We start from the raw sequence: 57,671 nt of genomic DNA on the forward strand, positions 1-57,671 counted from the left end.
CGACCGCCTCACCTTCAACCGCTTTGATCCGCAAACCACCGAAGAAAAGCAGACCCTGGCCGAGCGCTACGGGGTGCTCCAGCTTGGGTGGCCGGATCTCTCAGGCGGCAAGATCAAGGCGGGCTCCGGCATCATCGGCATGGTCATGCGATACGGAGACAAATCCGTCACCATCCCCATCCTTGAGGTGAACCGCATTCCCCTGTTCGGCACCCAGTACAAGCTCATGACCGATCAGGAGATGGAAGAGGCCGTGGGCGGGGCCGTGGAGTCCCTCATCGACATCAACGAAAAGGTGGGCTACCTCACAAGCAACGGCACGGCGCCGCGCTTCGATCGCAACCCCGCGAACCCCATGGCCCCCGGCACGAGCGCCCTGAACAACTTCAGCGCCACCCTCTCCCGCAATTACGCGGTGTCCGATGTGGACCTCAAGGCAAACGGTATTCCCGAGGACATCAACAGCCTCATTATCGCCGGGGCCAAGGAGACCTTCACCGACTACGACCTCTTCCGCATTGATCAGGCCCTCATGGCAGGCAAAAACGTGGCCGTGTTCGTGGACGCCTTCAAAGAGATGCAGAATCCCAACCCCCAAATGGCCTTCATGCAGCCCTCCACCTACACCCCGGTACGCACGGGCCTCGACAAGCTCCTGGCCCACTACGGGGTTCGCGTTCAAAGCGCCTACATCATGGACGAGAACTGCTACAAGCAAAACCTGCCCAGGCGCATGGGGGGCGGTCAGCAGAACGTCTACTTTGCCCCCATCATCGAAAACGACACCATCAACCACGACATCCCCTTCATGAACAACATCAAGGGGCTCGTCACCTTAAAGGCCGCACCGGTCATCGTGGACGAGAAGACCGTCACCGAACAGAACCTTTCGGCCGCCACCCTCTTTTCAACCTCCGAGCGGTCCTGGCTCAAGGAGAGGAACATCTCCCTGAACCCCATGTTCCTCAAGCCGCCCACAGACGCGGCCTCCTTTGCCAGCCGTCCCGTGGCCGCCATGGTGGAGGGCTCCTTTACCAGCTACTTCAAGGGAAAGCCCATCCCGGAAAAACCGGCCCCCGCCCCTCCCGAGGGAGAAGAGGCCAAACAGCCTGAAAACAAGGCTGCGGCCATCTCCCAGACCGGCGCCGTGGTCGAGCACGGCAAACCGGCCCGCCTCATCGTGGTGGGCTCCCTGGACATGCTCACCAACAGCCTCTTTGACGAGCAGGGAGAAAGCGCCAACGCCACCTTTGTCATGAACCTCATGGACGGGCTCAACGGCCGCGAGGGCATTGCCGTCATGCGAAGCAAAAAGCAGCGGTTCAACCCCATCGACAAGGTGCCGGACAGCGTCAAGACGCCAGTGAAGGCCTTCAACATCGTGGGCCTGCCCCTGCTCGTCGCTCTCTTCGGCATGGCGGTTTACGCCAAGCGCCAGTCCCGACGAAAAACCATCCGGGCCATGTTTCAATAACACCACCACCACAGGAGGACACCTGACGTGAAAAAAGAAACCATCATTCTCCTTGCCCTCATCGTGGCCCTGAGCGCCTACCTCTTCCTTCGGGACACCGACGGCACCAGCTATGAGCTGCCGGTTCTCGACACCGTGTCCGCAGGGGATGTGGACCGCATGGAGATTAAGACACAAGCAGAGACCCTGCTCTTTGAAAAAGAGGGAGATGAGTGGACCGTTGATTTGGAGGGGTTTCCCGCCAAACAGGAGCAGGTCACAAAACTTGTGGAGACCGCAGGAGAGATGACGCTGACAGCCATGGTCTCCGAGGCCGAGAGCTACAACCGCTACGACCTGGACCCGGCGACCGCAAAAAACGTCCGCCTCTACAAAGGAGAAACCATACTGCGGGACGTTAACGTGGGCAAAGCCGCCCCCTCCATGGGCCACACCTTTGTGACCATTGAAGGCGACAAAAAAGTCTACCACGCCAAGGGGAACTTCGCCTCCCAGTTCACCACGGATTCCAACCGGTTCATCGACAAGACGGTCTTTAACCTCGTTGCCTCCGAGGTGAACGCCCTTGCCGTCACCATGGGAGAGACCGACCTTGCCCTCACCAGGGCCACGGAGCCGGGCGAGGAAGGCTCGGCCCCCAAAACCATCTGGAAAGACCAAAACGGCAACACCCTGTCAGCCGAAAAAGTGGACAAACTCATCGCCTCCCTGTGCCGCCTTTCATGCGACACCTGGCTGATGGAAGAGAAAAAAGATGAGACCCCGACCCTTACCGTTGTCCTGACAACGGACCGCCCCTACACCCTTGAGCTGTTCGGAGACGCCCCCATGCACGGCACCGCCACCGACCAGAGACTCGGGTTTACCCTCACCGAGGCAAAAGGGGCTGACATCCTGGGCGCGGTACAGGCCCTTGAAGAGACACCCCAGGCCGAGCTGAGCCAGGCCGATAAGTAACCAATGAATGGGCAGGCCGCATTCCGGTCTGAAAAGCCATTGAACAGTTGCCCTTGATTTCCTACCGAAACCGTGATGTTATCGTCACATATCAATGGCGATTAAAAACAAACGGGTGCATGAGGTTCATCACCCCATGTACCCGTCTTTTTTCGTAACTATTCAGCTCAAAAAAAACAGCCTCCGGCGGCAAGGTGTGCCACCTTGAAAGCAGGTTGCGGATGTGTTTTGCCCCTCGTTCCTCGGGTCAAATCACATCCGCCTTTAAAGTAAACGTTCACTCAAAAAGATGTTTTTAAACCTGTTTGTTAAACTTTTTAAAAGTTTAGCCCCCGGCAGGGCCGCCGGAGGCATAAGCGGAATAGTTACCTTTTTTCCAACCGCACACACACGAGAGAGGCCCCACATGAGAGCACTCCTGTCCATGCCGCGACGTCTCGCCCTTGTCCTGGCGATCCTTGTATTCACCCCCGGCCTTGCCGCAGCAAACGAAGAGCAGCCGATGATGAAAATGCCCGTGGACGGTGCCTGCGAAGAGCCTTACATCCTCTTTGAAGGGGTCTGCGCCATCCCGGCGTTCATGCAGGGCCAGCCCGCCACCATCATGGAGCAGATCAAGGCCTTTAAACTGGCCCATGCCAATGAACCCGCAGAGCCCGAACCGGAGGCGGCCACCGAGTCTGTCAATGAAGACCCCTTGTGCGCCAGGTACAGAAAAATGATCGAAGAGCACTCGAAATCCAAGGTCGCGACATACAACCCTGAAACTGCCGAGATGGAAAAGGCCATGAGCCAGGCCGAGGGGACGTCCATTGAAGAGGCAAGGGAGTACCTGATCAACTTTTGCCAGGAGTGATGGAAAGACGGGTCAGGACGTTGGCAAAGGGGGCTCGGAGACCTTACAGGCATTCTGCGTGCGAGAAATGAGCCCCCATATCGTCCGGGTTTTCAGGAATGGACCGCGTTCCGTTCCAACGCCTCGCATATGATATCCAGAACGTGTGCTGCCGCATCGGGCCGTGCAATCTGTGCGGCTTTTTCCTTCATCTCACCTATTTTGTCAGGACGATCCATAAGCCGCTTGATTTTATGTTCCAAGGACGTCGCATCCAGCGCTTTGAGTGCTGCGCCGTGCTCAAGAAGGTAATCGGCATTTCGCTCTTCCTGGCCTGGAATCGGAGAGATGATGATCATGGGAAGCCCCATGGCCAGGCATTCGGCACTGGTCAAGCCTCCGGGTTTGGTCACGGCAATATCGCTCACGGCCATCACCCGCTCTATGGTGTTGGTAAATCCCATGGGGATCAGTCGTCCCCCATGGGATTCAGATAGCCGGGTTAGGGAGAGGAAAAGGTCTTCATTTTTACCTGCAAGGGCGATGACCTGGCACATGGGGTCCGTCTCTAACATGCGCTCGGTCAAGGTGAGCATATCCCCCAATCCCTCACCACCGGACATCATAAGAACGGTTGGTTTGTCAAGGTCCACACCCAGCTCAGCCGCCCAGGCCTCTGTATCATGGGCCATGGTAAACGACGGGACGATGGGAATACCCGTCATGTATATGTTCGACGGCTGAATACCAAACGCCTCAAGCTTCCACGACGCTTCCTCACAGGCCACGAAATAGCCGTCCATTCGGTTCTGGAACCAAAGCCCGTGAACATCGAAATCCGTCACTTGAATCCAGCACGGAACCTTCATCCGGCCTTTTCTGATTTTTCGTGAAATCAGTCCGGCGGGAAGAAAATGAGTGCAGAGGATCCCGTCGGGATTGATCCGCTCGATTTCATCCATCAATGCCCGGGCACTGAGCCGCTCAAAGGCAAGCCGTACATTTTTCATCTTTGAGTCGTCATTCTCGGCCCGATCGCTTTTGGAAAACATATATCCCCACAGGGAGGGGTGACGTTCGATGATTTTTAAATAGCTCTCCTTGTACGCCTTCCTGAATGCTCCCGACACATACTCCATGGCATCCAGATGAACGACCTCCAGCTCCGGGCAATGGAGCAAAGCGGTCTTACGAATCGCTTCAGCCGCACGAACATGGCCAGACCCGATGGAAACACTGATCACCAACAGTTTTCTTTTTTTACCCATGATTGTTTTAATACCTTCCCTTAGAAAATATGCCTTTCCGTCCAATCCAGAATACGACCGAATAGTTCGTCTCGATTCACCTCATTGAAATTCTCATGGTAATTCGCCTCGCATGTGGTGACATCGGCAAGTCCTGGCGGGACATCGGCCATGGCCTGTTGACTCACTGCCGGATCCGCCAGCCTGTCGTCTCCTGCAATCACGCAAAAAATGGGAACCCTCTCCCAGGTTTTCATGCGGGCCACCACCCACTGCTGGGTCTTCTCTGACTCCACGCCCAGGCTGGCTGAGACCTTTGTGCTCCTTAAGCCACGTTTCTCGTCGTCAACATGGCGCTTTGTGATCTTTTCATCGTGGGTCAGGTGATGCGTCAATGCAGGGGGCGTAACCGAAAACGTGGGATGCACCCAGGCAACCAGCCTGGAGGCATGGTACAACACCTTCGGCACGCCCACCTTGTTCTTCAGCCACGGAGACGAGAGGATATACCCCTTGATGTCCGCTTCTTTCCCCAGGGTCAACCCGTAATAGAGTGCGATAAGGGCCCCGTTTGAATGGGAGAGGATAAACACAGGCACACCGGGATGGCGCTCTTTCACCCAGCCGATGTAACCATGGATATCCCGCGCATAGGTATCGTACGAATCAATATGAAAAAAGTTTCTGCCCCCGGGATTGTGCTTCGGGTAGGTTCCGTGAAACCTCAGATCCGGGGCGTAGGTGGCAATCCCTTTTGTTTTGAAGTACTCAGCCGGTGTTACCCAGTCTCCGCCATGGGCCATACCGCCGTGGATCCCGATAAAAATCGCCGTCACCTCTGAGTCGGGAAGCCAAGCACGAGAGAGCAACGTTGTCACCTCATCTGCCTGAAAAAGCTCGCGCGTTGTTTCGCCGTAATTCACTGTGTCTCCTGATAGTGGTTTGCCTTAGAAAAAAACAGGCAGGTTGGCATCCGATCCTCATAAAGAGGAGGTATTCCCTTTGCACACCGGCGTCAAGGCCTTACTTAGAGCGGGTATTTGATAAGAATAATGATAAATGGCTTTCGCATTTCCAAAGTAACCGATCATTATCTCATGAAATGTCTGCACAAAACGCACCACACCGTGAATACCTTACGTTACCACCGCTGGGCAATCATATATACGAACTTACTGCCTTGACAAATTGCTGGCGCTGTAACTATAAAGTCCAATCAAGACAGCAATACTGAGTAATTCGAAACATCAAGCCATTACAACAAACAGGTGATTGCTACACAAAACGTGCAAACACCAAGCAATCCCCCCTCTCTGCCCCCCAACCGAGTAAAAATTGAGAAAGGCACTGCTTTTGTATCGTGGGCCAGAATCTTGGCCGTATATGCCCCCCCTTGATCCCCCCCCCAAACACGTCTTTGCATCAAGCTGAAGAGACAGGCTTTATTGATTGTGCCATGGCCTCAGCAGCATACCCCGGGTGTTTTCGCCCGTAAACCTTAGAAATACCAGAATCAAGGACAGGTCTGACACCATCAACCAAAGGAGAGTAAGTGTATGCGTCACGTAATTGTCGTATTTTTTGTGTGTTTGTTTATGGCTCAAAGCGCCTTTTCCATGGGTTCGCTCACCACGTGGCAGGACCGGTACGCCCAAAAAAACGCCGCGACATTAGAGGACGGGCTCTGCGGCTGGAACGTGCTATCCGAAGATTACCGGCAACCCCATGTGCTGGACGGACTCTCCCTTGAATGGGATTATTTCAGCATCCACGATAAAGACGGGAAATTTACCGGTGTCGTGGCCTATCTTGTGGCCGACCCGGAGGGCCACCTGGGTTATCCGGACTATGTCTTTGAGCCCAACCTCATGCCTTCAGGTGCAAACATGGCGTGCTTCGGCAAAGTGGGAAAAACCGGTGCCCGGTATGCCGATTATGTCAATTTCGGACTCGATTTCGAAGCGGGCACCTCGGAGCGATCATTTTTCGCGGAAAAACCGGGGGAAGAGATATTCGGGAAGATTGTTCCCATTCGGAAGGGAGACGGCAAGCCGGACAGGTTGATCCTTTCGGGCAAAACCGAGCACTTTGAGTGGGAACTTGAAGTCAGCCAGATCTGGGCAGGGGAAAAGGCGCCGGAGGGATTCTCCTATCCCGATTACCACGCGCTCAAGGGCAGGACCTGGGAAGTGGGAAATGACCTCCATTTAGGGCTTGAGCGAATGGAGCACTGGACCGTCAACATGAACTGGCCATCCACCAAAGTCGACGGCTGGATCAGGGACCTGACCACCGGCGAGCGCATGCAGATAGACGGACACGGCTACCGGGAAAACTCATTCGGCAGGTGGGCCTTTGCCCTGGGTGGCTGGGACTTCTTTTTCATGTCCGACCTGAAAAACAAGGTCCAGTTCGGCTTCCAGACCTATCACCACGGCACCGAGGACCTCGATTACCTGGATGTGGACTTTCTGGATACCGGAACGCCTAAAAGCGTTAGGTTCCGGGCAGACCTCGGGGAGCTGGGCTGGCACCACGCATCCTGGGCCTGGAGTCCGGAGGTGTTTCAATGCAGGCCCCTTGACTCCACGATTATCGGGATCAACGAGGAGTACACGGTAACGGCCTATGTGGACATTGGAGACAATTTTGCGAGCCTTCTCTCCAACGTCACCTGGGTAACAGGTGCCTACCAGATAACCACCATGTTCCCCATGTTTTCAGGGGCCGTCACCCGCACGGGGACAGGAGACGTCGTCGCCGAATTTTTCGGACGGGGAGGCGGTGAATTTTCCCTACTGAAAAGCCCGGTAGAAAAAAGTGATTCCTGGTGCAACCGGTGCATGAACACCTATAACCGGGACATCGGATACAAATAAAGGATATTTTGAGATAACGGGCAAGCCGGCATGGGCATCTGAGGCCGGCTTGCCTCAATCATCCCCACAAGACCTATAGTGCAACCCTGGTTGCTGTGCTCACCTGCCAGGGAAAAGCCGAAAGCCAGCTCACGACCTGAAGGAGAAAGGTGGCATCTACCCCGCCACCATCAGCCCGAGGCCGGAAAAAACGGACAGGATCACAAATAGAGGGATGACCATGGGAAGCGGTGAGTTCGTGCCCTTGCTGTTTTCCAGCAACATAAAAAGCAAAAGCCCGCTGAGGCAGACAAGGAGCCCGGCAACGGGAGGAGAACAGAACATCAGAACCACCCCCAAACCAAGCCCATACACGATGGCACATATCCCCATGAGAACCCCGGCACCTGCCAGGAGAAGATCTGACCTGCTTGACACAACAATGTAAAACGCACCGCAAAAAACGTAGATTGCTGACACCCCATAGGCACTCACCAGGAAAAACGAGGATACAGGGTTGGCCCCTGCAAAAAGCGTAACCCCGTCCAGCGGGTTCTCACCCCTTACCCACAGGGCTGTCCCCACTCCCAGCCCCACGGCACACACATACTCAAGAAGATTCTTCAGCATGGCCCTTTTGATGCCTGCGTATTTGTACATCCCGCCTTTGAACCTGTACGCGACCTCTGTCTTCAGAAAAATATATGCCCACGTCAAGCAATAGCTTGTCGCAGAAACCACAGCCACAGATTCCCGGCAGGCTGTGCCTGATTTCAGAGCCACGGCCTGCAGGACAAAGGCCCCAAACACGACAAAAAGAAGCCTCTTGCACCATGACGGGAACCAGTAGCCGACCCATCTGGCCAGGCACATGCCGTAAAGATAAAAGAGGACCCACGATAAACCAACGTGCATACCAAACAGAAGCAGTCCATAGCCGACAAGGTCATACGCCGTCATTGCCACCCCCTCGGTTTCCCATGGGTTGAAATAAGTAACACCAACACCTCGCCTCCAGCCACGCGTCCTGATCAAGCAAAAAACTGAGTTTGCCCGTTGAGATGCTTTCCGCTGGACGTATCACGCGTCCTGTGCCATAGGGAAAAACACGCTGCGGACTGTTTTCTTCAGGTGCCGGAAGGAGTATGACTGCTATACGCTTTGAGCCAACCCGTTCCAAACGGAATCAACGTCTCCCCTGGCCCTCGCCACATGAACGCTAACCCGGATATTTCATGAGAAAACGGCCAAAGCGAAGAAATAGACAATCATTATGGGGGGGGATCGCAAAAAACTAAGGCATTTCAAAACCGCGGCATATCATTCAAGATTTTCTGCTCAATTCTCTCACCCTTTGGGCGAGACCAGTGCGCCCGTCTTCTGCGTTATCAGAGCCCTTGTAAAACCACGACATCTGCAGCTCTGATACCTTGAATATGGGGGCACTCGACTCGTGAAATATCCGGGCTAAAACACGAAAGAAGTACGTCATGACCAAACGAGTATCCACGCTGCTGGCCGCCATCCTGCTGGCCATTTTTGTCATCGGGGGCAATCACCCATGTGCCGCCTCCAAGATGCGCCCCATTGTCATCCAGGGCGCCATGGATGTTGAAACACAGTTTATGATCGAGAAGCTCACCGATGTTGAGGAGATCACCATCGGCGGATGGCGGTTTTTCAAGGGAGCCCTCGAAGGCCGCCCCGTGGTCGTTGCCAAGACCGAGGTCGGCATGACCAACGCCGCGGCATCCACCGTCCTCGCCATTGAGCGATTCAACCCGTCTGCCATCATCAACCAGGGCACCTCCGGCGGCCACGCCCCTGAGTTGCACCGCTACGACATTGTCTTAGGAAAAACTGCCGTGAACTTCGGAAACTTCAGGACGGAACACGGGGACGCCGGAAAGGGCGTGAAGCCCGAAAAATGGCTCCCCATGACCCTTACCGTCAATGTGAAGGGAGAAGCAAAAGAGTTCACCGATTTCAAGGGGGATGCCCACCTGTTGGAGGTCGCCGAAAAAACCTCTGCAGCCTACAAACACGGCAAGGTCGTCACAGGCGTTATCGGCTCCGCCGACCAGTGGAACCGCGAGCTCGACCGCATCGCCTGGATCCATGCCACCTACAACACCTCCGCGGAAGAGATGGAAACCGCTTCCGCAGCCCAGGTTGCCGAAGCCTACGGCGTCCCCTTCCTTGGCATCCGAATCCTTTCCAACTCCGAACTCCACGACGAAGGGTTCGATCCCAAGGCCGGCATCTACTGCCAGGAGTTTGTGCTGAATGTGGTAAGACGGCTCAAGAACTAAAATACAATGCCCCGGCTGCCAGGCGGGGCATCTTGAGTATTTGTTACCAAAGTGCGTTATCTTATTTCCTCATTACGGGGCGACAAATACCCTGACACTAAGGACTCCAGTATAATTCAACCATTCTTTTAAATTTTATGACATTTACAGACCTGCCCCCCACCCTGAGTTCGGATCGGCATAGCCCGCAGAAAACTTTTTTGCGCACTTCAGCTAAAAAGGAAGATCTGAATCCTCATATATTGTATCTCGTAGTTTAATTTCCGAAATATTATTCTTCGCGCGCACAAAAACAGTATCTATAAACTTTGCTTCACTTGCAATAAAAAAGCCTTCAAACGTAACATCAGTGAAGTTTGTATTTTCCAATTTCGCATCGCAAATGTTAAAGTCAGCAATTGTACATCGAGAAAAATCTGTATTTTTCATATTCCCTGTACTGATCTCGACAAGCTTTAAATATGAGTCCGAAAAATCCGCGTTTTCTAAATTTGTGTGCATCATAGAAACAAAATCAAATTTACAATTTCTAAATTTTGCATCTAAAGCGTTAGCACCTCTGAAATTAGGTTCACTCCACAAACGCCCTAAAAAAACAGAATCAGAAAAATCCGTTCGTATTAATATACTGTTACCAAAATGAGACATTTCCATGATTTTACCATTAACGACCGAGTCCGAAAGATCTGACCTGATAAAATTAGTATCATTTATGATAACATTCAAAAATTCGCTACCTTGTATTCGGCATGACTGAACTTCAGACTTGTAAAAATGTCCTTCGTTAAATTTAGCTCCGGTCAAATTGGAAAATGATAAGGTTGAATTTTCAATCTTACATTCGTTAAAAACCGATCCGGAAAAATCAGAGTCTTTCATAGATGATCTTTTGAATAAAACATTATTCAATTTTGAATTGTAAAATTTCGTTTTTTCGACGTTCGACTTTTCAAAAACTGTCTTATCGAGAATTGCTCCAGATAAATTGGCACCAGTCAAATCACATTTGACAAAATGAGTGCGAGCAAGATTAGCCCCTGTCAGGTCAGCACGCTTTAATACAGCGCCTTTGATCTTCTTGCCGCTTAAATTTGAACCAGCGAAATTGAGCTCTTTTCCTTCATATACGTGGTTAAATTTTTCGACATTTCGATTGAGTTGGATTAATGCATCGTTATTCATTGTCGATTCCTGAATGCAAGATATGTTAACAATTATCGATAGAAACAAAAAAGTGATTATTAGCTTAGTATCCACAAATCCGTCTCCTTTTTTCCAGATCCGGTTTTCTTACAAACTTAATAACCAAATTTTTAAATGGATCTTTTCTGTTGCCAATTGAAGACTGACTATCATTATTTGTCCCGGTTCTTGTAAATTCTTTATACATCTTAATTTCACGATCCCATCGATCTGATTTCTGGCTGTCAAATCTATAGCTTACAAAAGCTAAATCTGCATCATCTTGTGCGGCCCCCATTAATTCATCGAAAAAATCCTTCATACTCATCTGGCGAATACGAACTCTGCTGTTTCTGATTATCTCCTCATCCACACGACTAGCCACTCCTAAATCACCTTTTGAAAAGATTGCATATGCCACCTGATCAGGAAATTTCATATAACCGTATTTCTTAAAAAAAGATCTACTGACAATCCTAATGGGTTCGCTTTTCTCCCATTTTTTATAATCACCCATACTTCGAATATGCTCCAGAACCATAAGCCCTGTAAAAACCTTCTGCTCATCACACATCACACCTGAACGAGGCTTTGTTGATGGTAAAGAAGAGAAAACCGATGCGATATTAACGTATTCATCTTTCTTATCTTCTGAGAATGTTAATAGATTACCGCCGGGCTTGTGGCGCCGGGGGTGTTTTCTCACCATTTTCTTAGCCGGCATCCTGCAATAAGGACAAGTGTCGCCTTCAACTTCATGGCGTGTCGTCAAATGGGATACATTTCCATCTTTATCAAGATTTCTGTATTCATAGAGTTTTCCATCCCGGTAGTCCCAACCGGTTCCGTATCGTGACTTGTTACCTGTGCAGCCGCAGATAAGGGGACCACCTGGGATGTACTTGGGAAGTGGACCGCAACTCGATGTGACCATGGCAATCTTTTGGTGTTTGGTTTTCAGGGTACCAAAATTATCACCGGAACCTATGACTTGAGCCTTTCCGTCGGCCACCTTCATGATGACGTTGCGATGGCTATGCCCCCCCACGACAATAGACAACCGTCCTGATTCCAAGTCATTCAAAACCCTTTCTCTCTCTCCGTCGAATGAGCCATATTGCAGCGGGTTATCTTTCCATGACAGATCGTAATCGATTTCGCCTATGGAAACATCATCCCGCGGACATATCGCTGTTGCATGCATAAAAAGCATCTTGATTGAAGGCGACGAGTCAATCCAGGAATTGTAGATGGCATAGTTTTTCTTTTTTTTTGAAAACACATGCTTCGCATGATGAAGACTACCGACGCCTTCGTATGTATTAAAGGTCAGTTTCGAAAAAAATTTTGATTTTACACTATGAGAAATGACTGAACTTTTTTCACCCCAGTCAACCATAAACATGCTTTGATCGCCGTATTGCACAACAAAATCCGCAAGGGGATTGATAAAAAACATGTACCACTCTACATACTTGAACTGTTCATCGAGATCTTTCCGAAAGGCCTTAAAATCATCATATCCAGGGCCATAACAAAGTGCAGACTCATACAACGTCAAATTTTGATCGAACACACCATTCCATGGCTGAATTGCGCCAGCCAAAGTTGTCGGCCAGGGAGCCATCCCATAGTTGACGTAGTCGTGATTGCCCAATATCGTAACGACGGGTTTTTCTTTTTTATCATAGAGATCAATCAGTCTGTCATAGAATGTAATCCAATTTCGATCGGTTCTGTAGTACTCATCTTCCGTCACATCGGATTCAAGCGCTTTCCAAACGTCAGAAATCGGAACATACTTTTTTTTGTGGGTTTGCTCAGTATGAATCCCGCGGTTATAATCCACAAGATCCCCGGTGAGGACCAATAGGTCCGCACCTTTGTCAAAAAGCTGGGTACAAACGTCTGTAAACACCTCATTAAAGTTGCATATCTTGTCTTTGATAGGGATATGAAACCGATTATCTTTGATTGTCCTCTCTTTGCCATTGTCTTTAGGTGCGCAATTGCATTGGACTTCGATGACGCTGGCTTCGGATTGTGCATAGACGTCCATCCTTGAGTCCATATGGATATCTGTCACGTGCCCTACATTTAGCCGCTTTTTGTCCGATATATAGACAGGATGATAGATATAGACCTTTACATTTTCGTCGGAAGTTTCTTTTATGTTCTCGGAATAATCCTTGAGCTGTCGGGAGTACTGATTCGAAAGAAGATCCTGAACAAGAGTATCGCTGCACCACCAAAGCGGCTTTCCCTTGCTACTCTCATAAGACTGCCTGTCAACCCACCGGAAATTATGCAGGCACCCTGATTTGAGATTTTCGTATTTTAAATTTACAGAGACTTTGTACAAGTATGGATAAAGGTTATATGTCTTCAAAACCTTATCAAATACATTGGTGTGGGCCAGCTTTAGTGTGAAAGCATCGTCACAATCCTTGTCACTACCAAAGACATCGGGCCCATTATCATATTTTCTGGATATCTTGATCAGACCCTCAATTGGCTCAGGAGGGTCTGATTTCAAGACAATTTTCTCATACAGATTCAATCGATTATAATATGCATTTGTTCTATCCTTATCCTTCCACGAGCAATACCTCAAATGAAACGCCACATCTGCTTCTGTGACAGCTCCCTGAACCCCACTTTCGTCCGAGAATGTCAACAGTAACATCTCAAGAATGACATCATCTTTTTTTTGCACAATGGCTGGGCAACCCAATGCAGGACTCAGTATGATTGCATCAAAATTCTTATAGTCACTTTCATGAATTTCATCTTCATTTAGTGTAACTTTTTTCTCAAGACTCATCTTACCCATGGTTGACCCCTCGCTTTTTAAGCGCCTCGCATTACATGTCTTCTTTCAAGTTCATATTCTGGTTTTTCACTGTGACGTTTACGCTTTTTTTGTTTGTAACATGAACAATCTGACCATTTGCCATGGTCTTCTTTATCTCTTTTTTACCATCCACCTCGACCTCCAGCTCCAACCCCTCCATGGGTTCCCCAAAGGGGTCGAGAAAACGCATTTCCACCTTCCCCTGTTCCGGAATCACCGGTGTCTCATCCATAATCTCCTGCACAAGGGGGGCCTGCATCAACGGGGCCGGAGGGGTGTTTTTGTTGTTGTGGATCATGGTGTCAAAGGCCCGGGCCACGCCGTTTCCTTCCACCTGGACATCGAATGAAGAGCTGGTGAACTCCGCCTGCTTCTGGATGGTGCCGGATGCCGTGCCCTTCTTGTCTCCGGCTTCGTCGCCGATGCTTTTTTTGAAATTTGACTTGGCGTGCCCCAGGGGATTGCCATCCGCTTTGACGGTTTGCGCCCCACCGTCAAGATCAGACGACATGGCTGTATTTACGTATGGAATGGGCACCACCACCGGACCGATCTGTGTGCGGCATATGTCCGGCGAAGCAACCGATGTGCCGCCGCTGCCCTTATGAACCACCGTCCGACCATTTGCACCTACCGTAACGCCCATCGTCAATCCCCCATGTTGAATGTCATGAAAAGAGCCCCCCTCTCACCGGAATCCGATGAAGAGAGGATCAGACACCGGCAATCGGTGTTGCCAAACCCGCCCCGGGCCATGGTGCGTGAAGCAAGGCACATGGAAACCAGGGCTGAAGCGGCTCCTGTGTCTCCGATATTCCGAGCGGGGCAGAGGATCTCTTTCTCCCCGGCCATCCGACTGAAAACCCGTGCATGCATCATGGACATTTCATCGAAACGGTACGGTTCTCCGTTCAGATCGGTCATGATCGCCCTGACATCCACGGCCCCGTCCTCATCCGGAGGCAACAGGGCGAAAACGTTATCGGACAGCCCGGAACCTGCGTGTCGTCCTTCAAGGCAATGGTCTGACTCAAACCCGACGCCAACACCCTCTAAAAGCCCCTGGATCTCCGCCTGTCGCTTCTCGGCCCGGGTAAGCCATTCCAAAAGTACGACCGCTGAGGCCTCTCCTGGGATCAATCCATCCGAATTGACCTCGGTCTTCAGCCGCTTCATCCGGTTCAACCTGGACAGATTGGCAAAACCAAGGAGAGAATCTGCTCCGGCCACAAGGGCCTGTTCACACTGGCCTGTCTCAATGATTTCTGCTGCACGCTCCAACGCCATCAGGCCCGCGGCGTTGCCAAATGGGAATAAAGTAACCTCTCCCACATAGGGAAAGCGTTCTTTGTTTCTCGCGAAAAAATCGTCCATGGTCTCGTCGGGGAACAGATCCCTCTCTTTTCCGGGAAGGGATAGGAACAAAGGAACAGCATCTGATTCGCAAAGCCCGGCGTTATCCGCGATATCTTCCAAGGCATCACCCAGCAGCCTGCAAATTCGGTCTTCGGTCTCGTCTACATCCCCATCAAAGACCGGGTGACCCGTCACCAGGCCGTCTTCCCAGTCGTCATAGCCTCCGGGTGACTCAGCATAAAAATTCTGAAGTTTTACAGGGCGCTTCAGGCCCGCACGGATAGACGCACAGGCGGTCTTCACGTCATGGCCCACCGAGGTGACCATGCCAAGGCCCGTAATGGCTATGGGGTTGGAGCTGCTATCCGTCATGGCTGACTGTCACCTGTCTCAACTCGTCAAGGCGATCCGGCTTTGGAAAAGCAGATCGCCATACAATGGAAAACCTGTTTGCATCCGGCTCGATCAAAAGGGTATCGAGCCGCACATCGGGTTTGTATGTCTGGTCACGGAGGATAAATGCCGATGTGAGATTGATACCCGGAAGGTTAAACTGAATTTTTTCGTGATCCGGATGAAGATTAACAAGGGTCACGGTCTCATCCCCGGCGATCCACTCTTCAAGTGCGAGATCGGAGGAACCCGTGTTGTAAAACCCGGGACCAAAGTCCTCAGGCAAAAGGGGCATGCGCCGCCGTTCCCATTCAGCGTCATAGGTTCCGCACCGGGACCCCCTGGGCTCCCAGTGGGGTGCAACAAACCCGTATCCTGCAGGGGACGGTTTGTCTTTCCACCCCTGTATGGAACGATTCGCCCACTCAAGGTTCGGCAACGGATGACCGTCCAATGTTTTCTTTGTCCTTGCCATTCTAAACCCCGTCCCAACAGGATTTTCCAGGCAATGGCCCTGTTTTTTTGTCTTCTTGTGCGACGTGTCTGCACCGCCAAAGGCCCTTTCATAGACAAGGGGCATTTTAAGGAAAGGCAAAGGGGAAGTTTTGGTGACGACTCCCAGCCGATAACGCCAGGCACGATCTCCGTACACGCGCACGCGCTTTTGATGCGGTCCAACCATCAAAGCGGTATCGAGCTTGCGGACCGCTTTTTTTCCAGGTGCATAGGCATGCCCGTTCAGCACAATATCCGTGCCTCTTTTTTCCGGGACAAGATCTGAGGCGTACCGAAGGCTGCTGAGCCCCGGTTTACCGTAATACTCATCGGCATAGCACAAGGGAAGCTGGTCGGGAGCATCCTGCACAAAGCCCTGTTCGTCATACAAAAAAGTCCCCTTGATGATGGCAACCGCCTGACGGGTTCCGTGCTGATCACGAAGGACAAAGGTTTCTGCAGTATAAGGCGTTTTGTTGTGTAAGAGATGCATGGAAAACAAGCCTTTTATGGTCAACGTCAGGTCTCAAAACGGAGTGTTCAACATTGCCTCCGGCGGCCCTGCCGGGGGCCAAGCTTTTGAAAAGCTTGACAAACAGGTTTTAAAATTTCCCAACACCTTTGAAGACAGTCCGGTTTAAGCCAAATAGTCAACGAGTTACGATAACGAATCTTAGCCCTTGAAGGCTTGTCGCATCCCTCGTACAAACCACCAGCATATGTTTCGGTCGAAGCCCGAGCCGAAAGGCCGTTGCAATGTGGCCCGATGAACCAGGGACACATTGCAACGGCAGTCAGCTTTCGAGGTGTTTTCGATAGTGTGGCTTCGCCACCCTCGCCGCCGGAGGCAGGCTTTTCCTTGCACTTTAACCATAGAAGGCAAGCTGAATCGTTACTCCTGAACCTTTAATTCAACTCAACACTGCCACCTTTGATCTTATTGGTACCCGAGGCCCTGGAAACAATCTCCCTGCCGCGAATCACAATGCGGCCCTCTTTTTTAATGGAAATGCTGCCCTCTCCGCATCTCAGCACCATCTCCTTGTCGGCTTCGACCACCGTACACCCATTGCAGGAGGGATCTTCCATGGAGGAGGGCCGGCTATCCGCCTCCCCATCCAGGCAGACAAGGGTTTCCAAGACGTTTTCAAGGACGCCGACCACGATTGGCTTGTCTGCCCTGCCACCGTCAAACACCAGAAGCACTTCTCGCCCCACGAAGGAGTCCGACAAAAGCTCCAAGCGACTGATCCCTGAAAGCAACCTCGCCGGATACGGCCCCTCCCCGTCATAGGTTACAAGAATCTCACCCGGGTTTTTCGAGGATTCAATCCGCCCCGTCCTGGGATGGAGCAGAGCAAGGGTCCCCTCGTCGGCTATGTTCTTGTTCTGCCCGGATGTCTTAGTCATGACAGTCCTCTTTATCGCGCATGGCATGGTTCCATGATGTTTCCCCCGGCATACCATTCACCCGGTTCGAACCTGTCGGTGACTGCCTGGTTCCACGCTTCGTATTTTTCCAGAGCATTCAACTGGGCTTCGACGGGCATCCGGAGATCAAAGGGGAAATCCACCCCATAACGAATGGCAAGCTCTTCATAGGCGGCCTCGCGAACCCTTGCCGGAACCGATTCCGCGCCAAGGTTTTCGATCAGGCATTCAGGGGAGAACAGCCTGCCGTTTCGATACCGTCTGGACGAATCAAACCGCTCCCCGTGTTCCTGCACCCAGGAATTCCACTCTGCGACCTGCCTGGACAGCCTCGTCACCGTCTCCCCCGGCTCTTTGCCGGGGGGCCAAAGAGCCTCTCCCCGGGCAAGTTTCTCTTTTTCATCGTCAAACAAAAGATCTTCATCGAGGGCCTCCGGGATAAAGACCGTTTCGTACAACGGGGCCCCTGTCACCAGATAAAGAGAAAGGGATGCCGCCTCGGCGTGGTCCTCATGCTCAAGGGCTCGGATCAGAAGTGGAATCGCTGTGACATCACCCAACAGGCCCATGGCAAAAAGAACATCGTAATCAACTGGCATTGTCTTCAGCAGGTCCAGGGCCTGCTTGTCCCCGCAAAGCCCACAGCACATGGGCACTCCAGACAGCATCGCTTCATCAACTTCCTGCCCGGAGCGAGCTCGGATAAGGGACACAGGAAATCGGTATGCCCCTTCCCCACCCTGTCCAAAGCAGTTCGCGTTCAAAAGATGCCGTGGGGGCTTAAGGGGCACAAACTCCCTGAGAATGGTTGCCTTGGTTTCCTCGTCAAGGCTTTCACGGCCCAGCAATCCCCAAAGTTCGCCAGCCCACCCCTGGCACCTGCGATAGCCCGCAAGGCGCGATGCCACCCGTGCTTGGGAAGCGTTAACGGGACTACTTTTCAACAGCAGCTTGAGACAATCCTCTTCGTCGCTTTTTCCAAGATCAACGCACAAAGCGTCGGAAATGGCTTGAAGACGGGCTGGGTCCGATTCGTCCACATCGTCGACCAGTTCACAGACATCTCCGTGAAGACCATGACGCACCAAAACCCTTGAAGCAGCGTAACATTCCCCTGCATCGCCTTGCCGGGCCTTCTCACGACATAATGCCAGGGCGCTCTCCCCTCCGATAACCAAAGCATCCAGATGCGCCTCCAAGCGCCGCTCAAACGCAACAACGCGTCTCCAGGCCCCCCACTGGCGAGACACAAGACGATGCCACTGCTCATAGAGCATGGACGACTCCTCGAGATGCTCCGTATAAAAGCTAAGGTTTAAATCCGTTGTCATGCCTTAGTTCCCGGTGATGTTCTGGCCTTTGGTCACCAGTTTTCCACTTGCATTGATCTTGATATCCCCGCCGCTGATCAATACGGTGCCGTCTTTTTTCATGGTGATACTCGAACTTCCGCAGACAAAGGTAATCTGGTCTTCCGTGGTCAACACGGTTTTTTTTCCCACCATCACGGAGAGATCCGCGCCGACACTCACACCGGTTTTGTCCCCCACATCAAGGGTCAATTTCTGTCCGATGGTTTCCGTCATATTCTTCCCGATGTCCGTAACGCCGTTGCTCCCGATACTCAGGGTCCTGTCTGCTCCAATGTTAACCGTTTCGTTTTCCCCCACGCTTTCCTGGCTGTTTTTCCCGACGGATACGGTTTTGTTCTCCACCGTACTCTCATCCAGGTTCTTGCCCACGGACACCGCCATGTTCTCCCCCACGGATTCTGTGTGGTTCTTGGCAACGCTGATGTCCTTGTTGTTGCCGATGGATTCCTGCTGATCGTTGCCCACGGTTTTGCGGCGGTCGTTGTCCACGGCAAGGGTTTCATCGTGGCCGATGTGCTGGCCTTTGTCGTTTTTGATCTCGATGTTCCAGTCTTTTTCGCCGTGGATGTAGATCTCTTCCTCGCCCTTTAAGTCCTCGAACCGAAGTTCGTTGAACCCGTCGCCGTTGGGGGTGGAGCGGGTCTTGATGGTGCTTTTGGTCTTCTCGGCAGGGAGGGGATACGGGGGCATGTTGGCCCCGTTGTAGACGGCACCGGTGACGATGGGGCGATCCGGGTCGCCGTCGATGAAGCTGACGATGACTTCCTGGCCGATGCGGGGGATGAACACCGCTCCCCAGCCCGGGCCGCTCAGGGACTGGGCCACACGCATCCAGCAGCTGCTCCGGGCGTCCCGGTTGCCCAGGCGATCCCAGTGGTACTGCACCTTGATGCGGCCGTAGGAGTCGGTGTAGATCTCCTTGCCTTCGGGGCCGGTGACCACGGCGGTCTGGACCCCGCTCACCGTGGGCTTGGGGATGGGCGCCGGTCGAAAGGGGACCTCTGAGGGGATGCAGGAAAAGGTATTGGCGTAGGTGTTGCCCTTGCCGTTGGGGGCCAGCTCCTGAAGGGACTGGGGCTGAGTGCCCCGATGGGTGATGCGGGTGAGAAGGTACTCCCGGTTGCTCTCATCGTAGGGGTAATGGGCCAGGGTAAAGAGATGGCCCACGGCAAAGCCTCTGCAAAGGCTCTTGCCCGAGTATTCGTTTTTGTTTAGCCGCGCCCTTTCAAGGCCCACGGAGGCCAGGCGGGTCCCGGTGGCTTCGTCGGTGAGAAGGCCGGGGTAATCGTAGAGTTCCAGATTCTCATAGCTCTCTGCCGGTTTCTCCGCAGACGGCCTGTAAGAAGGGGTCTTAAACGCATAATCCTTAAGCACGTGTTTTCCCGAGACCACGTTTTCGGCCACAAGAAACTCGTTGACGTACTCCATCTGGTCCACCAGCTGTCCCGGCGGGGTAAAGAGCACCTCGGCCTTTCCGGCGATGGGCTTGTGGCACGCCGGAGTGTCTCCGAACACCAGCACATGGTCGGCCTCGGTGAATTCGTAGTAAAAGAAAATCCCCTCCTCGGCCAGGAGCCTTGCCACAAAATCCCAGTTGGTCTCCCGGTACTGGACGCAGTACTCTCTGGGAGAATAGGTGCGGTGGGTCCTGAACTCAAAGGTATTGGCCTGCATGCCGCCTGTCTGGAGCACCTCGGCAACAATTTCAGGCACGGTTTTTTCCTGAAAAATCCGAACATCCGAGATAAGGGTCTGCTCCCAGGCCCGGGGAACAAGGGTTACCCCGTAGAGATAGAAGCGCCCCCTTTTCTCCAGCTCTTCAAAACGGCTGACCACCCCGTGGACATACCGCTCCTGCTTTCGACCGATGAGGGTAACAAGCCCCTCTTGCCCCGTAAAATCAGAGCTTAGCCGACGTTTTTCCGAGACCACCGTTGCCTGCACCGAGAAATGATCGGAAACGGCCTCAGCCGCAGAGAGCGTGTACACGTCCAGCTTCGTCCCATTGAGTGTGCAGTCGAACTGCCGCATGGTTTCGAATATCTCTACCGGTGAGATCATCGTTTTCCTCCCGTGCATGGTGAATGCCTCCGGCGGTCCTGCCGGGGGCCAAACTTTTGAAAAGTTAGACAAACAGGTCTTGAGCAACATTCACGAAAATCTTCGCGGAAGCTCTTCCCCTGAGGAACGAAGGGGGAGGGCTTTCGCAACCTGGGGTCCAGGGGATTTATTCCCTGGCCGCCGGAGGCACGCTTTTTGAGCCCACTTTAACCATAGAAGGCACGCTTTTTAACCGACATTGAAGGCGCCCTCTGCATCAGTCTCCAGGGTCATTTCAGAGGGCAGTTCGCCTTCGCTCATGCGCTGCAGGAGTTCCCGGGAAATCAGGGGCAGCACCGTGCCGTTCATGATGTGGTCGATATTGCGGGCACCGGTCTCCACCTCCACGCACCGGGCCGCGACCTGGTCGATGACAGATGGCGCCACGGTCAGGGCGATGTCGTGGGTCTCCCTCAGGCGGTCCGCGACCTTGTTGAGCTTGATGCCCACCACCTCCTGCATCACATCCGCGGGCAGGGGCAAGAACGGGACGATGCTCATGCGGGCCAGAAGGGCCGGTTTGAAATGCTGGCTCAGGGTCGGCCGAATGGCGGCAATCAGCTCCTCGGTTTCAGGAAGATCCCCGGACTCTGCGGCGCCGGAGATGAGTTCCGAAGCCAGGTTGCTTGTCAGGAAAATCACGGTGTTGCTGAAGTTGATGAGGCGCCCCTCGCCGTCGGAGAGAGCCCCTTTGTCAAAGACCTGGTAGAAGAGGTTCATCACCTCGTCATTGGCTTTTTCCGCTTCGTCTAAAAGCACCACGGAATAGGGTCTCTGGCGGACAGCTTCGGTGAGAATTCCCCCCTCTCCGTAGCCCACGTAGCCCGGAGGCGAGCCGATGAGACGGCTCACCGTGTGTTTTTCCTGGAACTCGCTCATGTTGACGGAGATGGTGGAGCGCTCGCCCCCAAACAGCAGGTCGGCCACGGCCAGGCCCGTCTCGGTTTTGCCCACGCCGCTGGGCCCGGTGAGGAGAAACACGCCCAGGGGCTGCTCCGGGTCTCCCAGACCGGCCTTGGAGGCCTTGATTACCCGGGAGATGGCCTTGATGGCCTCATCCTGGCCCTTGATGCGGGCCTTTAAATCCTCTTCCATGTGGATGATGGTCCTGGCCTCGTCGTGCATCACCTTGCCTGCGGGGATACCGGTCCAGTCCGAGACGACCTCGGAGACGATGCCGGGGTCCACCTCGGTGCGCACCAGGGGATCGGTGCCCTGGATGGCGGCAAGCTCCGATGCCTTCGTGTCCAGGAGAGCCTGCAGTTCCTCCACGGACAGGGCGACCTCGGGCTCATCGCCTGCGGTTTCTCCCTGGGCTGGGTCGACGGGTAAAGGCGAGGCGTCCATGGCTGCATCGGTCTGGTCTGTGACTGTCCCTTCCGGCTCAGCCCCTTCTGTCTCAAACTCTTCCGTTTCAAGTACCGGTGTTCCCTGGGCCACTTGCGCATCCGGGGCCGTTACCCTCTCCCAGTATTGCGTCCTCAGATCGATGAGTTCTGCGGCCAGGGCCTGCTCCATGGCCCAGCGGGCCGTCACCTCGGTGAGCCGGGTCTCCAGGGCTTCGATCTCTACCTCCACGGCCGCAAGCCGTTCGGTATCCGGGTCAGACCCGTAGACTCCGTCCCGACCCAGGGCCTCTTTTTCGCGCTGCGCGGCCTGAAGCGTTCGTTCGATATCCTCCACGGCCCCCGGCTTTGCCGTGAGCAGCACCTTGACCCGGGCTGCGCTTGTGTCGAGGAGATCAATGGCCTTGTCCGGAAGATAGCGTCCCGAAATGTATCGGGCGGAGAGTTCGGCCGCGGCCTTGACCGCATCGTCCCGGATCACCACCCCGTGGTTCTTTTCATAGTTGGCCTTGAGGCCCCTTAAGATCAGGGTGGCGGTTTCCTCCGACGGCTCATCCAGGTACACCAACTGAAACCGCCGGGCCAGGGCCGCGTCTTTTTCAAAGTATTTCTTGTACTCGGACCAGGTGGTGGCGGCCACGGTCCGCAGCTCCCCCCTTGCCAGAGCGGGCTTCAACAGGTTGGCGGCATCGCTTCCCCCGGCTGAGCCCCCGGCCCCGATCATGGTGTGGGCCTCGTCGATGAAGAGGATGATGGGGGTTTCAGAAGCCTTGACCTCCTCGATCACCTGCTTGAGGCGGTTTTCAAACTCCCCTTTGACACCGGCCCCGGCCTGGAGGAGCCCCATGTCCAGCCCCATGAGGGTGACGTTTTTCAGAAAATCAGGCACATCCCCTTCCACGATGCGCAGGGCCAGCCCTTCGACAATGGCGGTCTTGCCCACGCCGGCCTCACCCACCACGATGGGGTTGTTTTTCCGCCTTCGGGCAAAGATGTCCACCACCTGGCGAATCTCCACATCGCGGCCGAACACCGGATCAATCTTTCCGGCCCGGGCCTTGGCGGTAAAATCCTCGCAGTACTTGGACAGAGCACCGCCCTTGGGGGTGTCAACGGCATCGGAAGGCGTGCCTTTCCCACCCTCTACCGAGCCTTTGGTCAATGAGGCAAACTCCTTGGCAAGCTCTTCACGGTTGATCCCGAGGAGCAGGTCCCCGATCTCCACGGTGGAAAACTGCGTGGGCCGATTCAAAAAAGCGAGCAGGAGCACCCCCGAGCGAATCCGGGACTCGCCCATCTCCACTGAACCGATGAGCTGGGCCTCCTGAAACCAGTCCATCAACCGGGGAGAAAACACCGGTTTGGCTCCGTTTCCCGTGGAAAATTCCTCCAAGGTTTGGTCCAAATTCCTTCGCAATTCCTCGACCCCTACCCCGCTTTGCGTCAGAATCCGGGAAATATCGGACAAAGGCTCGTCCAGGAGCTGCCACAAAAGGTGCTCCACAGTCACCTCGTAATGGGTTCGGGACACACACACGCCCGCAGCAGCCTCAAGGGCCTTCCTGCAGCATGGGTTCAGCCGGTTCAGCAAGGACTTCATGTCAACGGTGATCATTATCTATTCCCATGGTTGCCATTGAATCGTTACGGGTAAAACCGGGTGAGAAGCTCCCCGGCACTCTCCCCTGAAAACAGCCAGGTATCCAGGCCCAGGCTGGCCCACCGCGTATGCCCGGGGCGGGTGGTCTCTTTTTTCGCGTCGTCTTTCATCACCACATCCAGGACAAAGGTCACCGGGGAGGAGAGGTAGAACCGGGTGAGGCCCACCACCAACCGGTAGCCGTCCGTTCCAGGGAGAAACCCTCGGTATGCCTCTTCCGAAATGGGCCCGATACGAATGAGGATGGCGCCCGTGCCGTCGTCAAACTCCGTTCCCAGGTAGCTCGTCTCCCCCAGGACATTGCCGGACTGCCCAAGTACGCATTGCTGGTCCGCGCCGATGGGCACCTTCTGTTTCAGGGCCTGGACCACCTTCACCGGAAGCCCGCCCAGGGCATCGGTGAGGAGGGTCTTCAATCCCGAAGCCGACCTGTTCTTCTGGGAAAGGAGCCCGCTGTAGCGCACCAGGCCCCAGGGTGTATCCAACCCGGCCCTCAGGGCTTTGCGTCCCAGGCCGGAGAGACTGAAAAACCTGTCTGCGTAAGGGACATCGTCCTCTTCCATCACCTTCATCATGGCCTGGGACCTGGCCCACCCGTCGTAGAGCAGCTCGTAGAGGCGCTGGTTGATGATGTCCAGAAAATCCCGCGCCGCGTCGTGGTCCCACTCCCGTCCCTCAAGGAGGTCTTCGGTGTAAAAAACCGGCAGGGGCGATCCGGTGCCGTAAAGCCCTAAAATATTGGCCGTCAGGAGCCACTGACCTGCGGAGGTCTCTTCAATGCGCTCGATCCCCGGCCCGGCAAATGAGAGGGAGAGACTGGGCCTGACCCGAAAGACATCCACGGGCCTTGACCCGTTGATTCGGTCCCCTCCCTCTTCGGCGGTGAGGTTTTTTAAGTGTCGCACGGCCTGAAAAAATGAGAACGAACGCCCCCGGGAGAGGAGCGCCGCCCTTATCCCAGGGCCTCCTCCCCCATTCGTTCCTGCCATGTAAAGACCTCCCCGGTCCCGACTTCGGTGACCACGAGCTGTGTGAATGTATTCAAGGCCGCAGAGAGCCCCAGAAACCGGTCCAGGACCGTAGAAAACAGGTACAGGTCCCCCATGCCGGCAAAATGATCCCTTCGCATGGCCACCCGAAACACGACCCCGCTGACCATCACTCCCCGAAACAGGCGACGGGTGTTCTCGGTCTCCAGCCCCACGATGCCCTCGATGCGCTTTTCGCTTGCCGCAAACACCCGCCTTCCGCCGTGGCCGTCCAGCAAAAACAGGCCCAGCATGGCTTTGAAGTTCTCAAGGCGGCTCAGGCAGAACTGGTTAAGGTTCATCATGGAGATAAGCGGCCACAGAGCGTTGGTCCCCAGGGGAGGCAACACCGCCGAGGTGGGCTTTCGAAGGTTGCGGAACGCAACCCCTTCGGGTGACCTGGTGGTTGCCACACTGATGTCCCCTGCCAGGAGTTGCTCCGGCAGAAAACCGTTGGTGCAGAGCACGTCAAAGGAGAGGGACTTGAACTCCGGCATCTCCCTGCCCCCGGGGGTGGCGATGGAGATGCTCACGTCCATGGCCTGCCTCACCGGAGAGGTGGTGAGAATTTCGCTGTAGACCACGTCCGTCTCGTCGATGGCCAGGCTGTGAAAGGGCTTCATGGGACGCACCTCGCCACTGCCCGCCATGTACGCGGACACCCCCACAAGGGAGTACACCTGATAGTGGGAAAGATCCGGGGCTGTGGGCCTTACGCGGTATTCATTTTTTTCAGCCCTGAGCAGCACCGGATCTGCATCGTGGGAGAACACATTGACCGCCGGGGCCACCGAGAGCATAAACCGGGAGGCGTCCACCCGCAGGGGAACCTCCGGTGCCGCTTCCAGCTCGAACCAGATATCCACCTCTCCGTCGTCCTTGGGCGCCCTCCAATCCGAGAGCCCCGTCAACTCAACAAAAAGAAATTTTTCAGGAAGCACAAAGAACTCTTGAAGAAGGCGGTACCCGTCAAAGGAGGTGGACGGCCAGGGAATCAGGGACTCCTCCTCGGAAAATCCCTTTGGCCTCAAGCTCTCGGGCCCAAGGACAACACCATCAGGCAGGGAGCCGTCACCCACCACCACCCGACGCAAACCGGTGAGCAGCAGGCAGTAAAGGTCCGATGCCTCGGCGTACCCTCCGCCGATATAAAACCGCAGGCTGTCGGCTTTCCAATCATCGCGACCCGTGGCGGAAAGGGTCACCCGGATACCTGCCGTGCCGTCCGCCGTCTCCTCATACCCCGCCCGAACCACGCTCACCGGAGGCAACACCACATCGGTGCAGGTACGAAAACGGCAGGCGGTGCCGTCCACGGCCACGGAGTCCACTTCCGCACCGGAGGGAACCGAGGCCACCGCATCCGTCCCTTCCCCGGGTGAAAAAACCATCATGGTGGTGGCCGGAATGGGTCGAAGGTAATGGGGCCATACCTGACGGATGACATTGTGGATAATCTCCGGGAACTCATCGTCGATCTTCTGCCGAATGGACCCGGTGAGAAAGGCGACCCCCTCCAGGAGGCGATCCACATCCGGGTCCGCCGACGGCTCGCCCAGCATGGGGGCAATGGCCGGGTTTTCCCGGGCAAAGGCCGTCCCGATCTCCTTCAGGTGACTCAGCTCATTTTGAAAATAGTAATTAAACAAAAAAATTCCTCATCTCATGAAAATAACCTAAGGCACATCCTCACCATTCACGTGTCTCAATATCCCTTGAATACGCTTTTCACCGATGCCGCCATAATACCCGGCGAAGCAAGATAAAACGGCTTATACGCGGCATGTTACCTGTCTCCCCGTCTGCCCCGGCTTTCAAATGTACCCGGAAAGGCAGGTCGTCAAACGTTCACTCGTTGCGTAAACCATCTATCAACGTAAGCAAGTGATGGTTCACCCTTGATTTCCTCCCCTGTTTCAGGGTAATTATTCTTGGTGGAGAGCCTGCCACCGACATCGGCGGCAGGCTCGGTTCAGTCTGTCCCCGGGACTGTGTTCGCCGCTTCGTTCGGATGCGCCGCCTGGAGCCGGGTGATTGCGGTCACCCCGCCCCTTGGCGCACCCGCGGCGTCGACAGGCCCGGGAGGCAGACCTCACGTCCGAACGGTCATCTTTCCGTAGGTATCCACCGAACTTTCCAGGATAATATCCTGATCCCCTTCTCCCATATTCAACCGAGCGTCGATCCGAAAAAAAAGGCGCAGTGTCCGGTCATCCTGGAACACAAAATTGACGTCCACCTGGGAAAGCCGTGGTTCATAGGTTTCGATGGTTCGTGAGATGGTCTTTTCCATGTCCTGAACGGAGTCGGGATAGGTGACCTTCAAATCCGACAGGTCGGGCAAACCGAACTGGCCGTCCATGAGCGTCGTGCCAACCCTTGAGTTAAGCAAAAGCTGGAGATGCTTCACCACGGATTTTACCCGTGTTCCGACATGGTCCCTCGCACGCTCTCCGGGAGCGTCCTGCCATTGCCGAAGGCGTTCAAGAAGTCTCAAATCACTCACATCGCCACCTCACGTTAGACCGGAATCTTCCATGAATCTTCGGACTCGATCCCGTCCACTTCCCAGGTCCACTTGATCTTGGAGTAGGTGAACTTGAGTTCTTCCATGTGACGGAAGGGCTCGTTCTCCGCAAGGAAGGCCATGGGCATGTAGGGCTTCATCTCCACGATGATGGCGTCTTCCAGGACGATGGAGAAGTAATGCTCCTCGGCCCCGGTGGGATCGATGCGAAACTTCTTGAGGATAACGTTGGACAACTGCTCTCCGGTGCAAAGGGCCTGATACAGCTTGGGAGAGGACTTGTCGATCTCCTTGACCACGGTCAGGGGACCATGGATACGTTTGCCGCTCGGGAGCCCGGACTGGGGATCCCTTGGAATATGCACTTTGTGATCAAAGGCATAGACCAGCATCGTGTTCTCGCGACCTTCCATATCGCAAGAGCCGTCAATCTTCCCTTGCGTATTTCCGGTCACTTCCATGTGCGATGTCATTGGCATAAGCATTTCCTCCGTTGTTTAAGGATTATTCTTTGTCCAGTTTGCCAACCAGGGACAAAGTAAATGATGCGCCCATGTACTTGAAATGCGGGCACACCTTCAAACCGACCTTGTACCATCCGGGCTCACCCGGAACGTCATCGACGGTGATCTCGGCCTTGCGCAAGGGGCGCCTGCTTCGAACGCCGGGAAGGGGGTTGTCCATGTCCACCACGTACTGCCGGATCCAGTCGTTGAGTTCACGCTGCAGATCCACACGCTCCTTCCAGACCCCGATGTTCTCCCGCTGGATCACCTTCAGGTAGTGGGCCAGCCTGTTTATCACCAGCATGTAGGGCAGCTGGGTCCCCAGCCGGAAATTGGTCTCGGAGGCTTTGCCTTCGGCGGTGTTGGGAAATTTCTTGGCCTTCTGGATGGAGTTTGCGGAGAAAAACGCGGCGTTGTCGCTGCCTTTTCTCATGGAGAGGCCGATGAAGCCCTCTTCGGCCAGCTCGAACTCCCGTCGCTCCGAGAGCAGTACTTCGGTGGGAATCTTGTTCTGAATGGCCCCCATGTCTTCGAAGTAGTGAAGGGGAAGATCCTCCACGGCGCCGCCCCCTTTGGGGCCGATGATGTTGGTGCACCAGCGGTACCGGGCAAAGCTTTCGGAAAACTTGGTGGCAAAGGCAAAGGCGACGTTCCCCCAGAGATAACTCTCGTTATCCAGGGAAACATCCTCTTCGTAATCAAAAGATTTTACCGGCTCGGTGTCCTTGCCGTAGGGAAGCCTCAAAAGGAACCGGGGCATCACCAGCCCGATGTAACGGGCGTCCTCGGACTCCCGAAGGGACTTCCACCGTGCGTACTGAGGGCCTTCGAACAGAGACCGGAGATCCTTGATCTGGGAGAGGCCGGCAAAGGAATCCAAACCGAACATGGAGGGCGCCACAGCCCCGATAAAGGGAGCATGGGCCATGGCGGCCACGCTGCCGAGGTAGCCCAGAAGCTTGATGTCCCGGGCCGAGGACCCGAACTCGTAGTTGCCGATCATGGTGGCGTAAGGCTCGCCACCGAACTGCCCGTACTCTTCGGTGTAGACCCTTTTGTAGAGCCCGGACTTGATCACCTCCGGCGAGTCCTCGAAGTCGTCGAGGAGCTCTTCTTTGGTCACGTTGAGGATCTCAAGCTTGTTGTTCTCCCGGAAGTCCGTCCGGTCCACGAGAAACTTCAGGGACCGCCAGAGGGACTCCACCTTCTGGAACGCCTCGTGATGAATGATCTCATCGAGTTGGAGGCTGATCTGGCGGTCCAGCTCCGCGATCATGTCGTCCACCACCGATTTGGTCACCTTCTCGATGCCTGCGTCGGGGGAAGCAATTTTCGCGATAAGCGCATGGAGCCCCTGCATGGTCAGGGCGTAGGCATCGTCCTCGGGCTTGATATGGGTGGACTCGATGATATCGTCCAGAAGGGACGCTCCCTCCAGGGTGGCCTCCGCCTCAGGGGTTTCTACAGATTCCCGTACCTCACTCATGATGATCCTCCTTTAAACATGCGTGCAAAACTTACTCTTCATTGAGTCCGAGTTCTTTCAGGAGCTTCTCGCGCTGGGTCTCATCGCTGATGAGTTCCTGGATGGTGTTGCGAAATTCCGGAATGTTGCTCAAGGGCCCTTTAAGGGCCTGGAGGGCTTCCCGCAGCTTCATGAGCTTCTGAAGCTCCGGCACCTTCTGGGCCACGGCTTCCGGGCCGAAGTCCTTCATGTTCTTGAAATCAAGGCTGACGCTCATCTCCGCGTCCGGGTCTTCTGAGAGCTTGTTGGGAACGCTCAGGTCCACCGACACGTTCTGGGCACCCAGCACCTCGTTGAAATTATCCTTGTCGATGGCGATGGAATCCCGGTCTTCGATGCGTTTTTCCCGGCCCGATTCGGAAAAATGCCCCAGCACCAGCTGCTTCATGGGCAGCTCCACCGCTTCTTCTGCGTCGCCCACCGAGGTCTTGTACACGATGTTCACGCGCTCTTTGGGTGCAACGGATGCGTCTTTTGCCATGTCCTACCCCCATTTCCTGTTTAATTAAGGTATTGTTTTGAAGTTATTTTCGCTTGCCCTGCAGGTTCATCGCGTCCACCGTGCTGATCTCCGCGATCATGGACAGGATCTCAGCGGCCCGCGCCGCGTGTTCTTTTCCGGGAAGTTTTTTCATAACGGTGTAGATCACCTTCAGCCCGGCCAGGGCGTGTAACGGGTCCCACTGCATCAGCCCGGAGCCCGTGATGTCCGCACAGGCCCGCTCCAGGTGTGCCACGGCCATCTTTTCCTGACGATGCTCTGCCAGAAGGCGAATCAGTCCCAGGCGAAACGCCAGGGCGTCCCTGCCCGAACCACACGACCGAAGATGCCTGTCCAGGCCCTCCACAGCCTCCTGGAGCTTGCCCTCCTCCCTCGCCAGGACCCGGGCGCGCTGAATCTCATCCGCCACCGTATCCCCGCCGTCGGCGCCCCCTTTCCGGCTTTCATCGTCGCCCTCCGCCTGCCCGTCCAGAAAGCCCTGGAGCCCGGCCATCCAGGCCAGGGCCTCGTCCGAGGCAAAGGGCGTGCCGTCGGAAAACCGGAGCCCCTCGATGCCGTCCAGGCGCCGGAGCAGCAGCAGGGTCTCGCGACACACCATGTCGTGGGCCCGCTCATACCGCTTTCCAAGGTGCGACAGGGCGTCGGCGGAAAAGTAGTTCAACGTCAGCAAAAAGGTGTGCTGGGGGTTGTAAAGCTGGCTCTCCGACCTGGAAACCAGCTCCTCCCAAGCCTCCTCATCCTTGAGCTTTTCCAGGTGCTCCGTCACCTGGCGCTTGGGGGGCGGAATCCTCGTAACGCCCCCGTCGGAAGGGGGCAAATCCTTGATGGGCTCCCAGAGGGCAAACCGCAACCAGCGATAGGACTGCGGGCTCTGCATCTCCCCTTCACGAACCATTTTGGAGGCCTGCTTGACCGTCTTGAACAGGGGGGCCATGCTCCGCAGGAGGTTTCCCGCGTCCAGGGTCACCTCTTCGGTGGTAAGTGACGATTCAACCACGGGTTTGGTTGCTTCGGGAGGCGCCGCCTCGGTCTCTGCGGGGGCTTCCTGGGCCGGAGCCACGCGCTCAACGGTTGCCGCCAGGGGACCGAAGGTCAGATCAAAGTCCGTGTGGTCGTCCAAAAGTCGATCGATCCTGTCCAGGTTCCCCCGGACCCGCCCCACGGCTTCAGCGTCCGCAGTCCCCTTCATGGGACCGGCAAGGGCCTCGTCGGTCTTTTCCATCCACCACTGAACAGCCGAAAGCCTGCCGCCCATACGCCGCATCGGGGGATACATGGACTCCCAGAAGGTCTCCAAAAGGTCCGCGTACACCCCTGTTGCGACCCCAAGGCCCGGCCACCCCTCAAGGTGGACAAGGGCCGCGCACAAATAACTTGCCACCAGAAGATCCTTGGAGTCCTCGGCAAGGATCCCGGTGGCCAGCTTTGACACGGTCTCCCAGGAGAAGCTGTCCCGGGAGGTGGGAGAGCTGAGCTTGTCGATCTCTTCCTGAAGCGCTTCGAACCGCTCCTCATACCGAACGTCTTCACCGGCGGGGGCAGCCTCGCTGATGGGCTCTTTGCCGAGCAGGGCAATCTCTTCCATCACGACGGCTCCTTAGAAGAACCCCACAGGGTATGAAAATCTTCCAGCATCAGGGGGCGCTTCAGGCACATCAGGTAACGATCCGCCTCCGTTCCCCCGATAAAGACCATGGCCGGCTCCAGGGGCGAGCGTTTTTTAAGAAGCCGAAGCAGTTTGGCGGCAGGTGCCAGTGCCTCTTTCATCTCACAAACATCCAGAGGCACGAGAAAATGGTCCTTTCGCGCAAGCCCCTCGATGTTGTTCATCTTGTCCATGAATCCCGACGTTCTCTGATGTCCCTCATGCAATATCAACGTATCCTTTTCCGTTTCCCGCTTCCGGTGAAGCTTGTCCCAACGCGGCTCGGGAAACCTGATCCCCGCCACCCTGCGTTTGAGCTCGTGAATGCGGGTGATGGTCCGTCCCCCCAGGGCCTCCAGGGCTTCCCACGTCTCCCGACAGGCATAGGGTAAAAGGTCCCAATGGCGGTTCCTCTCGGCCACGGCCCCGGCCCCCACAATCATCAGAGGATAGCGCCGCCCGTGGTTGTCCCGGCTCTCTTTGATCATGCCGCAGACAAGCTCTCCATTGGGGCCCAAGGCCCAGAACCGCCATGCCACGGCAAGGCCCGGGGCGACCTTGGGGGCCACCCCCTCGTAGCCCGTCTCCATCCATCCGGAGAACCCTTTGAGCAGGGGCGTCGCCTTGCCCAGGCACAGGTAGTCGCCGGCGCTGGGATGTTTGCCGGCGAGATACCAGTTCCATTTCTGTCTCCAGATCAGTCCAACCACGCGACAATCACCTCCGGGGGCTTTCCCGCCACATTGTTCATCATCCGGAGGATGGGCTTGGTTCCGGTCATCTTGTACTTGACCCGGATATAGCGGACGCCTTTTCGTTTCAGGGATGCGCGCTCTTCGGGAAAATCCCGGATTCGAAACTCGTGGCGACCGTTGGAAAAATCCTTGATGAACTTTGCAAAGGCCCAGCCGCCCGTGTATTTTTTCTCAAGGACCAGGTCGCCGACCCCGATGGTGAGGGTCACGGCTCCGCCCTCTTTGGGCGACCAGTTGAACACCTCCTGGGCCCTGTAATTCCGGTTGGTCAGCACCTGGGTCTTGTCCACGCTCTCCAGTTCCAGGGTGGTGATGTGGGGCTGGATGGTGGCCTCGGGGTTGATGTCCGTGGGAAGCCCTTCGATGGTGACTTTGAAAACGGCCTTCTCGGACTTCACCGAGTAGCTGCCGCGGGTCACATAGGTAAACAGGGAGTCGGTAAAGGGTATGCTCCGCCCCGCAACCTCTTTGGCGTAGTACCCTTTTTTGCTCTTTTTCCCGATGAACGGCTTGGCGGGCCCTGCGACAAAGCGCTTGACGGCCCCGCCTTTTCCGAAAAGCAATCCGCTGATGCTCTTCTTGTTGTAGACCCCCTGGATCTCCGAGAGCACCGTCTCATCCCACACGTCCTGAAGGTATCGGCCGGCTGTATTGCAGGTGTCGGCCCAGAGGTAATCGAAGGGCTTGCGAAGAAGGGTACGGAACAGGGCCCGGGGTGTTCGGTGGGTCTCCATGACAATTTTCAGGGACTCTTCTCCATGGATGGCCGTGCGCACGGCCGAGCCACCGGAGACCGGGTCTTCGGTAAAGGCGGTCCCTGCCAGGGCAAAGGCACCGGCCGGGGACAGGGCTGCCGTGGACATGCCGGAGAGCCCCTCGGCATAGCGATTGAAAGCGTCGGCCCCGGCGGCTATGGCCTCGGGTACCTGGTCCTCCTTGCCCACCGGACCGGCGACCTTCTTGATCCGGTAGAGGAACCTCGCCCCCTTGCCGGGGACCCTCACATTGGGCGCCCCCTTTTTTTTCTGCGTGGATAACAAAGCATGCTGCCGAATGGCCTCGAACTCAAAGATCGGCTCCATCCACAAGGGGGACTCCTCAACCTCGGACTGAAAAAAGGAAAGCTCCAGGGCCATCTCGCTTAACAGCGAAAAGTAGGGGTTGTCCTGGGTGCCCATCCTCACCAGGGTGGAGATGCTCTCCTCCTTTCCTGTCACGGTCTCCTGCCCCTTGGGAAAATAGGTGGCAAAACGGTGCCACGCCTGGGCATAGGCCTCGTGATACCACGCCAGGAAAGTCGACTTTTTCTGGGCGATCTCCAGAGGACTCTCCAGAGCCTGCTCCAACTCCGCGATCATCCCGAACACCTGCTCCCGCCCCTTGAGGGTAAAGGCAGGCCCCACAAAGGGCTCATCGGAAAGGCGATGGCTTCCCTCCCAGAACTCGGCCAGGGTCAGGGAAGGAATCCCCCCCAAGCCGTTGCACCAGGTCACGACCCACGAAAGGGAGAGGTCCTCGTTTTTCATGCCGTAGGAGAGCCAGGAAGCCAGCATGGCCTTTTCCCCGGCCAGCATTTTCGGACTTGCCCAGGTGAGGTAGTCCAGATATTGGGCCGACACCGCCTCCAGGACAGACGGGTTGTCCCAGCGCCCCTCGGGAATCAGAAGGCTCCTGAAATCAGGCTGGGGCAAAGCGCTCAACGATTCCGGGGCCGCCCCACGGCTCCTTGCGGCAATGAGGTTGATGCGGCGGATATAGTGGGGAAACACGCCTGCCAGCTCTTCCTCGGAGGTGTCCAAGGAGAAATTCACCACGGCATCGCCCATCTTGGTGTCGTAAAACGCCAGGAAAACCCCCTGGAACCGATCGCAGAACCGAGCCTTGAGGTCCCGCTCCAGGGCGGTGCAATGATCCAGCCCGAAATCGGGGAGCAGACGGCTCTCGTTTTTCTCTTCCACGCTGCGAATAAGCAGCCGGAGCCGCTCCAGGGTGTCGACATCCTCAGCCAGCTCACCCCGCAGAGAGGGCACCATGGCGTACTCTCGCTGCACCTCTCTGACCATGGAAAGGTTCAGGGAGAACGAGTAACTCAAAAGCACGCCCAAGGTCAGGCTGGCCAGTGCCAGACAGGAGAAGGCCATGACCTTGAGGCGCCTTTTGCCTTCAAGGAGGCGCCGTGTGGGTACATGGATGTTCCGATCCGTCGGAAGGATTTTGGAGAAGAGGTCGTGGAGGAAATAGCTGGTGTCCGTTGCATCCTGTTCCCCGTCGGAAGCCCTCCCCTCAAGCATGCGAGCCGCCTCGGGGAACTTGGAAAAAGGACGGCCGGACTGCCGGGCACTGGAGAAAAAGAGACCCCGCAAAAACGGAGCTTCCTGATAGACGTTGCCGCTGAAGGCGGCGTCCGCAAAGGTCTTGAGTCGGCTTTCGATGCCCTGGAACTCCTCAGGGAAAAAAAGGACCCGGGCCTGGGCACTCTCCGCCCCCAGCGAACGCGCCACCTGCAGACGGTAGTTTCGAAGTTTTTTCGTCACCTGGGCAAAGGACGAAGAGAGGTAAAACGCAGCATCGCACTGCATGTCGCCGTTGATGGACCCGAAAACCTGCTCATACACGGCGTCGGGAAGCTGCTCGCAAAACTCCGTCATGCCCTGGATCAGATCGCATTTGGTCACCAGCAGATAGATGGGGAACCGCGCCCCGATCATCTTCATCAGCTCATTGATGCGATCCCGGATCTTGCGCCCTTCTTCCTCGATCTCATCCCGGGTTCCCGTCAACAGTGTTTTGGCCGAGACCGTAACCACAAGCCCGTTCAGGGGCTCTTTCTTCCGATACCTGGCCAGTTGCTTGAGAAAAGAGTGCCACTCCCGCTTGTCCTGGGACTCGTCCTGATGGGTGGCATAGCGCCCCGCCGTATCCAGGACGATGGCCTCGTTGAAAAACCACCATTCGCAGTTGCGCGTCCCGGAAACCCCTGAAACGCGGGGAGGCTGCGCGAGGTTGGTCACAAGGCCCGAGTTTTCGATGGCCGTGGACTTGCCCGTGCCCGACTCCCCCATGACCATGTACCAGGGCAGGACATACAAGGGGTCCCCCTTCACACGGAGGTGGGATTTCTTGAGTTCGGCAACGGACATCTTCCACTGCTTGCGCTGCTCGCTTGCGATGGCCTTGTCTTCGGCGGATGCACCCTTGGCCACCAGCCCGTTGACGAATTTACGCTCCCGGTAACGGCTCCAGAGAAACCGCATCAGAAAAAAAAGCAGGAGCAGTCCCAGGGCCCCCGCAGACACAGCCGCCCCCGCCCATACGGAATACCCAAGCAATATGGCCACCACCGGTGGCACCAGGATAAGTGTCATCAACAGGCAGAGAATCAGAACCGCTTTCAGAAATGTTCGCATTTATCGCACCAGTCCTGTCAGAACTTCGCTGTTTAAAATAAACCCATAGACCACGAACAATATGCCGCACAGCACCGCAGGGGACAGCACAAGCAGAAAGCTCAGCATCGACGAACCGCTTTTGACCCGGGGCTCCATCCCCACGGGCATCTCCCCCTTGTACGGCGCCGGAAACCATTTTTCCCGACCGTCGGAGGTCAACCGCTCGTCATCGTTCACCAGCCGCCTGCAAAGCCCTGCCTTCAGGTCCTCCAGGGTCTGCTCGTCCTCTTCCATGCCGTATCGCCCGCGAAACCCCGCCATGAGGCAGAGATAGAACACCTCAAACACCTCCCGCCGGGAAGGGTCCGTCTCCTTGAGCCGGGTAAAGAACTCGGCACCGCCCTGGGCGGTTTTAAAATGAATCCGCTGCAGGGACTCCTTCTGCCACTGGGCCTTCCCGCTCCAGCCCGACTGCATGACACGGTCATCCACCCAGCAGAACACGGCGAACCGGGCCCCCTCAAAATCCTCTTCGGAAAATTCGCTGCGTGCCGGATGGCGCCCACACGCATCCACATGCACCATGATGGATGCGCGAAGCTCTTCGTAGGGCGTCTGGTTACGCTCTGCCTCGGGCAGGGCATAGGCCACACAGGCCATCAACGGGATAAAACAGTCGCTCAGATGCATGCTATTTCCTCCTGACAATCATGATCTCCACCTTCATATCCGAAGCAAGCCCTTCCCAGTAAAGGGAGATGTGCTTTTCACGTTCCACGCGATGCCAGCGATCGTCCTGGCTGTCGATGCGAAAGTAGGACGAATTGCCGCGCCGCGGGAGTTCCTGTGGGGGAGACGCGAGATGCTCCAGGCCGATGCCCGGCAGGGACCGCTCCACAAACGCAGGCACCGAGGCCTTGGACCCCAGCTTGACCCCGATCTTGACCGCTTCGAGGATATGGTCCTGCTCCTCGGGCCCCGTCACCACGAGGTAGTACTGGCTGTTGGCCTCCAGATGGGGAGGCAGCAGCACGGCATTGAGATAAGGATCTTCCCGCTGGAACTCGATAATGTATTCGGGACCGGAGGTGATCTCATCCAGCAGGGCGGAAAGGATCATCCCGGCCTGGGAATAGCAGTGCCACAGGTTGTCGTGGTCGTAAGCCGGAAGCCCCGCCCCCCCCTCTTCACTTTGGCCCAGGACATTGATGCGCTCAGAAAAAGAGGAGAGCTCTCCGATGGCCTGTCTCAACACCACGTACAGGTCCCACGGGTGGGCCTCTTTGTGTTCGATGAGGTGTGCAATTTTGGGGATATAGCGATTGAGGGTTCTCAGGGCCAGGAGGAACACCATGTCCCGGGAGCCGAACTCCGCGTTGTGGACGCCCCGTTTTTTCTTGTAGCTCTCCAGCTCGTGCCCTTTGTAAGACAGCTGGTCGTAGACATCCTGGACCAGGCCCCAGAGCACCCTGGACCCGCTCAAGGCGTAAACAGGGGGAATAAATCGGGTGGACAGCACGATGTCGTCGCCGTTTCTCTCCAGCATGGCGATGGGAATCAACTCGTAGCCCCCCAGCTGGTCCAGCTCGGAGTGGAAAAAAACCTTGAGCAGCAGGGTCAGGGTTTTCAGCTGGGCAGGGGGGCCGTCCTGGTGCAGGTCCCTCACATTTTCGGGTTCCTCCCGGGCCAGGTATCGGGTGGTGACCTCCGCGGGAAGCACGCCGGGTCCCAGGGTGGTGACGTTGCCCTGGTACCGGTTCATCTTGCGAACGCCGACATACACCGTCAGGGGCTTGCCGCCGTCCACCCAGGACTCCTGGAACCGCCTCGGCTCCATGAGGGCGTTTTCCCCGATGACGGCGTAGGTGCCGTCCCGGAACCAGAATGCTCCGGCGTCGATGTGGATGGACGAGCCGGACACGGCGGAGCTCCGGATGGAGACGTTGCCCACCCCTGTGAGGTGGGGTTGGATATGCCGGTTGTAGGGCGTCAACGCGGATTCGTGATAGCTGTGATTCAATTGCAGGTGCTGCGGCTGGAGAAAAAGCCCCTGGTGCCAGAAAAGTGGTTTTTCCATGCCTATTCTTCCTCTGCCTCTGCGCCGACGTCGACAATCTGATCGGGGCCCAGCACGAAATCCGCCTGCAACTTCCCGGGAACCAGTTTCTTGTTAAAGCTGAGCGCACTCTCCCGTTCGATAAACACGGGGATCTCAAGCAACCGAACCATGCGCTCCTGGGTCAACATGCCGTATCCCGCCACAATCCCCAGGTATCGCGTTCCTTCCGCGCGCTCCATCCGATGGGTCACGTCACTCCCCGGGTAGATATAGATGCTCTTTACGGAGGTCACGCTCTCGTCGTACACCTTGCACTCCAACAACTTGGCGAGCCCGTCTTCATCCTGGCAGAGCTGGTTGAAGGAGTTGGGGTCGTTGAGCTGGTAGAGGACAACGTACAGGGTGTAGGCTTTCCCATGCCGTTGGTTGAGCTGGTTGTCTGCTTCGAAGTGAAGGACGATGCCTTCTTGTTCAAGTTTCCACTCCGGTGGTGATACGGGAGAAAATCCGCACCCGCATACGGACCAGGCCAAAAGGGACAGCACGACAAAAAAAGTCTTTTTCACTTCCTAACTCCTTAACCAGATAGGGTTCACACATCAAAAAAAGGCAGGGATATCCCAGGGTATCGCAACTCGGCCTGTCGCGGTTCATCGCAGGTTCGTCTCTCGTGTGGCGAGGCTGCCGGGGACACCACGGAGACCAAGCCCGGGAACCGGTCGGGTCGGCCGAAACAATCGATTGTCTGTTTATCTTTTCAGGCCAGGCCCCTTAATAAAGACCGGGGTAATTCGCTGCGTGGCCTTGAAGTGCATGACTGGAGGGTACGAATGGTCATGGGTCGTCCGGTGGCACCATGGTTGCCCGTCGGAGCCCATCACCGTGGGCTCCGCTTGTCAGCCGGAAGTGCATCACCGGAAGTGTGAAGGAAGAAAGCGGCATCAAAGGCATCAGTCAGCTCAAGGGCAATGGGGAGGCGTCCTCGGTGCTCCCTTTGCCGGACCGCACAAAACAAGCGCCAAGCTTTTGAGATCTTACGAACGGTGCCGACCGCCGCCTCTTTGGTGATGGCGACACTCATCTGTCGCCAATAGTGGGTGCTTCTGCCCCATCATGTCGGTGCATGTCTATTTCAATCATGCCCAGCCGTTACTTCAGTTATATTTTTAAGTAAAAACTGTTTTAATTTTACTATATTTTAAAATCATATCGCACAGAGATTAACTCTTCATCGTGTGTGAATAATTTTCATATGACACTTTACATCATTATTCAACAAATAATTACTCTCAAAGTAGAATAAAATAAAACCCAATCATACATCACGTCGTTCACAGCCTCAAAATCAGACACATCAACCATCGACATTCCAGTGTATTACATACAAACGCAGTCAATCACAGAAGGATCGCAAACGCCCACACACCCGTCAAACAGCAGCCGCATGGAAAGTATTTGGCATATTACCACTGCAACTCGACCCATAGACAAAAAACACTCAAAACGCAGGACACATCGTCTTTATTAATGGCTCATGCGAAAAAAACTCTAGAACATAGATCGTAACGATCGAAAGCCGTTCGATAATATCAAATCCATATCGCCATAAACGAAAACAGGCCATGATCTCACCAGATCATGGCCTGTTCGTAAAATACCTGTTGTTTCGTAACCAAAAACCTTATGAAGGCGACCGTCAGCTCGCCACGATCTTCAGGAAGGCCGACAGACTGTCCGCCTCAAGCCTTCCCGCTTTCCACTCTTCAAGGGCCAGGGCAAGCTGATCCGGGCACGAGGTGGCCTTTTTCCCGCAGGTAATCCCCTTCAGACGGGCAATCACCTCATCCACGGACATGCCTTCCACAAGGCGCCCGATCCCCAGGAGATTTCCAGGGCACCCTCCGGTAAACACGAGATTTTCAATGGCGTTGTTCTTGATATCAAAATCTATTTTTTTGGCGCAGACGCCCGAGGGCACGTACGTGTACATGATACATCCATCTCCGAATTTTTTTCCGGAACGCAGATCAAGCCCATGGGGTTCGGCGTTCCTTATAAAGACACAAACAATAAAAACGAAAATGACCATACACCGCGCCACGTCCCATGAAAAGCCCGTTACGCACGGGCAGGCGTTTTTTTGCATCACAGCACACGTCACCGACGCAGACCCCGTCAGTCCAGAGCGTGGTATCGGTCTGCCCAGGGAAAAGCCCGCTCAAGCTGCCCGGCCAGCTTGAACAAGGTCACCTCATCGCACATCCGCCCGGTAAAGAGCATGCCCAGGGGCAGCCCTCCCTCGGTCCAATGCAGGGGAACGGAAACGCTGGGAAGACCGGAGATATTTCCAAGAACCGTAAAAGCCATACGACTCAACGTGGGTCCGGCAAAGTGCTTCACAAGCCCCAGCTTCATGAGCAGGCGTCCCGTTTTGACGGGACTGCCCATTTTCAACAGAAGGTCCTCAAATTTTGTGGGCGGCAGCACCCCGAGGGGATCGGGAGGGCCGATGAGGGTGGGAGAGAGAAACAGATCGTGCCGGGTGAGGAACCGCCCCATGGCAAGTTGCACCTCATGCCATCCTTTTTTTGCCATCACCAGATCGCAGGCGGAAAAAGACCGGCCGATCATGGCCATGTTGAGGGTGGAAGGCTCCAGGGCGGCGACAGCCTTTTTTCCGTACTCTTTTCCGGTAAAGGCCACCTCCGCTGCCACGTGTGCACAGACCACCATAAAAAAGTCATGCCACAACGCGTCGGTGTTGATGGGGGGATCGGCCTCTTCCACCCGGTGGCCGAGGCCTTCCAGATGCTTGACGGTGGCTTCCAGACCCCGCAGCGCCTCCGGGTGCAGGGTGGCGTCGGTCAGGGGGCGGCTGGAAAAGGCAATGGTCAGCGGCCCCGGATCGACCTGGCAGGCGTCAAGGTAGGTTCCATGCCCACGGGCAACCCGGTAGGGGGCTCCCACCTCCGGTCCGGCCGTGGCATCAAGCATGGCAGCACTGTCCCGAACGCTCCGGGTGATGACATGCCCTACCACGGCACCGTCCCAGGCCTCGCCCGATTCCGGCCCCAGGGGATTCAGGCCCCGGGAGGGTTTCAGGCCGAAGACACCGCAACAGGCAGAGGGAAACCGGATGGACCCACCGCCGTCGTTGGCCGACGCCATGGGCACAATCCCTGCGGCCACCGCAGCCGCCGACCCGCCGGACGACCCCCCGGTACTGATGCCCCGTTTCCATGGATTGTGGGCAGGCCCCGAGGACTTGGGCTCCGTGGTGATGGTGAGACCGAACTCCGGGGTGTTGGTCTTTCCGAAGGGCACCACCCCGGCGCCCATGAACCGGTTGACCAGCTCACTGTTCTCCCCGGGGACGGCACGGATTCCCCGGCTTCCCTTGCACAGGGGCTCTCCTTCATAATTGTCCATGAGATCCTTGAAAAGAAAAGGCACGCCCGTAAAAGGGCCGTCGGGCAGGGGCCCAGCGGCCTGGGCCCTGGCCCGCTCACAAAAGGTGTGAACGATGGCGTTCAGCTCCGGGTTTATCCGCTCCGCCCTTGAAATGGCACTTTCCAGAAGTTCGCGTGGGTGGACGTCACCTTTCCGTACAAGCTCCGCAAGGCCCAGGCCATCGTATCGGGTGTATTCGTTCAACATGGGGCAACTCCAGTCTCGGGGTTATGATGGTCTTGCGCCCGAACCAACAGGAAAAAACGGTTCTGCTGTCGGAAATCGGACCGTGGTGGCCGAATTGTAAGTCAAGCCATCGAATAAACTTGATTTACTACATAAACTATGATCTTATCAAGTAATACTCGTCCATAGGATGGGTACCGGCCATATTCAGTTCGATACATCAGCGTTCCTCCGAGCCTCGACAACATGCTGATTGTATGAAACAAACAGATCACCATCAGACATACCCCAACCGTATCCCCGTTTTTTTCACCCGGGGACAAAACAGATGAGACCCCCCCCATGACATCACGACTCAATCTACCCGGACTCGCATGCTTCCTCCTGGCGGCTTTGGTGTTCTTGCCCTCCTCGTCCATGGCATCGGACGAGGCCACCATGAAAATGCCGGTGGAAGGCACCTGTGACGCCGCCTATGTTCTCCTTGAAGGTGTGTGCGTCTCCCAAAGCGCCCTGCAGACCGACCCCGTCACCCTGCTGGAGAAGATCAACGCCTTCAAGAAAAACGCCGACGACCCTAACGCCTCAGTACCGATTTCGGCCACAACCGACGACAACCCCACATGCGCGCGTTACAAAAAAATGATCGATGATTACCTGAAGCAGGGCGTCATGACCTACAACCCGGAGACGGGAAAGATGGAAAGCATGAGGGGAGAGGCCGCAGAAGAGGCCATACGCGAGGCCCGAGAGTATGTAGATACCTTCTGCAATGATTGACGATGATGAGGTGCAAAAAATGATTCCAGTCCTTACAACCCCTGGTCAACCATCGGAGGCAGCCATGTTTGAAAACCGCAGCGGCGACACACCGATTTTTTCATGTTACCGATCAGGCGCCATTGTGCTGTTGCAACTGAAGAACGACCTGGTCAACACCATCAGCGAGATTGACATCAAAGAGCTGATGTTCGACTACTTCAAACGCTTTACATCCGACGCATCGGTCAAAGTGATTATCCTCATGGGCGCAAAGGGGAAAAAAGGAAGAGATGAGTACATCGATTTCTACCGGAAGGTGGCCTGCGGCAGCATGAGTTACGACAAGCTGGAGCGCCTCTACTGCGCCCTGAATCAATTTATCCTCAAGCTTGCCACCGTCAACAAATACGTCATCCACGCCGATCGCGGCCAGATCGACACCATCTTTCTCAGCATGGCCCTGGCATGCGACTACCGCATCCTCGCCACGGGAAGCGTCTACCAGAACCCCTACCACAACATCGGACTGGTCCCCAAAGGGGGCCTCGCCTATTTCCTCCCCCGCATGATCGGCTCCGCCGCAGCCTCAAAGTTTCTCTTGAGAAAAGACGACATCACCGCCAAGGAGGCCCTGGGCATCAAAATCGTGGATCGCATTGTTCCCCCCGATCGCCTGGAACAGGAAACGGTGAACATGGCACGATCCATTGCCGAGGTCCCGGCCGAAACTCTCTTTGGTGTGAAAAAGCTCCTGAACCTCTCCTTAGAGGACCTGCACAGGGTCCTTGAGGTGGAGAGCATCGAGCTGCGCCGCATTGTCCGCTCCGACGCCTTCAAGCAAGAACTTTCCGGGGCGTTGGACCGGTTTGGGTTGAGGTATTGAAGGGGCTAAAGGCTAAAGGCTAAAGGCTAAAGGCTAAAGGCTAAAGGCTAAAGGCTAAAGGCTAAAGGCTAAAGGCTAAAGGCTAAAGGCTAAAGAAGCGTACCCTTACAGGCACGATATGCACAGTGTTTTCAGGGCTCGAACAAAAAAATACCGCTGGGCTTTAACACAAGGGTTAAGGCCCGGCGGTAACCAACATTCGAGGTCTTTTCCATAGCGTGACGTTGCCCCCAGCTGGCCGCCAGAGGCATGCTTTGGACGGCTCCCCCTTATGTCTTCGTCACCGTGGGAAAAAGATCGGGGTCAGTGTGGGGGATGAACTTGGCCCCGCTGAAGCGGATCATGAAATCCTGATCGACGTTGAGTTCCACGTAGGTGATCCGGTCCCTTATGGCATCGGCCTCGTCCATGTAGCGATCCCCGTAGAGCATCAGGGTCGCCCCCTCCAGGGAGCTGTTCCCGATCTTTTCATACCGGTTGCGGTCAAGGTCCGGGATCATGCCGATGGAGATGGCAGATTCGGGATCGATGTAAGCCCCGAAGGTACCCGCCACATAAATTTTTTCCAGATCTCCGAACCCCACCCCCACCTTCATCACAATGGTCTCCAGGATGGTGTACATGGCCGCCTTGGAGCGGATCAGGCTGTCCAGGCTGGCCTGGGAAACGGTAATGGCGCTGCCGGTTCCCGACATATCCTCCGCCACAACAATGAGGGCGGGCAGGCCGTGTTCCATGGTGTACCGATCCTTGCAGGCGGACTCCACGAGCTTTCCCTTGGCATCGATCATGCCCGTTAAAAAAAGGACGGCCGCCAGATCGATAAACCCCGACCCGCACACCCCCAACGGCGGCAGGTCGCCGATGGTGCCCACGGTAAAATCGTCGCCCTTCCTGCGCACCCGATCGATGACCCCGTCCCCGGCGGTCATGCCCATGGACGAAACGCCCCCCTCCAGGGCGGGGCCAGCGGCCCCGGCACACCCCACCAGCCAGTCCCGGTTGCCCAGAACCACTTCGGCGTTGGTCCCCACATCCACAAGGAGCGAGGTCTCCTTTTGCCGGTGAATACCGGAAAAAAGGATCCCGGAGATCAAATCGCCCCCAAAATAGCTGCCGATGTTGGGGAAGAAAAAGACGCGCCCCTCCGGGTTGGTGTGTTTCAGGAACAGGGATGCCCTGTGGGTCCCCGGGGTGTTGGTCACCGGAATGTAGGGCTCACGGATGATATGCTCTGCAGGGAGCCCCATGAACAGATGGGTCATGGCGGTGTTCCCCGAAACCGCCACGATGTAAACCTCCTGCACCGAGACCCCGGCCTGGAGGCAGAGGGTCTCCAAACCGTCGTCCACGCCCCTGCATACCAGGGTTTTCAACTCTTCGGCCCCTTCGTCCGTGGCCGCATGGTGAATCCGGGTCAGGATATCGCTGCCCAGGCTGACCTGGGGATTATCCATCACCGTTTCGGAAAGCGTTTCCCGGCTCTCCAGATCCACAAGGCGCATGACGATGCGGGTGGTTCCCAGGTCCACGGCCACACCCAGGGCCCGGGTCTCTCCCCGGGGGTCGAGAATGTCCAGGAGCTCAAGCTGCCCGCCCCCCTGAAACAGAACGCACCTCGCGGAAAAGTCCCATTTCCTCAACAGGCGACTCACCCGTTGAAAAAGAGAAAAGTCCACCGCCGGGCGATTGCCCGTGACGGAGAGCGCTCGAAGCAACCGGTCCATATCCGCGCTGTTATCTGAAAGGGAAGGCATGGAAAGTCGAACCGGCCTCACCCACCCCAACCCATGGTCGTGTCGTGTCATCTGGTCAACCCCGGTTAAATGGTTTTCGTCCCCATGGGACGTCTCTCATCGGTGTGGTGAATCAACGTCGTCATAAAGCAAAAAGACTTATCCCGACGCCCAAAAGGAGACGTCCCCCGCCTCCCGGCACAGGAGGAGATCCGCCCCCAGCAAAGGCGCCGGATCGTGGAAACACACCGCCCCTTCTGCTCCCATGGTGGCCCAGCGCAGGGCCTTACGGGAAAGCCCGTCCGAAAAAGTCATCAGTGAAAAATGGAGATGGCAGGCAATACGAAGATGCCGCCGTAAAGGATCTGCCAGCGCGGCGAGGGGCTCTCCCCGCCCAAGCATATCGCCCCGGGCCAGGCCCTTTCTCGGGGTCACATGGGCATAAGCGGTAAAAAAAGGGCCTTTGGGCCCCTCGTGGCGTACAAAAAGGGAGGTCCCGATAAAATCGTCGTCGGAGACCTCCCAGACTTCTCCGTCAAAGGCTACCGGGACACAAGCCCCCGGGCCCAGGGTCCGTGGCTCTCCGCCTTCGGAATAGTAACGGCACAGATCCACCCCTTCATGGGGAAAGGGCCTTGCTTTACCGCTGCCCCACCAGCTCTTCCGCGTCCCGAAGAGCATCGCCTCATGGGCAGCAAACCGAACCTGCCCCAGGCCGTTGGCTCCGGCAAGGCCCTTGAGATAACGGCACGGGGGCATGCACGCAACCGGCTCAGGAAGCATGCGTAAAGACGATGCGATGGGCCATGAGATTGATGTCCGCAAGGACCCCTTTGACCTCCTTGACCTCACCCAGGAGGCCGCGGAGCACGTACACCCCGTTGTCGGCCGGCGTGATGGCGGCCACGTTCTCCATGACCAGCTCTTCCTGATCACCGTGCTTCAGGTACACATTGGATTCGCACATGGTATTGCTCCTTTCAGGTATGTTCAATGGGCAGGGCCGAAAAGACGGGCCGAAACGCAATGAAGGCCGTTTTTAAAGCCTCCGGGATTTACCGCGCAACGCTCCCCGACCCTCCGTAACGCTCCAGCTCCCAGATGATGCACTGGGTCCGGAACTTGCAATAAAGCTTCGGGTCCGCACAGGTAGCACACTCATCGCAAAGATAGCGACCGTACTTGCTGCAGTAATAGCGCCCTTCCCGCTCAGGGTGGCGGGCACACCGTCTCTCGTCGTGATCTGCGGTTGCACTCATGACGTCACTCTACCCCAAGGACTGTGTGATTTCAAGAAAATGAGCCCGAAATCCCAAGTTGTCGATGCCCCCATCCACACCGGACGAAAGCATCGAACCGGAATGAACTCATCAATATAGTTTTACCTTTCAAGGAATAATCATTCAAAAAATATTTGACTTCCTCATGTTATTACATTACTGTTTGTAGCAAAGAACATGATTCACAATCTTCCAATGCATCTCACCTCGAACACCTCCTGAGCAGAGTTTGACGCACCTCTTCTTCAAACGGCCGCTCGACGCCCCGGGTAATGCAACACACCCACACCATACCAACGCACACGGCCCATGACCCAGGTGGTTCTTTCGCCTGATTTCAGGAATACCAACCCACGCTGGCCGCCCATCCAAGGAGGCATTCATGGATGAATGGACCTACGACCCGGAAAAGGCACGGCAATTCGCCGTTGAGGTGATGGAACGCTCCAACCAGAATATTTTTGCCTGTTATCAGTGCCGACGCTGCGCATCCGGGTGCACTGTGGGTGAAGAGATCGGCTTCACCCCGGACCGACTTATCCGCATGGTGATCACGGGCAATCGCAAAGCCGCCCTTGAAAATGCCCTGGTCTGGCAATGCGTCTCCTGCTACACCTGCGGCACCCGCTGCCCCAACGACATCCAGGGCGGACGGGTCACCGAAACCCTCAAGAAAATGAGCCGCGAAGACAACCTGGTCCCCATGAGCCCCACCATCGCCTACTTCCACGACTCCTTCGTCACCGGATGCACCCGGTGGGGGCGGGTCAATGAAGTCCAGTTCATGGGATCCTACGAAATGAAACACATGGCCAAGAACCTCGTCAGCTTCAAGTTCGGTGCCGTGTGGAAAGAGATTCGCCAGCAGACCCTCCTCATGGGCGCCATGCTGAAGCAGCGCCGTCTCCACCTCAAGCTCCAGACGGCAAAAGGCCGCAACGAAGTCCGTTCCTTTTATAAACAAGCCATGGAAAAGAAAAAAAAGAGCAGAAACACCCCGCAGCCCCGGTAATGGCAGAAGCCATTTCGGGCGGCCCGGGATACCCACCCGGCACGGATATCCTACAACCTTCAACCGGAGGACCCCATGGAGCTGGCTTACTACCCCGGATGTTCCCTGCACCAGTCGTCGCAGTTCTACGACCACCAGACGCGCCTTGTCTTCTCCACCCTGGGCATCGAGCTCACCGAGATCTCCGACTGGAGCTGCTGCGGGGCAACCTCCGCCGGCAAGTTCGATGATTTCCTCGCCGTGGCCCTTCCCGCCCGAAACCTGGGCATTGCCGAGGCCTCCGGCTTCGATGAGATGGTGGTCCCCTGCTCGGGCTGTTACTCCAGCCTGCTCATGAGCCAGGTCCGGTTGAAGGAGAACCCCACCCTGCTCTCGGAGATCAACCGGGAGCTCACCAGCAAGGTACAAGGCACCCTCAAGCTGCTCACCATCCTCGACGTCCTGCTCAAGGCCACGGCAAAGCCCGGGGTCAAAGAGCGGGTGGCCCACCCCTTAAACGGCATCAAGGCGGCCTGCTACTACGGCTGCATGACCCGATTTGCCTACGACGTGCCCGTCTCCGATGATGTGGAGAACCCCAGGGGGATGGAAACCCTGGTGGAGTTCTTCGGCGGGGAGACCATGGACTGGAGCTACAAAACCGCCTGCTGCGGGGCGTCCGCCGCCATCAACGACCCGGACACAGCCATGACCCTCATGGCAAAGATCATGCGGGACGCCCTGGCCCGCAAGGCCAACTGCATCGTCACCACCTGCCCCATGTGCCAGCTCAACCTGGACGCCTACCAAGAGCGATTCTGCAATGCCCACGGCATCTACGAAAGGCTGCCCGTCTACTTCATCACCGAACTCGCCGGGCTGGCACTGGGGCTCCCCATGGACTCCCTCAACATGAAACAGCACTTCATCGACGTCACCGGCCTGATCAAGGAAACCGGCATCCTGGAAGAGACCCGAACAGCCTGACACCTCAACATCCGAAGCAGACACAGGCACACACGCCTTCTACGCGGCTCCGGATCACGACCACTCGAAGGACTTCGACAACAACACCTTCAGACTTCGCACGGACCCGGCACCTGACCTCACACACACCGGGTTCCCCATGACAGGGAGGCATCCATGACGAACACAAGCGGCTCCGTACTGGTGGTGGGCGGGGGCATCGGCGGCATGCAGGCGGCCCTTGACCTGGCCGACAGCGGTTTCAAGGTCCACATGATCCAGCGGGAATCCTCCATCGGCGGCACCATGGTCATGCTGGACAAAACCTTCCCCACCGGGGACTGCTCCATGTGCATGATCTCCCCCAAAATGGTGGAGGTGGGCCGTCATCCCAACATCGAGATCCACCCCCTCTCCGAGGTGGCGAGGATCGACGGCACCCCTGGAGACTTCACTGCCGTCATTCACCAGAAGGCCCTGTACGTCGACCCCGACAAGTGCACGGGGTGCGGAAGCTGTGAAGAGAAATGCCCCAAAAAGGTCCCCTCGGAGTTCGAGCAGGGCCTGGCCCCCCGCAAGGCCATCCATGCCCTCTTCTCCCAGGCCGTTCCCTCCACCCGGGTCATTGACGCCTCCCAGTGCATCTACCTCACCAAGGGCAAATGCCGGGCCTGTGAAAAAGTCTGCACGGCCGGGGCCATCCGCTTTGACGACACGGACAAGGAGTTCACCCTGAGAGCAGGGGCCGTGATCCTTTCCCCGGGCCTGGACCGCCACGACCCCACCATCCATCAGGAGCTGGGCTACGGCAGGTGGCCCAATGTGGTCACCTCCCTGCAGTTCGAGCGCATTCTCTCGGCTTCCGGACCTTTCCAGGGCCACATCACCCGGCCCGCCGACGGCACCCACCCGAAAAAAATCGCCTGGCTCCACTGCGTGGGCTCCCGGGATCCCCATAACGGAAACCCCTGGTGCTCGTCTGTCTGCTGCATGTACACCACCAAGCAGGCGGTCATCGCCAAGGAGCACGACAGCGCGGTGGAGCCAACCATCTTCTACATGGACATGCGGGCCCACGGCAAAGACTTCGACCGCTACATCGAGCGAGCCAAAACCGACTACGGGGTGCGCTACATCCGGGCCATGATCTCCGATGTGCGGGAAACGGCCGAAGACGGCAACCTCACCCTGCGCTACGAGCGCCCGGACGGCTCCCTGATCTCCGAGTCCTTCGACATGGTGGTCCTCTCCGTGGGCCTTCAGCCCAGAAAAGACGCCGCGGACTTTGCCGAAACCTTTGGCATCGACACCGATGCCCACCTGTTTCCCAAAACCGGTCCCTTTTCTCCCGTGGCCTCCTCACGGCCCGGGGTGTACGTCACCGGCTGCTATCAAGGTCCCAAGGACATCCCGGAAACCGTGGCCCAGGGCAGCGCCGTGGCAGGGGCAACCATGGCCCTTCTCAGCGAGGCCAGGGGCACGGAAATCACCACGCGCACCCTCCCCCCGGAAACCGTAACCGCAGAGGACGAGCCCCGCGCCGGTGTCTTTGTCTGCCACTGCGGGGTCAACATCGCCCAGACCGTGGACGTCAAATCCGTGGCCGAGATCGCCTCGGGCATTGAAGGCGTTGTCCACTCAGAAGACCTGGTCTACGCCTGCGCCCAGGACAGCCAGGAGATCATCCGGCAACGCATCACCGACAAAGGCCTCAACCGCGTTGTGGTGGCCTCCTGCACCCCCCGCACCCACGAGCCCCTCTTCCGGGAGACCATCCGGGCCGCAGGGCTCAACCCCTACCTCTTTGAACTGGCCGACATCCGGGAGCAGTGTTCCTGGTGCCACATGGGGCAAGGGGAAGAGGCCACCCAAAAAGCCAAAGAACTCGTCTCCATGAGCGTTGAAAAGGCCTTGCGCCTCATGCCCGTGGCCACCGCCACCGTGCCGGTCACCCCCCGGGCCCTTATAGTGGGCGGCGGCATCGCAGGGCTCACCTGCGCCCTCTCCCTTGCCGACCAGGGGTACGGAGTGGACCTGGTGGAAAAGGAGACCCAGCCCGGCGGGCTCCTGGCCGGTGTCTCCACAAGCTGGGACGGGGGCGATGTGGCCGAGTGCCTCCGGCAGCGCCTGGAACGCGTGGCAACCCATGAACGGATCACCGTGCATGCCGCAACCGAAGTGGAGACCAGCGAAGGCTACGTGGGCAACTTCACCACCACCCTCACCGACGGAGCCACCGTGGAGCACGGCGCCGTGATCATGGCCACCGGCGGCACCTGGCACGAACCTGCTTCTTTTCTCTACGGAGAAGACCGCCGGGTCATGATCCTGCGGGACCTTGAGGCATCCCTGGAGCAGGCCCCACCAAAGGACGGGGAACAGGTTCTCTTTATCCAGTGTGCGGAGTCCCGGTGCGAGCCCCGTAACTATTGCTCCCGCATCTGCTGCCAGGAGTCCGTCAAACATGCCGTGGCCATCAAAAAGGCCAATCCCAAGGCCCACGTCACCATCCTCTACCGCGAAATGCGCACCTACGGCATGCGGGAGATGCTCTACGCCGAGGCCAGGGACTTAGGGGTCCTTTTCGTGCGCTACAGCCTGGACAACATGCCGGAGCTCACCCCGTTAACCGACGGCATCGAGGTCCGCCTCAACGACGAGATGGCCGGGTTCCCCATCCGCTTCGTGGTTCAGCGCCTTGTTCTGGCTGCAGGGCTGAACCCTCACCCCGCCACCGGGGAGATGGCCGAAAGGTACAAACTCACCACCAACAGCGACGGCTTTCTCCTGGAAGCCCACGTCAAGCTCAGGCCCGTGGACTTTCCCAGCGAAGGCTACTACGTGGCAGGCCTGGCCCACGCCCCGAAAAACATCGATGAAACCATCAGCCAGGCCCTCTCCGCCGCAGGCCGGGCAGGGGTGCTCCTCTCCAAAAAAGAGCTGGCCGTCTCCGGGGCCGTGGCCAAGCACAACCGGGACCTCTGCATGAGCTGCCTGGCGTGCGTCCGCAACTGCCCCTACGGCGCCCCCTTCATCGACACCGACGGCAAGGTGAGCCACAACGAGGTCAAGTGCGTGGGCTGCGGTATCTGCGCCGGGGTCTGCCCGGCCAAGGCTTTCCAGGTCAACAGCTTTAAAGACGATCAGATCGCGGCCATGATCGAGGCGGCGGCGCCGGGGAAAGTGGCCAATGGCGAGCAGTAATAAGTAGCAGCCCGTTTCCAATGGATATCCAAACACATGGAGGCCCCATGGCAGATTCGGTAACAAACATGGAGACCGAAGCGCACGGCACGGCACCGGCATGGCAGCCCAAGATCCTTGCCTTTGCCTGTCACTACTGTGCCTTTGCAGCGGCCGACCTGGCCGGAGTAATGCGTCTCTCCTACCCCACCAACGTCAAAACCATCCGGCTTCCCTGCACGGGCAAGCTGGACCACGGCTACGTTCTCCAGGCCTTTGAACGGGGGTTTGACGGCATCTTCGTGGCGGGTTGACTCCAGGGCCAATGCCATTTCCTGGAAGGAAATACAAACGCTGCCAAACGTGTCACCCGTCTCAAGGGTCTCATCGCCCAGGTGGGCCTGGAGCCGGAGCGCCTGGAAATGTTCAACCTCTCTGCTGCCATGGGACCCAGGTGGGCGGAGATCTGCCGTGATTTTACGGAAACCGTACGAGAACTCGGGCCATCGCCCTTCGGAGAACCCCATCAAGGAGACAAGCGATGATCGTCGGACAGCAGAAACCGTTGGAAGAGATCTGGGAGATGGTCAAGGACCAGAAACGCCTGCTCGTGCTGGGCTGCAACACCTGTGTGGCGGTCTGCCATGAGGGGGGAAGCAAAGAGGCCGGGATCATTGCCTCCCTGCTCCGCATGAAGGCAACCAAGGAAGGCGTCACCATGGAGATCACCGAAGGGGGCGTGGAGCGGCAGTGTGAAGAGGAGTTTTTCGCCCCCATGCTGGGAGCTATTGCCGACACCGACGCCGTGCTCTCCACGGCCTGCGGCATCGGCGTGCAGTTCATCGCCGCCTTCTGGAAAGACAAGCCGGTCTTTCCGGCCCTGAACACCACCTTTTTGGGAGGAGTGGAGACCGAAGGGATCTTTTCCGAACGATGCCAGGCCTGTGGAAGCTGCGTGCTTGGGCGCACCGGCGGCATCTGCCCCATCTCAAGATGCGCCAAGCGGGTCTTGAACGGCCCCTGCGGCGGATCGGTGGACGGACGCTGCGAAATCAATAAGGACACCCCGTGCGCCTGGCAGCTCATCGTGGACCGCCTCAGGGAGTTGAACCAGATGGATCGCTACGAAGAGCTCTCCCCCATCCAGGACTGGTCCACAGACCGGGCCGGCGGTCCGAGAACCCTGGAACAGGAGGACCTGAAAAAATGAGACCCAAACGAACCCCGCGCACCGCAAGCCGCCTGGAACACGTCCTGGCCCAGGGTCATCTGGCCGTCACCTCCGAATGCGGTCCCCCCAGGGGAACAGACGGCAACGTACTGGAGACCAAGGGCGCCATGCTCAAAGGCTACGTCGACGTGGTGAACGTCACGGACAATCAGACCTCCATGACCCGGCTCTGCAGCCTGGCCGCCTCCATCCGGCTGAAACAGGCAGGGCTGGAGCCTGTTCTCCAGATGGTCACCCGGGACAAAAACCGCATCGCCCTGCAAAGCGATATCCTGGGGGCCGCCTCCTTTGACATCAACAACATCCTCTGCCTCACCGGCGATCACCAGAGCTTCGGGGACTGCAAGACCGGTCAGAACGTCCACGACCTGGACTCCATGCAGCTCCTCCAGGTGGTCCGGCAGATGCGCGACGACGGCACCTTCATCGGTGGCGATGCCATCAGCCGTCCGCCGGAGATGTTCATCGGAGCGGCGGCCAACCCCTTTGCCGACCCCTTTGAGATCCGCGTCCCCCGCCTGGCCAAGAAAATCGCCGCAGGGGCCGAGTTCATCCAGACCCAGTGCATCTATAACGTCGATAAATTCGAAGCGTGGATGCAAGGAGTCCGGGACCGGGGCCTCCACGAGCAGACCTACATCCTTGCAGGGGTCACCCCCTTTAAAACCGCGGGCATGGCCAAATACATGCGCAGCCGCGTCCCGGGCATCGACGTCCCCGAAGAGCTGGTCAAACGCATGAGCGACACCCCCAAAGAGAAACAGGCAGACGAAGGTATCGCCATCTGCCTGGAAACAATTGAGCGCCTCAAGGAGGTGGAGGGGGTCTGTGGATTCCACGTCATGGCCATCGAATGGGAAGAGAAGGTTCCCGAAATTGTTAAACGGGCAGGACTCTATCCCAGGCCGGGGCTGGAGGAGCCCGCACCGATGCCCGCATCGGCGGCCGCCCCCTGACCCGATTATATTGATTGAACATTCAAGAAATTAAGCCAGCTCTGTGGTACCATAACAGAAACCCCAAACCACCTGCAGGCGTCAAGACCGAACAACCCCGGAGCATGACCGCAAGGGCCTGCCCTTGCCCCCCATACCCCACATCCTGGCCGGGCGGAAAACCGCCCGGAAAGGCGCGACCGGCCCCGGTGGGATACCACGGATGCCGGACCGCACCTGAGCCATCAACCCATGCCGATCAAGGAGGTTGCCATGACTGAAAAGAAGCGTGTTCTTGTGGTGGATGACGAACCCGATATGACCCTCGTCATCAAAAAAAGGCTCGAAAGAGAAGGGTTCCTCACCGAGGTGGCCTACAACGGCAGCGAGGCCATCGCCAAGGTGGAGGCCAACCCTCCGGATGCCATTGTCCTTGACGTCATGATGCCGGAGATGGATGGCTACGCAGTCTGTGACCAATTGAAAAACGACGAAAAGTACGAGGGCATTCCCATCCTCATGCTCACCGCCGTGGCCGACCACGTGGGCTCCACCCGCTACTCCCATTACGACGGACGGGCCATGGAGGCCGACGACTACATCCCCAAGGGCCCCGACTCCACCGAAGAGATCGTTGCAGGCGTCAAGCGGCTTCTGCTGTAATCCATCGCCACAAAAACGGATTCCCCGGGCAAGCCGACATCGTGTTAACGGCGTTGCCCGGGGTATCTCCGCTGGGGAAGCACAAAATGCACCCCCTTTGGGTGTCATGCATGCCATCAGGACACTGCCATGGAGATCAGAACATTCGAACCCAAGGAGAGATGCGGCCTTGTGGTGGTCATCACCGGCTACGGCAAGGGCAAAACCACCAGTGCCATGGGCATGGCCCTGAGGGCTGCGGGCCACGGCATGAAGACCTGCATTATCCAGTTTATGAAAGGGGATCTCTACTCCGGGGAGTGGGACGGAGTTAAAAAGCTCGGCGGCCTCGTGGAGCTTACCGCCACCGGCAAAGGATTCTGCGGCATCGAAGGCAACCCCTACTCCCACGCTGAACATCGAAAAAACGCCCAGGATGCCGTGGCCCTGGCCCATGACAAAATAGCCTCGGGCCGCTTTGACCTCCTCATCCTGGACGAAGTCAACAACGCCCTTCACCTCAACCTCGTGGACCTTGAACAGGTCCATGCCCTCCTGGACAAACGCCCTGCCCTCCTCCACCTGGTCCTCACCGGCAGGGACGCCCACCCCGAAATCATCGACAGAGCCGACACCGCAAGCGAAATCCGCGAAATCAAACACGCCTACAGAAAAGGCATCGAGCCCCAGCCGGGGGTTGATTTCTAACCTCTGGCCTTGCGTACCGTTTTACGGTGCGGGGGCCGCACCCTACGCTTCGCAACCCAGGCGGGACCGGGAGTTCCGTAGGGACAGGGAATCGTTTTCGCCATGGCGGCAAAAAGCCAGTGTCCCGTAGGGTGCGCCGTGCGCACCGCCAATTACCAAAGAAAGTGGAGGAGTTACGGCGCCTTGAAATGGTGTTGGCTGTGGCCAAAGCCGATGGCCTCGCGTTACGTTTGCGGTGCGGGGGCCGCACCCGACGCTTCGCAATTCAGGCGGGATCGGGGGTTCCGTGGGGACAGGGAATCGCTTTCTTGTCGTACCAACAAAAAGCCGATACCTCGTAGGGTGCGCCGTGCTCACCGTCAATTACCAAAGAAAGCGAATGAGTTACGGCGCCTTGGAATGGCGTTGGCTGTGGCCAAAGCCGATAGCCTCGCGTTACGTTTGTGGTGCGGGGGCCGCACCCTACGCTTCGCAGCCCAGGCAGGACCGGGGGTTCCGTGGGGACAGGGAATCGTTTTCGCCATGGTGGCAAAAAGCCGGTGTCCCGTAGGGTGCGCCGTGCGCGCTGTCAATTACCGAAGAAAACGGATAGGTTACAGCGTCGTAGAATGGCGTTGGCTGTGACCAAAGCCGATGGCCTCGCGTTACGTTTGCGGTGCGGGGGCCGCACCCTACGCTTCGCAACCCAGGCGGGACCGGGGGTTCCGTGGGGACAGGGAATCGTTTTCGCCATGGCGGCAAAAGGCCGTTGTCCCGTAGGGTGCGCCGTGCGCACCGTCAATTACCGAAGAAAAAGGATAGGTTACGGCGTCGTAGAATGGCGTTAGCTGTGACCAAAACCGATGGCCTCGCGTTACGTTTGCGGTGCGGGGGCCGCACCCTACGCTTCACAGATACAGGGGGATTGGGGGTTCATACGATGGAGGAAAAGGCCGATATAGAGCATGGGGAGGAAAAACAGGTAACAACACATTATAAAAAGAAAAGACACAAACTCACCAACCCCGCGACGAATTTTCACCCCCGGAGGGTAAAAAAGCAGGCCAAAGGCTTTCGGGTTTTCCCATCAGTTTTGGCCTGCTTTTTTATGAAAATGCTTAATCGGGGATGAGGTCGTAGTAGTAGCGCATCACGTCGGTGCGGGTGACAATACCGATCATCCTGCCGTCTTCAACCACCGGCACCCGGCCGATGTCGTGTTTGATCATGAGCCGTGCCGCCTCCAGGGGGCTTTTTTCGGCTTCGATCTCTACCACGGAAGGGCTCATATAGGCTTTGACCGGGGATTTGAGTTGCTTTTCCTTGCGGATCTTTTTGAAGTCGCGCCGGGAGATCACCCCAACCACCTTGCCGTTGTCGGTGACCGGCACCCCGGTGCAGCCGCGTTCCCGAAGGAGCTCGCCCAGGGTTTCCATGGGGGTGGTGGCCTCCACGGAGACCACGGGAAAGCTCATGATATCCCCAAGCTGCACCGAAGCCACCTGGTCGTTCTCCACGAGGTTGCAGAGCATGGTAAAAACGACATCGGGGTTGTGGAAATCGGATTTGAACTGGGCTGCCCCGGCGCCGGGATGGCCGCCGCCCCCCAGGGTACGCATGAGTTTTCCCATGTCCAGGTTCTCGGCCGTGCTGCGACCGATGATCATGCACTTGCTGCCCTCCCCGTCGTAGAAGACGCCGAAGGCCGCGTCGCTGTTTTCCAGGTCCAGGAACATGTTCACCACCACGGAGAGGTTGGCCACATGGCCCTCGATGGGCACCGCCGCAAAGGAGAGGGTGTACCCGTTGACCTTGCGCCTCTCCGGGTTCTTCATCATCTCAAAGAGCACGGACTTCTGTTTTTCACCGTACACCTGCTTAAGGAAACCGCTTAAAACGGAGAGATCGGCCTTTCGATCCAGGAGCCAGGCAACGGCCCGGGCGTCTTCGGGGGTGGTGGAAGGATAGGTGAGGCTTCCGGTGTCCTCATAAATGCCGATGAGAAACAGGGTCGCCAAAATGGGGGTAAGGACCATGCGCCGGGCTTCCAGTTCGAGAATGAGGTGGGTGACGGCGGAGCCATACCCCTCGTTTCGAACCATGTCGGCCTTGATGTCGCCGCCGTGGTGATGGTCCCAGATATGAATGGTGAGATCGTCCCGCTCCTGCAGAGGGGCAAACCCGTCCAGGCGCTTCCAGCTGTTGGTGTCCACCACAATAAGCTGGGTCACCTCATCCAGATTGATCTCCCGCGGGTGGAGGATCTCAAACAGATCCTTGTGAATGGCCATGAAGGCCCGAACATTGGCGTTGACGCTTTTGGGAAGAACCGGAACCGCATCCGGGTAAATCATGGTGGCGGCAATAAGGGAGGCCAACCCGTCAAAGTCGGTCCCCTTGTGGGTCGTCACGATCTGCATGGTATCTCCTGTGCCACAACTCTCCAGTCTTTAGAGGTCGGATTGAATGGTTTCCTTTAGGTTTCGTCCATATCGTACCGACAGCAGAGCCCTTTATGAATCTCCCTCAAGGCCTTGCCGAGCATCCGGCCTCCCCCATGGATCCATGAAAGTTATACCCACTGTATCAAGCATATTGTAAAAAGGATCACGGATTTTTCAACCCCTGCCCCAACATTTCCTCCACAAAAAAGGGAAGCCCGCAGAAACAGCTCCTCCATAAGGATCGTGGATTCCGCCCGGCCCGGCATCCGCCCTCATCCCACTGCGCAAATACGCAACCCACTTTTCATGAGGTATCCTATCCCGCAGAGCAATCTCGGTTTAAAGAGGCATTTGACCCTTGAAACAGCAGGGAGTCTCGAAACATAGCCCGACCATTGAGGTTTTCCGCAACGCCATAGGCCACGCCCTTTGCGCCCCCCGCCCCCGCCACCCCGAAAAGCCGCTATTTGGTAATAATAATGGTGT

Annotated in this window: 47 protein-coding genes (1 of these 47 running past the window's edge); 16 read left to right on the forward strand and 31 right to left on the reverse strand. The window is 56.7% G+C overall.

All coding sequences use genetic code 11. The features are described 5' to 3' along the window. The 3 genes from ACOYW0_RS00945 to ACOYW0_RS00955 all read left to right on the forward strand — a co-directional run. Positions 1-1,474: the 3' portion of a Gldg family protein gene (locus ACOYW0_RS00945; protein WP_482416724.1), read on the forward strand. The gene continues 683 nt to the left of window position 1, outside the view; 1,474 of the gene's 2,157 nt are visible here — the last part of the coding sequence; the start codon falls outside the window, past its left edge; the stop codon is at positions 1,472-1,474. A gap of 27 nt (positions 1,475-1,501) precedes the next feature. After that, complete coding sequence (locus ACOYW0_RS00950; RefSeq protein WP_482416725.1) at positions 1,502-2,431, forward strand: DUF4340 domain-containing protein; 930 nt, start codon at positions 1,502-1,504, stop codon at positions 2,429-2,431. Between the two features lie 406 nt (positions 2,432-2,837). Continuing rightward, the gene (locus ACOYW0_RS00955; RefSeq protein ID WP_180140925.1) at positions 2,838-3,287 is read left to right on the forward strand and encodes a hypothetical protein; all 450 of its coding nucleotides are present in this window, start codon (positions 2,838-2,840) and stop codon (positions 3,285-3,287) included. A 92-nt stretch (positions 3,288-3,379) separates the two neighbouring features. On the opposite strand, the gene ACOYW0_RS00960 is transcribed toward ACOYW0_RS00955, so the two are convergent. Together ACOYW0_RS00960 and ACOYW0_RS00965 are read right to left on the reverse strand one after the other, a co-directional pair. Then, on the reverse strand, positions 3,380-4,534 hold the full coding sequence (locus tag ACOYW0_RS00960) for an MGDG synthase family glycosyltransferase (protein WP_482416726.1): 1,155 nt from the start codon (positions 4,532-4,534) through the stop codon (positions 3,380-3,382). 20 nt (positions 4,535-4,554) lie between these two features. Beyond that, positions 4,555-5,382: an alpha/beta fold hydrolase gene (locus tag ACOYW0_RS00965; protein WP_482416727.1), complete on the reverse strand. Its 828-nt coding sequence runs from the start codon at positions 5,380-5,382 to the stop codon at positions 4,555-4,557. Between the two features lie 747 nt (positions 5,383-6,129). On the opposite strand from ACOYW0_RS00965, the gene ACOYW0_RS00970 reads away from it, so the two are divergent. Further along, complete coding sequence (locus ACOYW0_RS00970; RefSeq protein ID WP_482416728.1) at positions 6,130-7,392, forward strand: hypothetical protein; 1,263 nt, start codon at positions 6,130-6,132, stop codon at positions 7,390-7,392. Positions 7,393-7,548: 156 nt separating this feature from the next. Here the strand turns inward: ACOYW0_RS00970 and ACOYW0_RS00975 are convergent, their stop codons facing one another. Then, positions 7,549-8,031, reverse strand: a complete 483-nt coding sequence (locus tag ACOYW0_RS00975; RefSeq protein WP_482416729.1) for a hypothetical protein — start codon at positions 8,029-8,031, stop codon at positions 7,549-7,551. Between the two features lie 830 nt (positions 8,032-8,861). On the opposite strand from ACOYW0_RS00975, the gene ACOYW0_RS00980 reads away from it, so the two are divergent. Then, positions 8,862-9,683, forward strand: coding sequence for a 5'-methylthioadenosine/S-adenosylhomocysteine nucleosidase (locus ACOYW0_RS00980; RefSeq protein WP_482416730.1), 822 nt, complete (start codon positions 8,862-8,864; stop codon positions 9,681-9,683). Between the two features lie 213 nt (positions 9,684-9,896). On the opposite strand, the gene ACOYW0_RS00985 is transcribed toward ACOYW0_RS00980, so the two are convergent. The 5 genes from ACOYW0_RS00985 to ACOYW0_RS01005 form a co-directional block, all read right to left on the reverse strand. After that, positions 9,897-10,865, reverse strand: a complete 969-nt coding sequence (locus ACOYW0_RS00985; protein ID WP_482416731.1) for a pentapeptide repeat-containing protein — start codon at positions 10,863-10,865, stop codon at positions 9,897-9,899. Positions 10,866-10,929: 64 nt separating this feature from the next. Next, entirely contained in the window at positions 10,930-13,698 is a 2,769-nt protein-coding gene (locus ACOYW0_RS00990) for a metallophosphoesterase (protein WP_482416732.1), read from the reverse strand. A gap of 31 nt (positions 13,699-13,729) precedes the next feature. After that, positions 13,730-14,365, reverse strand: a complete 636-nt coding sequence (locus ACOYW0_RS00995) for a DUF4150 domain-containing protein (protein ID WP_482416733.1) — start codon at positions 14,363-14,365, stop codon at positions 13,730-13,732. A gap of 2 nt (positions 14,366-14,367) precedes the next feature. Next, the gene (locus tag ACOYW0_RS01000) at positions 14,368-15,447 is read right to left on the reverse strand and encodes a beta-ketoacyl synthase N-terminal-like domain-containing protein (protein WP_482416734.1); all 1,080 of its coding nucleotides are present in this window, start codon (positions 15,445-15,447) and stop codon (positions 14,368-14,370) included. Next, positions 15,437-16,456 carry a DUF2169 family type VI secretion system accessory protein gene (locus ACOYW0_RS01005; RefSeq protein ID WP_482416735.1) on the reverse strand — a complete coding sequence of 340 codons (1,020 nt, stop codon included), beginning with the start codon at positions 16,454-16,456 and terminating at the stop codon, positions 15,437-15,439. Before ACOYW0_RS01005 ends, ACOYW0_RS01000 begins: the two co-directional genes overlap by 11 nt. Here ACOYW0_RS01005 and ACOYW0_RS01010 point away from each other — a divergent pair. Further along, positions 16,455-16,604 carry a hypothetical protein gene (locus tag ACOYW0_RS01010; protein WP_482416736.1) on the forward strand — a complete coding sequence of 50 codons (150 nt, stop codon included), beginning with the start codon at positions 16,455-16,457 and terminating at the stop codon, positions 16,602-16,604. The two genes, ACOYW0_RS01005 and ACOYW0_RS01010, sit on opposite strands and share 2 nt — an antisense overlap. Positions 16,605-16,869: 265 nt before the next feature. On the opposite strand, the gene ACOYW0_RS01015 is transcribed toward ACOYW0_RS01010, so the two are convergent. The 18 genes from ACOYW0_RS01015 to ACOYW0_RS01100 all read right to left on the reverse strand — a co-directional run bounded on the left by ACOYW0_RS01015 (position 16,870) and on the right by ACOYW0_RS01100 (position 41,466). Then, a complete protein-coding gene (locus ACOYW0_RS01015) occupies positions 16,870-17,373 on the reverse strand; it encodes a DUF6484 domain-containing protein (protein ID WP_482416737.1) in 504 nt (167 codons plus the stop codon). Between the two features lie 11 nt (positions 17,374-17,384). After that, positions 17,385-18,044 carry a hypothetical protein gene (locus ACOYW0_RS01020; RefSeq protein WP_482416738.1) on the reverse strand — a complete coding sequence of 220 codons (660 nt, stop codon included), beginning with the start codon at positions 18,042-18,044 and terminating at the stop codon, positions 17,385-17,387. Between the two features lie 684 nt (positions 18,045-18,728). Beyond that, positions 18,729-20,828 (reverse strand): type VI secretion system Vgr family protein, encoded by a 2,100-nt coding sequence (locus tag ACOYW0_RS01025; protein WP_482416739.1) that lies wholly within the window; start codon positions 20,826-20,828, stop codon positions 18,729-18,731. Between the two features lie 228 nt (positions 20,829-21,056). Further along, the gene (gene tssH / locus ACOYW0_RS01030; RefSeq protein ID WP_482416740.1) at positions 21,057-23,828 is read right to left on the reverse strand and encodes a type VI secretion system ATPase TssH; all 2,772 of its coding nucleotides are present in this window, start codon (positions 23,826-23,828) and stop codon (positions 21,057-21,059) included. A gap of 29 nt (positions 23,829-23,857) precedes the next feature. After that, positions 23,858-24,862, reverse strand: coding sequence for a type VI secretion system baseplate subunit TssG (gene tssG / locus ACOYW0_RS01035; RefSeq protein WP_482416741.1), 1,005 nt, complete (start codon positions 24,860-24,862; stop codon positions 23,858-23,860). Next, complete coding sequence (gene tssF / locus ACOYW0_RS01040) at positions 24,826-26,550, reverse strand: type VI secretion system baseplate subunit TssF (protein ID WP_482416742.1); 1,725 nt, start codon at positions 26,548-26,550, stop codon at positions 24,826-24,828. Before tssF ends, tssG begins: the two co-directional genes overlap by 37 nt. Before the next feature lie 443 nt (positions 26,551-26,993). Further along, complete coding sequence (gene tssE, locus ACOYW0_RS01045) at positions 26,994-27,407, reverse strand: type VI secretion system baseplate subunit TssE (protein ID WP_482416743.1); 414 nt, start codon at positions 27,405-27,407, stop codon at positions 26,994-26,996. A 14-nt stretch (positions 27,408-27,421) separates the two neighbouring features. Continuing rightward, a complete protein-coding gene (locus tag ACOYW0_RS01050; RefSeq protein ID WP_482416744.1) occupies positions 27,422-27,907 on the reverse strand; it encodes an Hcp family type VI secretion system effector in 486 nt (161 codons plus the stop codon). Between the two features lie 25 nt (positions 27,908-27,932). After that, positions 27,933-29,420 (reverse strand): type VI secretion system contractile sheath large subunit, encoded by a 1,488-nt coding sequence (tssC, locus tag ACOYW0_RS01055; RefSeq protein ID WP_180140893.1) that lies wholly within the window; start codon positions 29,418-29,420, stop codon positions 27,933-27,935. Positions 29,421-29,451: 31 nt separating this feature from the next. Continuing rightward, the gene (gene tssB, locus ACOYW0_RS01060) at positions 29,452-29,940 is read right to left on the reverse strand and encodes a type VI secretion system contractile sheath small subunit (RefSeq protein WP_482416745.1); all 489 of its coding nucleotides are present in this window, start codon (positions 29,938-29,940) and stop codon (positions 29,452-29,454) included. Between the two features lie 43 nt (positions 29,941-29,983). Continuing rightward, positions 29,984-31,546: a type VI secretion system protein TssA gene (gene tssA, locus ACOYW0_RS01065; protein ID WP_482416746.1), complete on the reverse strand. Its 1,563-nt coding sequence runs from the start codon at positions 31,544-31,546 to the stop codon at positions 29,984-29,986. Beyond that, the gene (locus ACOYW0_RS01070; RefSeq protein ID WP_482416747.1) at positions 31,546-32,316 is read right to left on the reverse strand and encodes a TagF domain-containing protein; all 771 of its coding nucleotides are present in this window, start codon (positions 32,314-32,316) and stop codon (positions 31,546-31,548) included. The genes tssA and ACOYW0_RS01070 overlap by 1 nt, the downstream gene beginning before the upstream one ends. Then, positions 32,304-35,768 (reverse strand): type VI secretion protein IcmF/TssM N-terminal domain-containing protein, encoded by a 3,465-nt coding sequence (locus ACOYW0_RS01075; RefSeq protein WP_482416748.1) that lies wholly within the window; start codon positions 35,766-35,768, stop codon positions 32,304-32,306. The genes ACOYW0_RS01070 and ACOYW0_RS01075 overlap by 13 nt, the downstream gene beginning before the upstream one ends. Beyond that, a complete protein-coding gene (locus ACOYW0_RS01080; protein WP_482416749.1) occupies positions 35,769-36,440 on the reverse strand; it encodes a DotU family type IV/VI secretion system protein in 672 nt (223 codons plus the stop codon). A 1-nt stretch (position 36,441) separates the two neighbouring features. Then, the gene (tssK, locus tag ACOYW0_RS01085) at positions 36,442-37,827 is read right to left on the reverse strand and encodes a type VI secretion system baseplate subunit TssK (RefSeq protein WP_482416750.1); all 1,386 of its coding nucleotides are present in this window, start codon (positions 37,825-37,827) and stop codon (positions 36,442-36,444) included. Between the two features lie 2 nt (positions 37,828-37,829). Further along, on the reverse strand, positions 37,830-38,375 hold the full coding sequence (tssJ, locus tag ACOYW0_RS01090; protein WP_180140884.1) for a type VI secretion system lipoprotein TssJ: 546 nt from the start codon (positions 38,373-38,375) through the stop codon (positions 37,830-37,832). 1,130 nt (positions 38,376-39,505) lie between these two features. Further along, the gene (locus tag ACOYW0_RS01095) at positions 39,506-39,799 is read right to left on the reverse strand and encodes a TIGR03905 family TSCPD domain-containing protein (protein WP_482416751.1); all 294 of its coding nucleotides are present in this window, start codon (positions 39,797-39,799) and stop codon (positions 39,506-39,508) included. A gap of 185 nt (positions 39,800-39,984) precedes the next feature. After that, positions 39,985-41,466 carry an amidase gene (locus ACOYW0_RS01100; protein ID WP_482416752.1) on the reverse strand — a complete coding sequence of 494 codons (1,482 nt, stop codon included), beginning with the start codon at positions 41,464-41,466 and terminating at the stop codon, positions 39,985-39,987. Between the two features lie 321 nt (positions 41,467-41,787). Between ACOYW0_RS01100 and ACOYW0_RS01105 the strand changes: the two genes are divergently transcribed. Both ACOYW0_RS01105 and ACOYW0_RS01110 read left to right on the forward strand, forming a co-directional pair. Beyond that, positions 41,788-42,225 (forward strand): hypothetical protein, encoded by a 438-nt coding sequence (locus ACOYW0_RS01105; RefSeq protein WP_482416753.1) that lies wholly within the window; start codon positions 41,788-41,790, stop codon positions 42,223-42,225. A 64-nt stretch (positions 42,226-42,289) separates the two neighbouring features. Beyond that, on the forward strand, positions 42,290-43,090 hold the full coding sequence (locus ACOYW0_RS01110) for an enoyl-CoA hydratase/isomerase family protein (protein ID WP_482416754.1): 801 nt from the start codon (positions 42,290-42,292) through the stop codon (positions 43,088-43,090). 269 nt (positions 43,091-43,359) lie between these two features. On the opposite strand, the gene ACOYW0_RS01115 is transcribed toward ACOYW0_RS01110, so the two are convergent. From ACOYW0_RS01115 to ACOYW0_RS01130, 4 genes are all read right to left on the reverse strand, one after another. Next, on the reverse strand, positions 43,360-44,898 hold the full coding sequence (locus ACOYW0_RS01115; protein WP_482416755.1) for an ASKHA domain-containing protein: 1,539 nt from the start codon (positions 44,896-44,898) through the stop codon (positions 43,360-43,362). An 87-nt stretch (positions 44,899-44,985) separates the two neighbouring features. Further along, entirely contained in the window at positions 44,986-45,585 is a 600-nt protein-coding gene (locus tag ACOYW0_RS01120; RefSeq protein ID WP_482416756.1) for a M23 family metallopeptidase, read from the reverse strand. A 13-nt stretch (positions 45,586-45,598) separates the two neighbouring features. Beyond that, positions 45,599-45,793, reverse strand: coding sequence for a CooT family nickel-binding protein (locus tag ACOYW0_RS01125; RefSeq protein WP_180140876.1), 195 nt, complete (start codon positions 45,791-45,793; stop codon positions 45,599-45,601). An 88-nt stretch (positions 45,794-45,881) separates the two neighbouring features. Further along, a complete protein-coding gene (locus ACOYW0_RS01130; RefSeq protein WP_482416757.1) occupies positions 45,882-46,085 on the reverse strand; it encodes a hypothetical protein in 204 nt (67 codons plus the stop codon). Positions 46,086-46,488: 403 nt separating this feature from the next. Between ACOYW0_RS01130 and ACOYW0_RS01135 the strand changes: the two genes are divergently transcribed. The 8 genes from ACOYW0_RS01135 (at position 46,489) to ACOYW0_RS01170 (ending at position 54,762) form a co-directional block, all read left to right on the forward strand. Continuing rightward, positions 46,489-47,118 (forward strand): 4Fe-4S dicluster domain-containing protein, encoded by a 630-nt coding sequence (locus ACOYW0_RS01135; RefSeq protein ID WP_482416758.1) that lies wholly within the window; start codon positions 46,489-46,491, stop codon positions 47,116-47,118. A 75-nt stretch (positions 47,119-47,193) separates the two neighbouring features. Continuing rightward, positions 47,194-48,084 carry a CoB--CoM heterodisulfide reductase iron-sulfur subunit B family protein gene (locus ACOYW0_RS01140; protein ID WP_482416759.1) on the forward strand — a complete coding sequence of 297 codons (891 nt, stop codon included), beginning with the start codon at positions 47,194-47,196 and terminating at the stop codon, positions 48,082-48,084. A gap of 156 nt (positions 48,085-48,240) precedes the next feature. After that, entirely contained in the window at positions 48,241-51,267 is a 3,027-nt protein-coding gene (locus ACOYW0_RS01145; protein ID WP_482416760.1) for an FAD-dependent oxidoreductase, read from the forward strand. A gap of 68 nt (positions 51,268-51,335) precedes the next feature. Beyond that, positions 51,336-51,791, forward strand: a complete 456-nt coding sequence (locus ACOYW0_RS01150) for a hydrogenase iron-sulfur subunit (protein ID WP_482418811.1) — start codon at positions 51,336-51,338, stop codon at positions 51,789-51,791. Next, the gene (locus ACOYW0_RS01155) at positions 51,788-52,456 is read left to right on the forward strand and encodes a methylenetetrahydrofolate reductase C-terminal domain-containing protein (protein WP_482416761.1); all 669 of its coding nucleotides are present in this window, start codon (positions 51,788-51,790) and stop codon (positions 52,454-52,456) included. Before ACOYW0_RS01150 ends, ACOYW0_RS01155 begins: the two co-directional genes overlap by 4 nt. Next, positions 52,453-53,433 (forward strand): methylenetetrahydrofolate reductase, encoded by a 981-nt coding sequence (locus ACOYW0_RS01160; RefSeq protein WP_482416762.1) that lies wholly within the window; start codon positions 52,453-52,455, stop codon positions 53,431-53,433. Before ACOYW0_RS01155 ends, ACOYW0_RS01160 begins: the two co-directional genes overlap by 4 nt. A gap of 252 nt (positions 53,434-53,685) precedes the next feature. Further along, positions 53,686-54,075, forward strand: a complete 390-nt coding sequence (locus ACOYW0_RS01165) for a response regulator transcription factor (protein WP_180140864.1) — start codon at positions 53,686-53,688, stop codon at positions 54,073-54,075. A 129-nt stretch (positions 54,076-54,204) separates the two neighbouring features. Beyond that, complete coding sequence (locus ACOYW0_RS01170) at positions 54,205-54,762, forward strand: cob(I)yrinic acid a,c-diamide adenosyltransferase (protein WP_482416763.1); 558 nt, start codon at positions 54,205-54,207, stop codon at positions 54,760-54,762. 1,097 nt (positions 54,763-55,859) lie between these two features. Here the strand turns inward: ACOYW0_RS01170 and ACOYW0_RS01175 are convergent. Next, a complete protein-coding gene (locus ACOYW0_RS01175) occupies positions 55,860-57,161 on the reverse strand; it encodes a CBS domain-containing protein (protein ID WP_482416764.1) in 1,302 nt (433 codons plus the stop codon). Positions 57,162-57,671 lie beyond the last annotated feature (510 nt).

Source organism: Desulfoluna sp. HI9BLuna (assembly GCF_056829775.1).

Excerpts from the sequence above, each read along its gene's own strand:
- ACOYW0_RS01110 (WP_482416754.1), top strand. The coding sequence starts at position 42,290 with ATGTTTGAAAACCGCAGCGGCGACACACCGATTTTTTCATGTTACCGA.
- ACOYW0_RS00955 (WP_180140925.1), top strand. The coding sequence starts at position 2,838 with ATGAGAGCACTCCTGTCCATGCCGCGACGTCTCGCCCTTGTCCTGGCG.
- tssA (WP_482416746.1), bottom strand. The coding sequence starts at position 31,546 with ATGGAAGAGATTGCCCTGCTCGGCAAAGAGCCCATCAGCGAGGCTGCC.
- ACOYW0_RS01105 (WP_482416753.1), top strand. The coding sequence starts at position 41,788 with ATGACATCACGACTCAATCTACCCGGACTCGCATGCTTCCTCCTGGCG.
- tssC (WP_180140893.1), bottom strand. The coding sequence starts at position 29,420 with ATGAGTGAGGTACGGGAATCTGTAGAAACCCCTGAGGCGGAGGCCACC.
- tssG (WP_482416741.1), bottom strand. The coding sequence starts at position 24,862 with ATGGCAGGAACGAATGGGGGAGGAGGCCCTGGGATAAGGGCGGCGCTC.
- ACOYW0_RS00970 (WP_482416728.1), top strand. The coding sequence starts at position 6,130 with ATGGGTTCGCTCACCACGTGGCAGGACCGGTACGCCCAAAAAAACGCC.
- ACOYW0_RS01135 (WP_482416758.1), top strand. The coding sequence starts at position 46,489 with ATGGATGAATGGACCTACGACCCGGAAAAGGCACGGCAATTCGCCGTT.
- ACOYW0_RS01095 (WP_482416751.1), bottom strand. The coding sequence starts at position 39,799 with ATGTACACGTACGTGCCCTCGGGCGTCTGCGCCAAAAAAATAGATTTT.
- ACOYW0_RS01125 (WP_180140876.1), bottom strand. The coding sequence starts at position 45,793 with ATGTGCGAATCCAATGTGTACCTGAAGCACGGTGATCAGGAAGAGCTG.
- ACOYW0_RS01155 (WP_482416761.1), top strand. The coding sequence starts at position 51,788 with ATGATCGTCGGACAGCAGAAACCGTTGGAAGAGATCTGGGAGATGGTC.
- tssB (WP_482416745.1), bottom strand. The coding sequence starts at position 29,940 with ATGGCAAAAGACGCATCCGTTGCACCCAAAGAGCGCGTGAACATCGTG.
- ACOYW0_RS01165 (WP_180140864.1), top strand. The coding sequence starts at position 53,686 with ATGACTGAAAAGAAGCGTGTTCTTGTGGTGGATGACGAACCCGATATG.
- ACOYW0_RS01160 (WP_482416762.1), top strand. The coding sequence starts at position 52,453 with ATGAGACCCAAACGAACCCCGCGCACCGCAAGCCGCCTGGAACACGTC.
- ACOYW0_RS00995 (WP_482416733.1), bottom strand. The coding sequence starts at position 14,365 with ATGGGCGTTACGGTAGGTGCAAATGGTCGGACGGTGGTTCATAAGGGC.
- ACOYW0_RS01010 (WP_482416736.1), top strand. The coding sequence starts at position 16,455 with ATGGAAAACAAGCCTTTTATGGTCAACGTCAGGTCTCAAAACGGAGTG.
- ACOYW0_RS01015 (WP_482416737.1), bottom strand. The coding sequence starts at position 17,373 with ATGACTAAGACATCCGGGCAGAACAAGAACATAGCCGACGAGGGGACC.
- ACOYW0_RS00985 (WP_482416731.1), bottom strand. The coding sequence starts at position 10,865 with ATGAATAACGATGCATTAATCCAACTCAATCGAAATGTCGAAAAATTT.
- ACOYW0_RS01000 (WP_482416734.1), bottom strand. The coding sequence starts at position 15,447 with ATGACGGATAGCAGCTCCAACCCCATAGCCATTACGGGCCTTGGCATG.
- ACOYW0_RS01175 (WP_482416764.1), bottom strand. The coding sequence starts at position 57,161 with ATGCAGATCGTGACGACCCACAAGGGGACCGACTTTGACGGGTTGGCC.
- ACOYW0_RS00980 (WP_482416730.1), top strand. The coding sequence starts at position 8,862 with ATGACCAAACGAGTATCCACGCTGCTGGCCGCCATCCTGCTGGCCATT.
- tssH (WP_482416740.1), bottom strand. The coding sequence starts at position 23,828 with ATGATCACCGTTGACATGAAGTCCTTGCTGAACCGGCTGAACCCATGC.
- ACOYW0_RS01140 (WP_482416759.1), top strand. The coding sequence starts at position 47,194 with ATGGAGCTGGCTTACTACCCCGGATGTTCCCTGCACCAGTCGTCGCAG.
- ACOYW0_RS01025 (WP_482416739.1), bottom strand. The coding sequence starts at position 20,828 with ATGATCTCACCGGTAGAGATATTCGAAACCATGCGGCAGTTCGACTGC.
- tssK (WP_482416750.1), bottom strand. The coding sequence starts at position 37,827 with ATGGAAAAACCACTTTTCTGGCACCAGGGGCTTTTTCTCCAGCCGCAG.
- ACOYW0_RS00990 (WP_482416732.1), bottom strand. The coding sequence starts at position 13,698 with ATGGGTAAGATGAGTCTTGAGAAAAAAGTTACACTAAATGAAGATGAA.
- ACOYW0_RS01100 (WP_482416752.1), bottom strand. The coding sequence starts at position 41,466 with ATGTTGAACGAATACACCCGATACGATGGCCTGGGCCTTGCGGAGCTT.
- ACOYW0_RS01005 (WP_482416735.1), bottom strand. The coding sequence starts at position 16,456 with ATGCATCTCTTACACAACAAAACGCCTTATACTGCAGAAACCTTTGTC.
- ACOYW0_RS01170 (WP_482416763.1), top strand. The coding sequence starts at position 54,205 with ATGGAGATCAGAACATTCGAACCCAAGGAGAGATGCGGCCTTGTGGTG.
- ACOYW0_RS01145 (WP_482416760.1), top strand. The coding sequence starts at position 48,241 with ATGACGAACACAAGCGGCTCCGTACTGGTGGTGGGCGGGGGCATCGGC.
- ACOYW0_RS01020 (WP_482416738.1), bottom strand. The coding sequence starts at position 18,044 with ATGTGCTGTGGGCTTTGCGGGGACAAGCAGGCCCTGGACCTGCTGAAG.
- ACOYW0_RS00975 (WP_482416729.1), bottom strand. The coding sequence starts at position 8,031 with ATGTACAAATACGCAGGCATCAAAAGGGCCATGCTGAAGAATCTTCTT.
- ACOYW0_RS00960 (WP_482416726.1), bottom strand. The coding sequence starts at position 4,534 with ATGGGTAAAAAAAGAAAACTGTTGGTGATCAGTGTTTCCATCGGGTCT.
- ACOYW0_RS01075 (WP_482416748.1), bottom strand. The coding sequence starts at position 35,768 with ATGCGAACATTTCTGAAAGCGGTTCTGATTCTCTGCCTGTTGATGACA.
- ACOYW0_RS01080 (WP_482416749.1), bottom strand. The coding sequence starts at position 36,440 with ATGCATCTGAGCGACTGTTTTATCCCGTTGATGGCCTGTGTGGCCTAT.
- ACOYW0_RS01050 (WP_482416744.1), bottom strand. The coding sequence starts at position 27,907 with ATGCCAATGACATCGCACATGGAAGTGACCGGAAATACGCAAGGGAAG.
- ACOYW0_RS01130 (WP_482416757.1), bottom strand. The coding sequence starts at position 46,085 with ATGAGTGCAACCGCAGATCACGACGAGAGACGGTGTGCCCGCCACCCT.
- ACOYW0_RS01120 (WP_482416756.1), bottom strand. The coding sequence starts at position 45,585 with ATGCCCCCGTGCCGTTATCTCAAGGGCCTTGCCGGAGCCAACGGCCTG.
- ACOYW0_RS01115 (WP_482416755.1), bottom strand. The coding sequence starts at position 44,898 with ATGACACGACACGACCATGGGTTGGGGTGGGTGAGGCCGGTTCGACTT.